A 56,073-nucleotide genomic window follows, 5' to 3' on the forward strand; every position below is an offset into this window, starting at 1 on the left:
CGGATGCTCCCGGCGAGCGCGGGATGTTCCCGGGATGGTTGCTGCTGTCGCACCGCGTCTCGAAGATCGGCTCGCGCGTCGACGGACGGGCGGAGTGGTTCGTGGGCGACTACGTCGACGAGAGAGTACGCACCGCGCCCCCGAACGCGTCCCGGTAGTCGCTGCAGATCGTACGATCGAGCCATGACGACAACATCCGACATGATCGCTCGCCAGCAGCCGCTCGCCACGGCCTTCGGCTATCGCACGACCGCCGCCGAAGTCATCGCGGGCCACGATCTGGCCGGCAAGAGGGCGATCGTGACCGGCGGATACTCCGGGCTCGGCCTCGAGACGGTGAAGGCGCTCGCTGATGCCGGCGTCGGTGTGATCGCACCGGCCCGCCGCGTCGAGGCTGCGACCACGGCGCTCGAGGGAATCGCCGGCGTGCAGGTCATGCCCCTGGATCTCGGGGACCTCGACTCCGTCGCGGCGTTCGCGGCGGGTGTGCGCGCGGCAGGGGCGCCGATCGATCTCGTCATCAATGTGGCCGGCATCATGGCGACGCCCTTCCAGCGAACACCCCAGGGTTGGGAGTCGCAGTTCGGCACGAACCACCTCGGCCACTTCGCTCTGCTCGGAGGCGTCGCCGACCTTCTGACTGAGGGAGCACGGGTCGTGTCGTACTCGTCGGTCGGTCACTACCGGTCGCCCGTGCGCTTCGACGACATCAACTTCGACGTCACCCCGTACGACCCCTGGGTGTCGTACGGGCAGGCGAAGACGGCGAACGCGCTGTTCGCCGTCGGGCTCGATGCGCGCGCTGCGGGCCGCGGCATCCATGCGTTCTCAGTTCACCCCGGGGGCATCATGACCGAACTGCAGCGCCACATGCCCCACGAAGAGCTCGTGAAGCGCAACTGGATCGACGCCGACGGCACCCCGAACCCGCTCTTCAAGACGCCCGCCCAGGGCGCCGCCACCGGGCTGTGGGCCGCCACCGCCCCCGAGCTGATCACCCGCGGCGGCACCTACGCCGAAGACTCCTCACTCAAGGGCGTCGTGCCGTCGGAGCACACCGACACCACCGGTGGCGGCGTCAAGGAGTGGGCCATCGACGTCGACGCAGCCGACCGGCTGTGGGACATCTCCGTGGCTGCAACGGGACTCGACCCGTTCGGCGGCTGAGCCGCCGGCAGGGACGGATGCCGCGGCGCGGGCTCGCTGTGCTCCCCTACCGCCCCTGTCCTAAGCTCGTCGCATGTCCGCGAAACAGGTGTGGGTGACGGCACTGCAGGGGCTCGACCGTGCGGAGATACCCGCGTACCTGAAGGAACAATCGGGTCTGCCCGGTCCGCGGGCGAACCTCACCCTCGTCGACGCCGTCGTCTCGCTCGCCGATCCGGATCTGGCTCCTCTGCTGCTCGACGATGGCGACGAGTACACGGCGATGTGCGCGGCCGCCCTGATCGGCAGGCGCGCCGATGACCCGTTCGCCGAGGAGCAGGCGCGAGGCCTGGCGGCCGATTCACGCTGGCGTGTTCGCGAGGGCGTGGCCATCGGGCTGCAGCACCTGGGCGACCGTGACGTCGCCTCGCTGATCCCAATCGCGCGCCAGTGGGCGGAGGATGCCGATCCACTCGTGCAGCGGGCGGCCGTCGCCGCGCTGTGCGAACCGCGGCTGCTGCACACAGACGCGGCGAAGGCGGCGGCGCTCGAGGTCTGCCGAATCGCGACCGAGCGCCTCGCCGCCCTACCGGACTCGCAGCGCAAGGGCGGTTCTGCCCGCACTCTGCGCCAAGCACTCGGCTATTGCTGGAGCATCGCCGTCGCGGCCAACCCCGAGCATGGCCTTCCGGCGTTCCGCGCACTCGACACTGCCCACGCGGACATCGCCTGGATCGTCGCCGAGAACCGGCGCAAGAAGCGCCTGTCGGTGCTGCTGCCCTAGCGCTGCGTCCGCGGCCATTTCGACCGAGCGCGGCTCACGCGAGGCTCGCCCGCTCGTCGGCCGACAATCGGATCCGTCCGAGCCGGATCCGCTGCCCGTCGGCGACGGTGCGGGGGATGGCAGCGACGAGCGGAGCATCCGTCGTCGGACCGACGAAGCACCCGCCGGTGTTCGGGAACCACGGCTCGGCGGGCACGGCTCGAAGCTTGCCGAGCTGCTGCCGGAGTCGACTCAGCATCTCGTCGCCGCGGCTTCGCGCGACCGTGCTCGACCGCACCGCTGCAACTGCTCCGCTGAAGGTGCCGATCGCCATGCCGGCGGGCGAGATCAGCATGACGGGGTCCCCGAACTTCCGCACGAGACTGTCGGCCGCCCCGCCGACCAGGCGGTAGTCGTAGCCCAGATAGGTCGGCCCCTCCGAGTGCACCTCGGTCAGACCGGTGTTCGCCTGCAAGGCGATCCACCCGTTCTGCCGGAACCACGCGAACTCGCGCCGCACCCGCACCGCGCTCGACACCATCGCAATGCCGACGAGCACCACGCCCAGCGCGACCCACCAGAGCCGGTGCTCGGTCAGCATGCGCTCCCAGACGGTGGACAAACCGACGGTGGGCAGCGCCTGAATCGGGTCGGCGAGCGTGAACACGAGCACCGGCACACCGAGGATCAGCCCGAGTATCGACCATTCACGGTCGGTGCGGATGCGCCGCCGGAAGCCGCGCAACGTGCTGGTCTCGCGTTCGAGATCGCGGCGAAGCGCGTCGGAGCGAGCGGCTCGTGCAGGATCGCGCCACTCCGGAGCATCCGCCCATGCCAATTCTCGACGCTCGGCGCCGTCCCCCGGTTGCATGAGCCGATCCTACGGGCGGTCGCGGTCATCGGCCGCGTGTCGACTCGGCGTCACGGCTGCGTGAGCGGTGCAAGGTCGGGATCGTCGGCGTAGACCTCCGCCGCGTTCTCGTGCGTAGCGAGCACGGGCGCCAACAGGTTCGTCGGGAAGTCGATGAACTGCTCTGTCTCGGGTCGCGAAGGCACGACCGTGACTTTCTCCCCGCCCTGCAGCTGCTCGACCATCGTGATCGCCATATCGACGAGGTCTCGCTCGTCCGTATACGTCGTCGCGTATTGCACGCCCGACACGATGGAGCTCACCGCGTCGGGAGCCGACCCCTGTCCGACGACGACGGGCACCTCGCGACCGTGGGCTGACACCGACTCGATGACGGCCTGGGCGTGGAGGTCATTCGGCACCAGCACCCCATCGAGCGAAACCGATTGGTACGGACCCTGAAGAAGCGCGTCCATACGCGTGATCGAGTTCTCCCGCCAGGATTCGGTGTCGGTTTCTTTGCGTGACACTTCACCGGAGACGACGACCAGCGTGCCGTCGTCGATCTTCGGCTGCAGGATGCTCATCGCTCCCTCGAACATCGTCGTGTCGTCGTCATCGGAGGGAACGCCCGAGAACAGTTCCACGGTGTACGTCGATTGCTCCGGGTACTTCTCCGCCAGACCCTCGAGCAGCGCCTTCGCCTGCGACTCCCCGACCTCGAAGTGGTCGACGGCGACTCCGTAATCGGCGATCGTTCCCCAGGGGTTGAGCCTTTCGTAGGCGATGATGATCACTCCGTCGTCGCGGGCATCGTTGAGCACGTCGACCGAGCGACCGATGTGCACATCTGCGATGATCAACACCTTCGCACCGCTGTCGATCATGTCTTCGATCTGCCCCCGCTCATCCGCCTTCGGACTCGGGTTCTGGAACTGCACATCCGCAGTGAACCCCGCTCCTTCGAGTGCTTCGGCGAACAGCTCACCGGTGTCGCGGGCCTGACCGATGTCGCCGTCCTCCTCCTCGGGCAGAAGAACACCGACCGTGGCATCCTCCGCGAACCCTGTCTTGTCGTCGGCGCCGTCCGCATCCCCGTCGGGCGCACACCCCGCGAGCATCAGCACTGCCATCAGGACCGCACCGGCTGAGCCGCTCTTCACCTTGCGCATGGATTCTCCTGGCGTTCTCGAGTGGGTTGTGCGGCGGCGGGTGACATCCGTGGGCCTGATTCACCCGACCGAATCACGACTTTCGTCGCGTCGCCGCCAAGATCATGAGGGCGCTCGCGGGAACGGCGAGCACGCCGATACCCGCCGTGTAGAGGGTTCGCCGGGTGTGACAGATCTCGTACTCGGGGCCGTCGGAATCGTCGGTCGATGTGACCCCGCGAGCGACCATCCTGTCTTCCGAAGACGCGCCCAGATCACGCGGCCATCCGGCGACGGCGATCGACGCGCACTCCGTGGTGTAACCCGGGTGGTCGTCGCCGTCGACCCCGAGGTGAATGCGGGACGGCAGAAAGAGCAAGACGATGATGGCGAGCACAGCGGCCACCCCGACGACGAGAAGCACTCGTCGTGAGACGTCGTGCCGTGGCAGCTCCTGCTCGGTCATCGTCTCTGCTTCTCTCTGTGAGGTCTTACGGTTCACGGATGCTGCGATACACGGGCGGGAACGCGAACACCGCCGCGAGCAGCGCCGCAACGGTGAGCACGGGAAGCGCCATTTCGATGCTCGGGGGGTTGTTCTTGCTGAGGAACATCGAAACCGTGAGCCATGCTCCGAGCGTGCCGGCGAGGAGAAGCCCGACGGCGATCGACAGCGTGATCTCCGCCGCCCTGGAGGCCGCACTCCGCAGCGTCACCGCCACCGCGATCAGGGTCGCGATGATGACGACCACGAGAACGATGAACGCGATTCCGAAGAGAACGTCGGCCTCATCGGCGTCACCGTCGTCGGTCGGGGCGAGGAGGGCGAGTGCGAGGTCGAAGAAGGTGACCGAGGTGTCCTCATCATCGACGGTGTCCCGCACGAAGGGAAGAACGAGCGAGGCGGCGAGCAGCACCTCGATGACCATGACGGGGAAGACGAGCACAGCGCGCTCCAGCTGCTTCACTCGCTCCGCGAGCAGGCGGGTGGCTACAGCTTCGGCTGCCGGTGGGCTTTGAGTCACGATATCTCCATCCTTTCGCGCAGGTGCCTCACCGTATCGGGTGCGGCTCGCCGAGGCGATGGGGAGGAGTGCCCGTCCGTGCGCGCCTCACGCCGGCACGTGCAGCGAGCGGTGGCCCCAGGCGACCACGACCAGCGTGAGCAGCGCCGCCACGAAGAGAGGCACGGCCACTCCGAAACGCAGCAGCACGGCGCCGGCGAGCGCGCCGGCGAAGATGATCGCGATCGCGGCGAAGCGGCGGTTCCACAGTCCCTTCGCCCCGCCCGAGACCAGCGACTCGCTCGCGAGAGACGTGAGGGTCGACGTCACCACCACGGTCGTGACATCGGCGACGGCGAGGCTGCGCGCGACCGCCGCCTGCACGCCCATGGCGGCCGCCGTCGCCGAGGAGGCGACGAGTTCCAATGCCGGAGATTCCGCCCACCCCGGCACCACGAATGCCAGCCCGAGCAGGCCCAGAACGGCGGCACCGCAGCCGAGCAGCATCGAGACCCCTCCGCTCCAGATCTTGCGTCGTGAGCGCAGCACCATGCCCCCGATGAAGGCCCCTGCGGTGAAGGTGCCGAGCGCGATCGCCGGACCGACGACCGGAAGGTCGTCGGCGCCCGCCACCGCCATGCCGAGGATCACGATGTTTCCCGTCATGTTGCCGACGAAGACGCGGTCGAGACCGAGGAATCCGACGGCGTCGACGACACCTGTGACGAAGGTCAGCACCATCATCATCCACAGCGTGACGGTGGGTGCTCGCTCACCGGAGCGCGGGCGGGTGATCAGCGTCATCGGCGGATCCTCTCGAGAGTGGTGCGGGATTCGGAGCCCAGCTGCAGCACGGCTTCGGCGAGGGCACGGATGCCGCGGGCGACGTCGGCACCCTCCACATGTTCGTCGGGGTGATGGCTGATGCCATGGGCGTTGCGCAGGAAGAGCATGCCGACACCGGTGATCGCCGCCATCGCCATGCCGTCGTGACCTGCCCGGCTGAAGATCACCGCGGGTTCATCGGCACCGTTCGGAAGCGTCGTCAGAATACCTTCGCGGACGACGTCCTGCAGCAGCGGGGCGCAGGTCACGGCCGCCGCTCGGTGCACCTCGCGCGCCTGCCACCGCAGCCCGCGCCGCCAGGCGATCGCTCCGAGGTCCTCGGCGATCCGGTTCCAGACCTCGTCTCGACGCTCATCGAACTCGCCGCGCAGATCGAGGCTGAACCGCACCTCGCCGGGAATGACGTTGACCGCCCCGGGGAACGCCTCGAATCGGCCGACCGTGCCGACGACATGATGCTCCGCCATGCAGATCCGCTCGACCGCGAGCGCCGCTTCGCTGGCTCCGAGAAGAGCGTCGTGCCGTGACGCGTAGGGCGTTCCGCCGGCATGGCGGGCTTCGCCCTCCATCACGAACTGGAAGCGTCGCGCGCTTGCGATCGACGAGACCACGGCGAGCGCCTCGCCTCGCTGATCGAGCTCGGGGCCCTGTTCGATGTGTGCCTCGAGGTAGCCGACCAGCTCCTCGGGGCGACGGCCCGCCTCGCCGACGCGGCCGGGGTCGAGCCCGAACTCCAGGAACGCCTGTCGCAGCGTCGTCCCTCCGGCATCCGTGAGGGTCCACCACTCGGGGTCCCAGGTGCCGGCGACGGCCGCCGAACCCAGCAGCGCCGTGCCGAACCGGGTGCCCTCCTCATCCGAGAAAGCGATGACCTCGATCGCGAAGGCGAAGGGCGAGATCCAGGAGTCGCCGGCGCGCACCCGCAGCAACCGCACCGTCTCGATGGCCATCAGCACTCCGACGATGCCGTCGTATCGTCCGGCATCCGGCACGGTGTCGAGATGGGAGCCGAGCAGCAGCGCCGGAGCATCCCGATCGACGTGCGGGTCCGCGGTGACCGAACGCGCCTCCAGCCTCCCCACCTGATTGCCCGCAGCATCCTGCCACGTCGTCATCCCCGCCTCGCGCATCCATTCGGCGACGAGGCGATTCGCGCGGGCGTGCTCCGGCGAGAGGTACACGCGTTCGATGCCGCTCTCCGCACCGCTGATGCGCGCGAGCTCCTCGCACCTCGTCATCACCCGTCGTGCAGCAGCCGTCACCCGATCGAGGCCGGCATCATCGAGGAACCGGTCGAGAAGCGCGCTCACTCGGCCCCCGCGTACGTGTCGCGGGCGGCGTCCACTCCCCCGCCCGCGGCGACGGGTGCCCCGAAACGACGCAGCACCGATTCGACCGCGGCGAGGGTGGTGAGCACCGCATCGCGTCGGGCGTTCACACCCATGGTCCCGATGCGCCACACCCTCCCGTGCAGCGGTCCGAACGAGGTGCCGATCTCGATGCCGAAATCATCGAGCAGCTCCTTGCGGGCGATGTCTCCGGGCACACCGTCGGGGATCTCGACAGCGACGACGTTGCTCATCTTGTGCGACACGTCGCCGAACACCTCGAGCCCGAGCCCGCGCACGCCGGCGAGCATCGCCTCGCCCGCGAGCCGGTGGCGTGCGATCACCGCGGCTCTCCCTTCAGCGACCAGCACCCGCGCGCACTCGCGTGCCGCGTAGAGCATCGACGTCGCCTCGGTGTGGTGGTTGAGTCGGCGCGGCCCCCAGTATTCGAGGATCATCCCGAGATCGAAGTAGTTCGACCGCACGAAATCGGTCGCGTCGGCGTCGTCGGATTCACGGATGCCCGCCTCGATCTTCTTGCGGGCCTGCACCACCTCGACGGCGCGTGGCGAGAGAGTGACCGGCGCGGATCCCGACGGGCCGCCGAGGCACTTCTGCAGTCCTGCGGTCGCGGCATCGAGTCCCCAGGCATCCGCCTCGAACTCGTTGCCGCCCAACGACGCGGTCACATCGGAGTAGAACAGCACGCCGTGCCGTGCGCAGATCTCGCCCAGCTCATCGAGGGGCTGATTCATCGTGGTCGACGTGTCGCCCTGCACGATCGCGAGCAGGGTGGGCTGCACCCGTACGATCGCCTCCTCGATCACCGACACCGGGAACACCTGCCCCCACTCGGTCTCGATCGTGTGCACCTCGGCGAGCGCACGCTCGGCGATCTCGGCGAGCAGATGGCCGAAGCGCCCGAAGATCGGCACGAGCACGCGGTCGCCCGGGCGCACGAGCGAGAGGATGGCCGCCTCGATGCCGGCGCGCGACGTGCCGTCGATCAGAAGGGTCGCCTCGTTGGCGGTTCCCCAGACGCTCCGGTAGAGCTCCTGCGTCTCGGTCATCGCCGACGTCATGAAGGGGTCGTATTGGCCGACGAGAGGCGCCGACATCGCCCGCAGCACGCTCGGGTACGCCGACGTCGGGCCCGGGCCCATCAGCAGGCGGGCGGGTGGGTCGATAGGGCCGGGGATCACGGCATCCGTCATGGTTCTTCCGTTCTGTGGGTCGTCGAGGACGCGAGCCGCCGGGCGAGTCGCACGAGCGCGATGTCGGTGCCGGGGCGAGAGAGGAGGGTCACTCCGACCGGCGCGGGTCCGAGCGCGGAGTCGACGGTGAGCAGCGGCACCGATGCGGCAGGGAGTCCGGCGACGGACGCCGGACTGGTCACACGCAGCGTGGCCTGCCGCACGAGGTCGAGTCCCTCGCCCCGGGCCGTGCGCAGAGGAGCGGGGCCCGGCACCGTCGGTGCGATGACCACCGCGTCGCGCACGAGGCGCACGAGTCGGTCGCGCGGTGCGACGAGCGCGGCCCGCGCGACCGTCTCGTCGTGGGCGGTCACCGAGGCCGCGTAGCGGAAGCGCTCGGCCACCGACGCTCCGAGAGCGGACGGATGCGCCTGCACCCACTCTCCGTGGTTCCGCCAGGCCTCCGCGGCCTGGACGGTGCGGAACGGCGTCGAGTAGTCCGCCAACGGGCCGATCGACTCGCGATGCACGTCCGGCGCGTCGTCGCTCGCAGCGAGCTCGAGCAGCATCTCCTCGAAAGCGTCGCGCGTGGCCGGGTCGCAGGCGTCGACCATCTCTTCGGCCACCACGAGGCGCCAGGGGAGATCGGCATCCGACTCCCCTTGGACGCTCTCCGTCGACTCGGATCCGCCATAGCTCAGGCACCATTCCGCCACACGCAGCAACGTCTCGCCGTCGCGGGCGAGCCACCCGACGGTGTCGAACGTCTGCGCGAGCGGGAGCAGTCCCTGCCGCGGGATCAGACCGTGTGTGGTGCGCAGCCCCCAGAGTCCCTGGTACGACGCGGGTACCCGGATCGACCCCGCAGTGTCTGTGGCGAGGGCGACATCGGCCTGCCCCGTGGCGACGGCGGATGCGGCTCCGCTCGAAGACCCTCCGGGCAGAGCGCCGGGGAGAGCACCGTTCGGAGGGGTGCCGTAGTGCGCGTTGTCTCCGGCGATCGAGTAGGCGAACTCGTCGGTGCGTGCGATACCCCGCAGCGATGCTCCGCCGCGCAGCAGGTCGGTGACAGCCGGAGCGGTGCTCGGCTCGGCGCGCGCACCGTCGAGGTAGGTCGGGTTGCCCGCCCCGATCCGGTAGCCCTTGACGGCGAAGAGGTCTTTCACCGCGACGGAGAGACCGGCGAGCGGCCCCTCCCAGGCGCCCTGCCAGAGCGGGTCGCCGACGGTGCGCCACACCGAACGGTCCAGGGCTGGCGATCGCGGGGTCACGTGCGCCGACACGATCAGCCAGCGATCGTCCTCCCGTTCCCAGATCTGGGTCTGCAACCCGGTGCCGCCGCCGGCGTAGCGGGAGACCGAGACCAGGAGCGCGATGTCAGCGCCGAGCGGACGGTATTCGATGCGCTCGATCGAACGGGTGGGAACTCCCCCACGCGTGCTGCGGAAAGCGCTGATCGCGTCGTGGCCCACCAGGAGCCCGGCATGGTCGCCGCGCATCGTGCCGGGCCGTCGGCTGAAAGACGCGTCGAGCACGTCGAGGTCGTTCGCCAGGATGGCCCGCTCGTACTCCGCGAACGCGCGCGAGAGATCGTCGGGGATGCCGTGATCGAAGGTGTCGCTCATACGATCTCCTCACTCTCGCGTGCGGCCGGGCGATCGACGCGGGCGAAGTCCGACTCGCGGATGCGTGCGTGCACGCCGCACACGATGTCGACGACCTGCGAGATGTCGAAGTCGGTCGCCGCCGACAGGTAGGCGTATGCGAGGTGCTCGTCGAGGCCCCACCGAGCCCGGATGAGCCCCAGCGCGGCGCGCACGCAGTTGCGCATCGCGACGTCGAGGTCGGGATCGAGGCCGGTGGGAACCAGATACTCCGGCGTACGGATGAGCGGTCCGAGCACCTCACCGAATTCGGAAAGGGCCTCCGCGCGCGGCACCACGTCGAAGCGCAGCGTCGCACGCAACGACGCCTCCATCGCCGTGAGCGCCACCTCGCCGTCGCCCTGCGCGAAGTGCGGGTCACCCACGTAGGCGAGCGCACCGGGCACCTGCACCGGCAGATAGAGCGTCGCCCCCTCGGTGAGCAGCTTGATGTCGATGTTGCCTCCGTGGGCACCCGGTGGCACCGAGTGCGGCCGCTCGGCATCGGCGACGGCCACGCCCATCGTGCCGAGGAACGGCTCCAGCGGGAACTCGACGAGAGCGGGGCCGCCCTCGTGCACCGGCAGAACGCCGACGAGCCCCGTCGGCCGCTGCGCCACCGCGGTGAACACGCTCACGGGTCCCGCGCTGCGGGGCAGCTCGCCGGCGAGCGCGCCCTTGCCGTGCCGGTTGGAGATCACGCCATAGGGCACGCGAGGTTCGAGGCGCAGCACCGTGATGCGGAGAAGGTCGCCGGGGCGGGCATCCGTTACCCGGATCGGCCCGGTCACAACGTGCGGTCCGTCGTGACCGGGGTCGCGGGAGAGAGCGCTGGCGATGGCGATGGCGTCGTCGAGCACCGCCTCGGCCGGTACGCCATGCGCCCCGAAGTAGGCGAGCGGATCTTTCCCCTGGTCCTCGAGGATGCCCTCGTGACTGACGGTGTCGATCGTGACGGTCTCGCCCGACAAGATCTCCAGCACTGCGTGATCGGTCGCGCACGGGAGCCTCCCCCACAGCACGTTCTGCGGCGCCGCCGATAGGTATCGTTCTCCATCGACCTCCTCCTGCCGCGGCTGCAACACCGGAAGGGAGAGGTCGAAGGCGGGCCGATCTGCAGTCATGCGCGTGCCTCCCCGGCCGAGAGAATGCGCCCCGATGCCCGTCGCCGGAACCACGGCGCCTCTCCGGCCCCGCCCTCGGTGACGTCGTAGATCGGTCGGCCGCGCAACCATGTGCGACGGATGCGCCCGGTGAGAGTGCGACCGTCGTAGGCCGTGATGGGGTTGCGGTGCAGCAGTGAAGACGCGCGGATGGGGAATCGATCCTCCGTGCCGAACACGGTGAGATCGGCGGGGGCGCCGACCTCGATGGTGCCGACACCGGTGAGGCCGGCGACCCGGGCAGGGCCCGTCGTGAAGAGCGGCAGCAGGGTTTCGAGCGGGATGCCGCGCGTGCGGGCCTCGGTCCATACCACCGACAGCCCGAGCTGCAATCCCGAGATGCCACCCCAGGCCAGACCGAAATCTCCGTCGCCGGCGCGCTTGAGCGCGATCGTGCTCGGCGAATGGTCGCTCACGATGGCATCGATCGCGCCGGAGCGGATGCCCTCCCACAGCAGGTCGCGGTTGGAGGCCTCGCGGATCGGCGGACAGCACTTGAACTCGCTCGCCCCGTCGGGGATGTCTTCGGCGATCAACGTCAGGTAGTGCGGGCAGGTCTCGACCGTCAAGGCCAGCCCTTCCGCCTTCGCGGCGATGATCACCGGAAGCGCGGTCGCGTCACTGAGGTGCAGGATGTGCGCTCGGGCACCGGTGCGCCGGGCGGTCGCGATCACGGTCTCGATCGCGGAGGCCTCGCTCGCCGGCGGGCGAGACTCGAGGAACGTGCGGTACTCGCGCCCCATCGGACCGTCGGCCTGCAGGAGCGCCGGATCCTCGGCGTGCACGATGAGACGGGACCCGAGGCGGGCCACCTCGGTCATCACCGCCTCCAACTGCACGACGTCGAGATGCGCGAACTCGTCGACGCCCGATGGCGAGAGGAAGCACTTGAAACCGAAGACGCCCGCGTCGTGCAGCGCGGCGAGATCGGCGAGGTTCTCGGGCACGGCGCCGCCCCAGAATCCGACGTCGACGAACGCCGACGGAGCGGCGGTGTCGCGCTTCCGGTCGAGTGCGGCGCGCGTGGTGGTCGGCGGCAACGAGTTCAACGGCATGTCGACGATCGTCGTGATGCCCCCGGCCGCAGCCGCGAGGGTGGCCGAACGGAACCCCTCCCAAGCGGTGCGACCGGGGTCGTTGACGTGCACGTGCGAGTCGATCAGCCCCGGAAGCAGGACCGCATCGTCACGCACGGTGACGCTGCGGCGCGGGGCACCGCGCGGAACGTCGATGCCGGTGATCATGCCGTCCTCGACGCGCACGTCTGCGGGACGGATCGTGCCGTCGATCCAGGCGCGCGTGGCCCGGATGGTGAAGCGAGTCCTGCTCATGCCCTCAGATGCTCCCGACCAGCGCGGCTCGTCGTGGAGGCGTCGCGTACTCATCACGCTTGCTCGTCCCCACACCCATCCGCACCATCCCCGCGGCGATGCCGACAGCCGCGCCGACACCGTCGACCACGGGCACACCGACGCGAACCCCGAGTGTCCGGCACAGATCGGCCATGCCCGCGCAGCCGAGCACGATCACATCCGCCTCGGCATCCACCGCGGCATGGCAGAGTTCCGCGATGCGCTCGAACGACTCCGACGACGTGTCCTCCAGATCGAGCACGGGGATGCCGGTGCCGGCCAGTGACACGCACGCCTCGCCCATGCCGTAGCGGGCGACGAGATCGCGCGCCCTGCCAAGGGTTCGCGTGAGCGTCGTGACGACACCGAACGATCGTCCCGAGATCGCGGCGACGTGCATGGCGGCCTCCGCGATTCCGACGACGGGCACGTCGACGAGCTCGCGCGCGGCATCCAATCCCGGGTCGCCGAAGCAGGCGATCACATACGCGTCGCTGCCACCGCGGCGCTGATCGTCTTCGATGAGGTCGATCACCGCGACGGCGGCGAAAGCCTCATCGACGTGACTCTCGATCGCATCGGGGCCGTCCACGGGGCAGACCGCATCGATCTCGATATCGGGTCCGGCCACCTCCCGGGCGGCGACCGCGATCTTCGCGGTCATCGCCCGGGAGGTGTTCGGGTTGATGAGCGTGATCTTCACGCACGCCCCTCCGAGATCACAGGCACCTCGGCGGAGATGGGCGACGGCTCGGACTCGGCGGTCGCCGCAGCGCCGTCGCTCGTGCCGTCGGAGATGCCATCGCTCTCGCCCTCGAAGGTCGGCACCTTCGGGTCGATCCGCTCGAGCACGGTGAAGGCGAGGAAGCCCAGCCCGCACCCGATGAACCAGGTGAAGTTGCCGATCCACGAGATGTCGAACAGTCCGAGGTCGGCGAGCATCTTGGGAAGCACGGCGATCAGGATCGTCGGAACGCCCGCCCAGGCCAGGGCCTTGAGCGCGTTCGGGTTGTAGCCCTTGCTGTACCAGTAGGCACCCTGCTCCGACATCGAGAACATCTCGTCGGTCTTGATCCGCTGACGCGCGGCGATGTAGTACCCGGCGATCAGCAGTCCGAACAGCGGGCCGATGAGCGCGGCGAGCACACCGAGCGAGTAGTGGATGGCGGTGGCGTCGGAGTACCAGTTCCACGGGAGCAGGAAGACCGAGCCGACGGCGGCGATCATGCCACCCATGCGCCACGAGATCTTCTGCGGTGCGACGTTCGAGAAGTCGAACGCGGGGGCGATGAAGTTCGCGACGATGTTGATCCCGACCGTGGCCGTGACGAACGTCAGGCCACCCAGCAGAATCGCGACGGGGGTGTCGATGCGCTCCACCGTGTGGATCGGGTCGGTGATGAGCTCGCCGAATACGGGCACGGTGGCGGATGCCGTGATGACGACCAGCAGGGAGAAGAACAGGAAGTTGACCGGGAGGCCCCAGAAGTTGCCCTTCTTGACCGCGTCGAAGCTCTTGCCGTAGCGGGCGAAGTCGCCGAAGTTGAGCATCGGACCCGAGAAGTACGACACCACGACGCCGATCGCCATGAACATCAGTCCGATCGATCCCCAGAATCCGACCGCCGGCTGGCTCGGGTCGGAGAGGTCGAAGCTGATGTTCTCCCATCCGGCCTGCGAGACCAGGTAGATGGCCAGGATGATCATGACGACGTAGACGGCAGGACCCGCCCAGTCGATGAAGCGGCGGATGACCTCCATGCCCTTCCAGAACAGGGCGACCTGCGCGACCCAGAGGATCGCATAAGAGATCCAGCCGAGTGCGGAGAGACCGAGGAAGCCCACGTCGAGAAGCGCGGCAGCCCCCGGGATGAACTTGAGGAAGATGATGTTCAGGGACTGCGCGGCGAGGAACGTCTGCACGCCGTACCAGGCGATGGCGATGACCCCGCGGATCACGGCCGGGATGTTCGCGCCCTTCACGCCGAAGATCGCGCGGTTGACGACGGGGTAGGGCACGCCCGTCTTCTGGCTCGGCTTCGCGACCAGGTTCGTGAACACCTGCACGATGACGATGCCGACGACGAGAGCCACGAGCACCTGCCAGGCGGCGATGCCGAGTGCGAAGAGCGAGCCCGCGGTGACGTACCCGCCCACGGAGTGAACGTCCGACATCCAGAACGCGAAGATGTTGTACGACGACCACTTCTGCTTGCGCAGGGGCGCGAGGTCTTCGTTGGCGAGGCGAGGGTCGTACTCGGGTTTCATGTTGCCGGAGCCGGTCGGGTGCCCGGCGGCTTCGACGATGTCCTGCGGTTTCGTCTGCGGAGACGCCGATGTGGGCGCCTGCGTGTGCGGAGGAGTCATTTCCATACCTTCCGGAGGAGGCCAGGAGGCCTGCTGTCATGAAGACGATGACCACGACGTCGGGGTCCGGATTGGTGATACTGAGAATGAAGCTATTGATTAACATCGCTGCGCGGGTTTCGCGCATGTAACGTCGTTGTGAAGTTCGGCCTTCACTCGCCCCGAGCTATCCGTAGAATCGAGACATGCCGCACGCCGACAACGCGCTCGCTCCGCTCCCCCCGGGCCTCGACGTGGGTGCGCGCCTCCGCGATCTGCGCAAGGGGCAAGGGATGTCGGCCCGATCCCTCGCACTTCGGCTGGGCATCTCGCCGAGTGCGGTGTCGCAGATTGAGCGCAGCGTTCTGCAACCGAGCGTCTCGCGGCTGATCGCCATCACCGACGCTCTCGGTGTGCCGCTGGCGGCGGTCTTCGACGCACGCATCGAGCCGGCCGCCGAGCCCGAGGCTCCTGCGGGCGGATTCACCCTGGATCGCGCAGGACACTCCTCATCGGTGACACTCGAGAGCGGCGTGCTGTTCCGTCGACTTTCACCGGGGCGCACACCGGGCGTGGACTACTTCGAGTCGACGTATCCTCCCGGCGCGAGCGCTCACGCCGAGGCCGGGCTGTTCCGCCACGACGGCTACGAGGTGGGAACGATGATCTCCGGAGAGCTGACGATCGACTTCGATGCTGAGCGTGTCATTCTTCGTGCGGGCGACGCCATCAACTACCCCTGCTCATTGCCCCACCGCATCCACAACACGGGCACGGAAGACGCCGTCGCCCGGTGGCTGATCGTTCACCCCGAGCACTGACGCAGCCCTTCGGGGTTCCTGATCAGCGGAGCATCCTGATCAGTCGGGTCGCCCGAGTGCCGACACGGTCGTCGCGAACGCCGTCGAAGCGAGCTGTGCAACCAGCGAGCTCAGGATGAGGTCTGATGCGGCCTTCGCGCCCCAGTCTCCCCGCTCGAACTTCTTGCCGCGGGTATGGATCTCGCCGGACCAGGGAATGTCCGCGTGCATGGCCGGCAGGTTGTTGCTGGCCGAGAGCAACGCGATGAGCGCGGCAGTCCGGGAGTCGGGTTCCACACCGTCGACCAGCGCCGCCCGCACCGGGGCGAGCAGACGGTCACGGGTTCCGGTGGCTCCTGCGACGAGCGCGTGCGTCGGGATGAAGCCGAGGAAGCGGCGTGCTTCCTTGTTGATGTCACCTCTCTCGATGAGGCGGTCCAGAGTGGTCTCCCGCGATCGTTTGCCGATGTCGATGACGAGCGACCTGATCCCGGTGGTCTGCTCGGGGACCCTGCTCCAGGCTCCCCGCAGCAGCGACGAGGCCGGCCCGTCGCCGACTCGTCGAGCCTTGCGCTTCGCCTGGTCGAGTTCGATGTGCCCGTGCATGGCGAGCTCGGTGATCATCGCGCCGCCCAGCGCGTACATCAGATTCAAGCCCTCGCCGGCGATGGTTCCGTTGCGCGGGTTGAACAGAAGAAGCATGAGCGCCTCGGGGAGCGTCGCTTCTCCGCTGTCGCCGGGTCCCACGGGTTCGGGAGTCTGGGATGCCTCGCTCATCGTGTCTCTCCATCGATCGAATGTCGAAACCCCGCCGGCCGCCCAGCCGCCTGAACGAGGTGGATGCGCGACAGGGCTGCGTGCTCGTTGCTCAGGACGTGAACACCACACTACGTTGCGGGTCCCGACGCGAAGCTCGACTCTGGGGTCGCGAACCAAAGTGCGCAGCGGCTAAACCGCCGCGATCACTCAGTTGAAGTCGCCGCCCGGGGCCATGTCCATGAAGCGGGAGTAGTGGCCCTGGAAGGCGAGAGGGATCGTCGCGGTCGGACCGTTACGGTGCTTGGCGACGATCAGGTCGGCCTCGCCCGGGCGCACGTCTTTGTCGTAGACCGAGTCGCGGTGCAGGAGCATGACCATGTCGGCATCCTGCTCGATCGAGCCGGACTCACGAAGGTCGCTGATCGCGGGCTTCTTGTCTTGGCGCTGCTCGGAACCACGGTTCAGCTGCGACAGCGCGATGACGGGCACGTGCAGTTCCTTGGCGAGCAGCTTGAGCGCACGCGAGAACTCCGAGACCTCTTGCTGACGCGACTCGACGCGCTTGCCCGACGTCATGAGCTGCAGGTAGTCGATGACGACCATGCGCAGGCCGGCGCGCTGCTTGAGGCGTCGGCACTTGGCGCGGATCTCGACGAGCGTCATGTTGGGGCTGTCGTCGATGTAGAGGGGGGCGTCGTTGATGCGACCGCGGGTCGCGGCGACGGTGGTCCAGTCACGCGGGTCGAGCGTTCCCTTGCGCATGCTCTGCAGCGGGATCGCACCCTCGGCGCTGAGCAGACGCATCGCGATCTCGCTCTTGCCCATTTCGAGCGAGAAGAAGATCGACGGGATGTTGTGGCCGATGGATGCCGCGCGGGCGAAGTCGAGCGCGAGCGTCGACTTACCCATGGCGGGTCGGGCCGCGACGACGATCATCTGGCCGCCGTGCAGACCGTTGGTGAGCTCATCGAGTTCTTTGAAGCCGGTCGGGATGCCGGTCATCGATCCGTCGCGACCGCTGGCGGCCTCGATCTCCTCGAGCGCCGCGTCGACCGCGATCGTCAGGGGCACGTAGTCTTCGGCGGTCTCCGAACCGGTGACCGAGTAGATCTCGGCCTGGGCGTTGTTGACGATGTCGGTCGCGTCGCCCTGGCCGTCGTAGCCGAGCTGCACGATGCGCGTGCCCGCGTCGACGAGGCGGCGCAGGATCGCCCGCTCCGAGACGATGCCGGCGTAGTAGCCGGCGTTGGCCGCGGTGGGGACGATCGAGGTGAGCGTGTGCAGGTAGTCGGCGCCGCCGGCCCGGCCGAGCTCGCCGGTCTTGATGAGCTCGTCGGTGACCGCGACGACGTCGGTGGGCTCGCCGTGCGAGTAGAGCGACAGGATCGCCTCGAAGATGAGCTCGTGCTTGGGCACGTAGAAGTCGGCGCCCTTGAGCGTCTCGATCACATCGGCGACGGCGTCTTTCGACAGCAGCATGCCGCCGAGCGCGCTCTGCTCGGCCAACAGGTCGTGCGGAGGGGTTCGCTCGGGGCGGCGCTGACCGCCGAGGCGCTCTTCTGAGATGTCCGCAATCGACACGCTGTTCCCTTCGTGCGACGTTCCCCTGGTGCTGGCAGGCCGAGAAAAGGCCCGCAACGCAGCAAAGCAGGAGCTCCCGACATTCGGTCGCTTGCCCACGCTACGAGCGACCGAATCGACCCGCAACACGGGCTGTGGATAACTCTGTGGAGAGCGGACTAACAAGTCCGGAGTGTCTGTGCAGAACGCCTGTGGATAACCCGGTGGAGTACCCCAGTTGTCAAGAATATTCTGCCGCTTGATCTGGGCTTTCTTGTTTCCCCACCCTGTGGATGAGAATGTACTTAAACTCGCCCTTGAAGGTTGCCGCGCGCAGAGTCCACATGTGTAGAACTTGGGGAAAGTCAAGCCGAAATTCTTCCGGGCGCGTCACGCCTCAGACCCGCGGAATCGTGCGCGAAACGTCATCACTTTTCGCGCAGATGGGGCTAGACAGTCCGATATACCGGGAGTACCGTGGCCGCATCGACGCAACCGCGCGTCAGAACGATCGTCTTTCGGGGAGGGAAGTCATCGTGAACACTCAAGCCACCCGGCGCGGCGTACCTGCCGTAGCTCTCTGGGGTGGTTTGGGCGCGCTCGCGTGGGCGGCTCTGACCGTCCTCACCGGAGGCGGTTCGGCCCACGCCGACGAGCAGCACGACACTCCCCTGCTCGACGGTGTGACCTCGCTCGTCAGCAACACGGTCTCCACGGTCGGCGATACCGTCACCGCGGTCACGGCCCCGCTCGCCCCGGTCGTCACCCAGGTGGTGGCTCCGGTGGTCACCCAGGTGGTGGCTCCGGTGCAGCAGGCCGCGCCCGTCGTGGTCGAGACCGTCACGTCGACCGTGGCCGAGGTTCCCGTCGTCGGCCCCGCGACCGCTCCGGTGGTCGCGGCAGTGACAGACACGGCCCAGGCGGTCGTCGAGCCGGTGACCGATCTGCTGCAGGATGCTCCGGTCTCGCAGATCGTGCAGCCGGTTCAGGATGCTGTCGCCACACTGCCGATCGTCGGATCGCTGCTGCAGGATCTCGGCGTCATCACCCTGCTCGACAACGTCGTCGGCATCGTCGACGACACCACGTCGCTCGTCGGCGGAGTCGTCGACCAGACGGTACCGCCGGTGCTCGAGGCTCTCGACCCGAGCACACCGGCCGTCACGCCGATCGACCTGGTTCCGGATGCATCGACGTCCGCCCCGCTTCTCACCGCTGATTCCGCGGTTTCCGACGTGTCCGAACCGGCGATTTCTGCGGCGACGAGCACTGCCCTGCGTGCATTCCCGCTCGCTCCGGCGACCTCTGCCCTCGACGCGTCGGCGACCAGTGCGCCCGCTTCTGAGGACCCGGCCTCGCCGTTCACCGGTCTGCCCGGGGCACCTGCGGCACCTTCTTCCTCTGCCGCTTCCGGCGGAGCATCCGCTGTTTCCCACGCTCGCCTCAGCGACGTGAACCTGACTCCGCTCCGTGCTTGGGAGCGTACCTCCGGCGCATCCGACGACGTCTTGCCGACGTCGCTGATCGCCGACACCGACGTCTCTCCTGACTGACGGGTTGTCCGGTCGTTCCTCGTGAACGACAGATGCCGTGCTGCGCGCGCACATGTTCTCGCGTGCACCCCATCTATCCAGACACCCCAGTCCAGTCAGGAGAAAGTCATCATGCGTACTTACCTCAAGCGGGCCCTGTGGGGAACGCTTCTCGCCGGCGGGATCACCCTGCTCGGCGCAACAGCCGCCAACGCGGCCGACACCTCGGGAGACGAAGGTCTGCTCTCGGGAACCCAGGCGGAGGCACCGATCTCGGTTCCCGTCACGATCGTGGACAACGCGATCTCCCTGCTCGGCGATGCCGCCGTGCAGCCCGCTCCGGCCCCTGCTCCGGCACCTGCCCCTGCACCGGCACCCGCCCCTGCTCCGGCACCTGCTCCGGCACCTGCTCCGGCCCCTGCTCCGGCGCCGGAGGCCACGACGAGCGGTGATTCCGGCGCAGCGTCCGGAACCCAGGCCGTCGTGACCGTGACCGTGCCCGTCACTGTGACGGACAACGCGGTCAGCATCCTGGGCGACTCGGCCAGCGAGCCGGCAGCTGCTCCCGAGGCTCCGGCACCGGCGGCACCGGCGCCGTCGATCACGACCAACGGCATCGACGGGCTGCTCTCGGGCACCCAGGCGCTGCTGCAGGTCGACGTCCCGATCACCGTGTCGGGCAACTCCATCGCGCTGCTCGGCGAGAGCGACGCAACGGGTCAGGATGCCGCAGCACCGGCAGCACCGACCGCTCCTGCGACCTCGACGGGTCCGACGACCGATGGCAGCGATGGCATCGGCAGTGGCACGCAGGTTCAGGCGCCGATCACCGCTCCGGTGAACGTCTCGGGCAACGCCATCTCGATCCTCGGAGAGAGCGACGCAGCAGCGGCGCCCTCTGCGTCGGCACCGACCTCGAGCTCTGCTCCCGCCACCTCGGCGGGCACCTCGGGTGATGACGCGGTCCTCGGCGGCACTCAGGCGGTCGCGCCGATCACCGCACCGGTGAACGTCACCGGCAACGCGATCTCCATCCTCGGAGAGAGCGCCGTCACCGGCGGAACCAACACCGGAACCACCGCACCCGCGACCCCCGGCACCGGCTCCACCACCACCGGAGACGACGGCATCCTCGGCGGCACCCAGGTCACGGCACCCGTGACCGCACCGATCACCGTCACCGGCAACGCCATTTCCGCCCTCGGAGAGAGCGCCGTCACCGGCGGAACCGGCACCACGCCGGGCGCACCTGCCAGCGGATCCAACACGACCTCCGGGTCGGAGTCGGTCCTCGGCGGCACGCAGATCGGTCTGCCGATCACTCTTCCGATCACCATCGGCGGCAACGCCATCGCGGTGGTCGGTGAGAGCACGGTCACCACGCCGACCGTCACCGATCCTGGCACGGACCCGGGCACTGACCCCGGGACCGACCCGGGTACTGACCCCGGCACCGACCCGGGTACTGACCCCGGCACCGACCCGGGAACCGACCCCGGCACCGACCCGGGGACGAACCCCGGCACGGTGACGAGCGCCGGTTCTGCGACGGCATCCGGAATGACGACGTCTTCGGGAGCTGCGGAGGACGCGCTGGCCAACACCGGCGGCACCCCCGCGATCGCCCTCGGGCTCGTCGCATCGCTGATGCTGCTCCTCGGAGTGGCCCTGCTGCGTCGCCGCCACACGACGGCGTAGTGCTGACGCCGGCGGTGCGGCGTCCGTGAGGGAGGAGGCGCTGCGCCACCGGTGCGCGACCGTGTCGGTCCGGTAACGACGAATCAACCCCCGGGTCCCCAGCCCGACGTCGACCGCGACGCGCGCGCAAGAAGGCGGATGCCCCACGCAACCCGAGCGTGGGGCATCCGTCGCGCCCGCGGGTTCAACCGAGCGCCGTCCCCAACTCAGGAAGACCGGTCGAGAACGGACCGACCTGGCCGAATCCGAGCGGTTGGGCGGCGATTTTCCTGAGTTAGGCCCGCCGCGGGCTGCATAACTCCTCAAAACACGGGTGAACCAGTCCTCCCCGCCTTCGAACAGGGCGAATTCGCCAGGATCTGAGGAGTTATGCACGAGCGGATGCCGTGACACCCACCCGGATACGCCGAACGCCCCCCGTCCCGAAGGACAGGGGGCGTTCGCACTTCGACGGGCTCAGCGGCCCTACGAAGACAGGATTACTTGGCTGCGACGACCTGCAGGGTGATGACTGCGGTCACGTCTTCGTGAAGACGAACCGTGGCCTCGTGGTCACCCGTTGCCTTGATCGGCGCGGTGATGTGCACCTTGCGCTTGTCGATCGTGCCGAGACCGGCAGCGGCGACAGCGTCAGCGACGTGATCGGTCTTGACCGATCCGAAGAGACGACCGGTTGCGCCGGCCTTGACCGCGAGACGCACCTTCGTGCCCTCGAGAGCGTTCTTCAGTGCGACAGCGTCGTCACGATCGTGGATCGCGCGTGCCTGACGCGCAGCCTGGATCGATGCGACCTGCTTTTCGCCACCGCGGGTCCACGCCGTAGCGAAGCCCTGGGGGATGAGGAAGTTACGGGCGTACCCGTTCTTGACCTCGACAACGTCACCGGCACTACCCAGCCCGGCGACCTCATTCGTGAGAATCAGCTTTGCCATGTCGATACCCCTTAGCGGCCAGCGCCAGCGTAGGGCAGGAGCGCCATTTCGCGTGCGTTCTTGATCGCCGTGGCGATCAGACGCTGCTCCTGCACCGAGACACCGGTGATACGACGGGCACGGATCTTGCCGCGCTCCGAAACGAACTTGCGGAGGGTGGCGACATCCTTGTAATCGATGACACCAACCCGGATCGACTTCGCGGGAGCGGTGGGCTTGCCACCCTTCCGCGGCTTGCGGCGGTCGCCGCTCGACTTTCCAGCCATGGTTTTTCCTTAATTAAGAGCGGATGCCGATCCCGGAGCCAGGCCCAGGAATCGAATCCAGAAGTTGTTTAGAACGGGGTGTCGTCGCCGAAGCTGCCCGGAGTGCTCCAGGCGTCTGCGCTGGTCGACGAGCCGGGGGTTGACCACGGCTCCTCCGACACCTGCTGCTGCGCGGGACGAGCCTGTCCTCCGCCTCCGCCGGCACCGCCGGTCGAGGCCGCACGGGTGACCTGCGCAGTCGCGTACCGCAGCGAGGGGCCGATCTCGTCGACCTCCAGCTCGATCGCGGTGCGCTGGTTGCCTTCGCGGTCCTGGTAGGAGCGCTGACGCAGACGGCCCTGCGCGATGACGCGCATGCCCTTGGTCAGCGAGCCCGCCACGTGCTCGGCGAATTCGCGCCAGACGGATGCGCGGAGGAACAGCGCATCGCCGTCCTTCCACTCATTCGCGGCACGATCGAAGTTGCGAGGCGTCGACGCGATGGTGAAGTTCGCCACCGGCAGCCCATTCTGCGTGTAGCGCAGCTCGGGGTCGGCCGTGAGGTTTCCCACCACGGTGATGACGGTTTCGCCGGCCATGAGACTTAGGCCTTCGCAGCCTTGGCGGCCTTGCGGGCTGCCTTCTCTTCGGTGCGCTTGGCCTCGGTTGCGACCATCGCCTGAGCCTCTTCCGAACGAAGGACCTTGGTGCGCATGATCTGCTCGTTCAGCTTCAGCTGACGGTCGAGCTCCTGCGTGGCCTCGCTGGTAGCGGTGAAGTTGACGACGGCGTAGATGCCTTCGTTCTTCTTCTGGATTTCGTAGGCCAGACGGCGCTTACCCCAGATGTCGACCTTGTCAATCGAGCCACCATCGTTGGTGATGACCTTCAGGAACTTGTCGAGCGTAGGTGCGACCTGGCGCTCGTCGATCTCGGGGGTCAGAATGACCATGAGTTCGTACTGGTGCGTCACTTACCCACCTCCTTCGGACTAGAACGGCTTCCGAGGATTTCTCGAAAGCAGGAGGGTGTGTGAACGTGCCCGCCAGAAGGCAGACAACCTGGACAGCTTAGCGGACTTCCGGGCGTGTTGCGAATGCGGGTGCGTCGGCACCCGCATTCGACGTCAGCCCGCGACGACCTCGGCGACCGTGCGACCGGCCAGCGCCGGAATGCCGAGTCCGGTGAGGCGGATGCTGTCGGCCTCGAGCCCCTCGGGAATCCACTCCTCGCCGAACAGCACGGCCGCCGCGGCTCCGGCCAACGCCGGAAGAGAGGCGGCGTTGCGCGGCTGCGCGAGAGCGCCGAGCAGCAGGTCGTCGGCCGAGCGGGCGGTGGCCACGTGGGCGAGCAGGAACCCGAACGTCTCGGGCCCCGCGATCGGGTAGCTGTAGACCCAGTCGCCGACCTGCGTGCTGAGCCGTCGCGCGCGGTCCATCGCGCCGTTCGCCTCGGCCGCGACGCTCAGCGACGTCTCGGCCATGCGTCGGCTCCACGTGTTCTCCGGCAGCTGCTCGACCGCGAGCCGCACGGCATCCGCCGCCGATGCCCCGTCGATCAGGGCGACGAACAACGCCGCACTCGCCCGCGCGCACCACACGCCGTCGAGCGAGTGGGTGATCGAGGCATCCGCATCTGCCGCGTCGACCGCGCCCGACGATCCGTGCACCGCGACCGCAGCGAGCGCACGCACGGTGGCTATGTCGTCGAAGTAGTGGGCGTTGTCGTGTCCGGACTGGGGCGGCTCGGCGCCGTTGCGCAGGTTCTGCAGCGCGAGCTTGGTGCCGATGCGGGCGCGCAGGCCGCTGGCGGGGTCGGCTTCGAGTTCGGCCAGTTCGCGCCACTCGGTGAGCCCGAGGTCGCGCTTCTGCTGGCGGGCCGAGAACGCGAACCACTCGATGTTCTCGCCGGCACCGGGGTGCAGGGTCTTCGGCGGGGCGGCATGCGTGAACGGGCGCGGCACCGTGGTGGTGCGGTCTTCGTCACCGAGCTTCGCGAGGATGCGCACGCGGTTGACCCGCTTGGGCGGCAGCGCGTACACGCGGAAGTCGGCGTTCATCGACGACGACGCCTCACCGGCGGTAATGCCCCGGGTGAGCAGATCGATCAGGGGGGTGGTCATGCGCGCGCCTCCTCGACGATGCGGGTCAGGGTGTCGGCGGCATCCAGCGGGTGGATGCCGGCCATCGAGCGGATGCACGAGCCCACGACCGGTCGCAGCCCCTGCACCCACTCGTCGGGCAGGTCTCCGATGCCCGAGATCGCGCCGCCGATGCAACCGGCGATCGCGGCGGTCGTGTCGGCATCGCGGCCCATGTTTACGGCGAAGAGGATGCTGTCGGCTGCGCGCCCTTCGGCGTGGAGCACCGAGGCCATGGCGAGCCCGACGGCCTCGGGCGCGAGGTCGGCCCAGAAGTAGTCGGCCACGGCGAGGCGGTCGTGCAGGGCGATCGCGAGGGCGTCGTCGTCGAGGCCGGAGTGCACGAGGTCGCGGGCGTCGCGCAGGTTGCGAGCGGTCCAACTGTCGGCCGGGATCGCAGCGAGCCCTGCCTCGTAGCAGGCGGCGGCGTCGGCGCCGGTGAGGGCGGTTGTCACGGCGACCGCGACGACCACTCCCGCCCAGATGCCCTCGGTGGTGTGGCTCACGGCACCATCGGCCTCGGTCAGGCGGCGTGCCAGGTCGACATCGCCGTCGGCGACGATGCCGAGCGGGCTGACCCGCATCGCGAGCCCGTCGCTCCAGCCGTGCATGGTGTCGCCGCTCAGCGGCGGACGGATGCCCCGGCGCAGGTTGTCGATCGCGGCCATCTCGCTGAACCCGCCCCCCTTGAAGTCGTCGGCCTGGGGCAGCACGTCTTCGATCCAGGTCTGGGCGAAGTCGTCGGCGGTCGCTCCGACCCCCACGCGCTGCACGGTCTTGGCGGTGAGCAGGGCGTACTCGGTGTCGTCGCTGCCGGCGGGCTCCGGGTCGAGATAGCCGGTCACGCGGCCGTGCGCCGCCTGGATCTCGGCGGCCGAGAAGCCTTCGACCGGACGCCCGATCGCGTCACCGATCGCGAGGCCGGCGAGCGATCCTCGCACTCGGTCCTGCAGGGTCGGGGTGGGAGAAGTCATGAACGTCCTTGTCTGGAGAAGGGGGTGGCTTGAGAGAGGGGTACCTCAGCGGGTCGGCAGCAACGCGACCGTGCGGCGGGCGAGATCGTCGATCTCGACGCCGTCGAACCCGGGCAGGCTCGTCGCGATGCGGTTCTGCAGCGGATCGATGAAATGCGCGGGGAGCCCGGCGACGCCGGCGAGGCCGCCGAGCACGGAGCCGACCGTGGCGCCGGCCGAGTCGGTGTCCCACCCGGTGATGACGGCGAGCGGCACACCGCGGGCGAAGTCGCCGCCGCTGCGCGCGAGGGCGAAGGCGATGAGCGCGGCGTTGTTGAGGGTGTGCACCCAGTGCAGGTGACCGTACGTGGCGTGCAGCTCGTCGATGGCCGCAGCGTCGTCGAGGTCGCCCCGACCCAGCTCGGCCCCGTGGGCGATGGCCTGCGCGAGCTCGCTGCCCGGGGGCACGACCGTCGCTGCGAGGTCGAGCACCTCGTCGACGGATGCCGCGACCACCGAGGCCGAGGTCAACGCCGCCGCCCACATCGCGCCCCACAGTCCGTTGCGGGTGTGGCTGAGACGGGCATCCGTCCAGGCCATACGCGCGGCCTCGGCGAGGTCGCCGGGGTTGATCCAGCCGTAGACGTCGGTGCGGATGAGCGCCCCGATCCACTCACGGAACGGGTTGCGCACGCGTGCCGCCTCGTCGGGACGGTAGCCGTCGAGCAGGTTGCGGTAGGCGATGCGCTCGGCGGTGAAGGTGCGCCCGGCGGGCAGATCGGCCAGCCACGCCTGCGCGATGTCATCGGTCGTGAAGTCACGGCCGGCCGTCTCGAGCACCCGCAGGTTCAGCAGCGGGTAGTTGAGGTCGTCGTCCTCCGGCATCCCGGCGATGTTCTCGACCAGGGAGTTGACCGACGAGCGCCGGTTCCACGGCCACCGCGCGGCGACGTCGGCCGGAAGGCCCTGCGCCGTGAAGTAGTCGGTGAGCGGCCAGCGACCGGTCGCCCGCAGGATCTCCTCGATGCCCTGCCGCGGGATCTTCTCGACGGGCTTGCCCCACAGGCATCCCGCCGATCGCCCGGCCCACGCGCCATGGGTCCGGTCGAGCACGGCGTCGTGCGCCACGGCGATCGGAGCCGGGATGCCGGGGAGCAACGCGCGCACGGCGCCCCACTCCCCCGGCTCCGACTCGGCAGCGGCGACATCGTCGATCTCGACCAGCAGCTCACGGGCGAGAGTGCGCAGCGCGTCGGGCGCAGCATCCGCCGTCGCCCCTCCGCGCACCGGATCGAGACTGCCGCCGGCGGCACTCCACCGCTCGGCGATCGCGTCGACATCTTTCCCCTCGGCCCGCGCCTGCACGAGCTCGTGCGGCACCAGGTCTTCGGGCTGTGCCCAGGTCAGGCGCATCACGCCCCCCGCAGGGCCGCGACCCGACGCACGTCGGCCTCGGCGCGGGCGACGTCTTTCTCCATGATGTCCACGGCCACGTCCGACAGCAGCGACGCGTACTCGTCGAAGTCGACGCGGCTGGCCGTGGCGATCGTGTCGAAGATGTCGGTCGGGATGACCGCTCCCCCGCCGATGCCCGCGGCGAGGCTGCCCGCCATCGATGCGATCGAGTCGGAGTCGCGACCGTAGTTCACCGCGCCCAGCACGGTCGGCAGGAAGGCGCCGTCGTGCGCGACGAGGAACCCGAAAGCCACCGGCAGCTCCTCGATCGACTTGGTGCGCGAGGGCACCCGGGCGTCCATGAGCGGCTCGCGGTACGCGTCGCCGACGGTGTCGAAGGGACGGATGGCGTCGCGCAGCGCGACCCCGATCGCCTCGTCATCGGCATCCGCCGGGAGCGCGCGCGCCGCGTCGACCACCGCGCGGATCGCCGCAGCGGTGCCGTCGTGCGCCACACGCAGCGCGGCGTCGACGACGGAATCGACGGTCGCATCGACAGCGACGGATGCCGCGACAGCCGCCGCGAACACACCAGCGGCCTCACGTCCGTAGCTCGACTGATGGGCACCGGCGACGTCGATCGCCTCGGCGTACGCCGCCTCGGGGTTGCCCGCATTGACGATGCCGACAGGTGCCATGTACATCGCGGCGCCGCAGTTCACGACGTTGCCGACGCCCGCCTCACGCGGGTCGACGTGCCCGTACTGCAGCCGCGTCACCAACCACTTCTCGGCCAGGAAGATGCGCTGCAGCAGGATCGACTCGCGCTCCAGCTCCGGGATCCAGCGAATCTCGGTCTGCAGCAGCGGCACCAGCAGCTCGGCCACCGCGAACGCGTCGATGTGGTCGCGGCGCTCGGCGTACACCCGGATGAGCGCCTGCGTCATCAGGGTGTCATCCGTGATGTGCCCGTCGCCCTTGTGGTACGGGCTGACCGGCCGAGCGGTCTTCCAGTCCAGGTGATACGGCGGCACGATGCCCGTGATGGGGCCTCCGTACCGCTCCTTGATCTTCTCCGGACTAAACCCTTCGGCCGCCCCTCCGAGGGCGTCGCCGATGGCCGACCCCGCGAGTACGGCCGCCGTGCGTTCCCGAATCCAGCTCATACCAATTCCCTACTTCCTCTGAGGTGGGGCGGATGCGAGCATCCGCCCCACCGTCGTCAACCGTTGACCTGTGCCCAGCCGTCGTCGAGCTCGGTCGCCAGACCCTTGTCGTCGATCTCGCCGCCCAGGAACTTCTGGAACGCGGGAGTCGCGACGGTGTCCTTCCAACGCACGAAGCCGTTCGCCTGCAGGAACACCGGGCCCTCGAGGCCCTCCGCCGACTTCACGATCTCGGGCCAGCCGTTCTGGTCGGCCGTCTGCTCGGCCAGCGCCTCACGCGCCGACACCGTCGTCGGGATCAGCCCGTCGGCGATGTTCATCTTCACGAGGTTGTCGGTCTGCATGAAGTAGTCGAGGAACTTGGCCGACTGCTCCTGGTAAGGCGAGTCGATGTTGATCGACAGCGTCTGCGGGTTGGCGGCCTGCACCGCACCGTCGTCACCGGCGAGCGGCGGCAGCACGATCCAGTCCATGTCGGCCGGGGCATCAGTGGCGATGTTGGCCACCTGGTACGAACCCTGCACCGTCATGGCCGCCTTGCCGGCGTAGAACGTGGCGAGCACGTCCGACCCCGACTGCGTCACACCGATCGGGTCGACCGAACCGTCTTCGATCATCGACCGCACACGGTTCGGCACCTCGAGGTCGGCATCCTTGACCTCGACCTTCATCTCGTCGCCCTTGCCCGTGAAGTACTCCGAGCCGAAGCCCATGCCCAGGCTCATGAACGCGGCCGTCGGGCTCTTCAGACCCCAGGTGATGCCGTGCACGTCGCCCGAGGTGGTCGCCTTCGCGATCTCGTCGAGCTCGTCCCACGTCATCGAGTCCCCGGTCGGGATCTCGACCCCGGCCGCTTCGAGCAGCGTCTTGTTCGCGAACACGACGTAGGTCTGCAGCTCGGTGGGAGCACCGATGATCTGATCGTCGACCGTCACCGACTCGAGCACGCCCGGATCGATGTCGTCGATCGTCTCCTTGCTGAGCAGATCGGTCAGATCGGCGACGTAGCCGTCACGGGCGAAGGGCACGATGCCCAGCACCTCGTAGTGGATGATGTCGGGGGCGACCTCGCCCGCGAACTGCGTCGTCAGCTTGTCGTCGAGGCTGTCGGTCGGGGCCTGCACGATCTCGACCTGGATGTCGGGGTTGTCCTCGTTCCAGGCATCCACGATCTCCTTCGTCGCCTGGATGGCGGCCGGCTGGTCGGAGAACGACTGGAATGTGATCGATACCGGTTCGCCGTCTCCGGTGTCTTCGGTCGTGTCGCCGCCTGATGAGCAGGACGCGAGGGTCAGCGCCGTCACCGCCGCTGCAGCGAGCGCGATGGTCGCGCGATGAAGCTTCTTCACTTCATACCTCTTTCTTTATGGTGATGGGAATTACGGGGGATCTGTGGGTCAGCCCTTGACGGCGCCCGAGAGCAGGCCGGTGGCCAGACGCTTCTGCAGCAGGGTGAAGAAGACGATGCTCGGGATGCTCGACAGCAGCGCACCGGCCGCGAGCGGTCCGACGGCGACCTTGCCCTCGCCGCCGACGAAGGTGCTCAGCGCGATCGGCAGGGTGTAGTTCTCGGGCGACTGCAGCAGCACCAGGGCGAAGAAGAACTCGTTGTACGCCGAGACGAAACTGAACATCGCGGTCGCGACGAGTCCGGGCATCAGCAGCGGAAACACGACACGTTGCAGGGTGCGGGCCTTGTTGGCCCCGTCGATCGCCGCCGCCTCTTCGATGTCGTAGGGGATCGCCGCGACGTAGCCCTGCAGCATCCACAGCGAGAACGGCAGCGTGTAGACCGAGTAGACCGCCACCAGACCCAGCAGCGAATCGACCAGGCCGACCGACCGCAGGATGAAGAACAGCGGGATGACGACCAGGATCACCGGGAAGATCTGACTCACCAGGATGTAGCCGACGCCGATGGAGCGCAGCTTTCCCTGGTATCGCGCCATGACGTACGCGCCCGGGATCGACAGCAGCGTCACGATGATCGTCGTCGCGACGGCCACGAGCAGGCTGTTGCCCGCCGCGCGCACCAGGCCCTGGCGTTCGAGCGCCACGATGAAGTTGTCGATCGTCGGCTGCAGCGGGAACAGGTTGACCGCCAGGGAGTTGATCTCGGCCGACGACTTGAACGCCGTCGAGATCAGCCACAGCAGCGGGAACCCGAGGAAGATGAGGAACCCGGCGAGCGCCACGTACTGCAAGATGCGCACGAGCGGCTTCTGGGTGCGGTGGCTCATCCGCGGGCGGTGCTTCTTCTTCGTATTCTGGGTGACCATGTTCTGTGTCACGGTGCTCTGACTCATCGCGCACTCTTTTCCGGACGGAGCTGACGCCACAGGGCGATCACCAGGATGACCACGAGGAAGATGACGATCACGTCGCCCATCGCCGCCGCACCACCGGTGTTGCGGGTCTTGAAGGCTTCGAGGTAGGTGAAGAGCATCGGCAGCATGGTGCGACCGCCGGGGCCGCCCTCGGTCATGACGTAGACGATGCCGAACGAATTGAAGTTCCAGATGAAGCTCAGGCTCGCGATCGAGAAGATCACCGGGCGCAGCGCCGGCAGCGTGACGCTGACGAACCGGCGCCAGGTGCTCGCCCCGTCTACGGCCGCGGCTTCGAGCAGTTCGCCCGGAACCTGTTGCAGTCCGGCGAGCAGCACGACGGTGTTCTGCGGCATCCCGACCCAGACGCCCACCAGGATCACGGCAGGAAGAGCCAGACCGAAGTCGCCGAGCCAGTTGATGTTCTCGGGGCCCCCGAGCGACTCGATCGCCCAGTTCAGCGGGCCGTTGGTCGGCGAGTAGATCATCTGCCACATCACCGCGACGACCACGGGCGGCATCGCCCACGGGATCAGCGCGAGCACACGGGTGATGCCGCGGAAGCGCATGTCGGTGTTGAGCAGCAGAGCGAGGCACAGTCCGCCGATCAGCTGCAGCGCGGTCACCGTGACCGCCCAGATCATGCCGATGCCGAACGACTGCCAGAACTGGGTGTCGGAGCCGAGCTTGATGAAGTTCTCGAAGCCGATGAACTGCGTCTCGTGATTGCGCGCGAGGCGCGAGTCGGTGAACGCCGTCGCCACGCCGATGAACAGCGGGATCACGCTGAGAGCGAGGATCGGGATCAGCGTGGGGATGACGAGGCCCAGCGCTTCGTTGCGGCGGGAGCGCGCGAGCCCTCCCGGCTTCGGGGTCGATCCCTTCGGCTTCATCGTCGTGGGCAACATGCTCGTGGTGCTCATGCGGTTTCTCCGATCGTCGATGCGCGCACCACGAGGGTGGCCTCCACCGTCTCGCGCCGCGTCGGACGCGACGGATCGGCGAAGCGCTCGCTGAGCATCCGTGCCGCGATACGGCCACGGCGTTCGGACTGCAGCGAGACGGAGGTGAGAGGTGGGCTGTAGAGAGCCGCGAGGTCGGTGTCGTCGATGCCGGTCACGGCGATGTCCTCGGGTACCCGCAGACCCTGGCGACGGGCGGCGTTGATCGCGCCGATCGCGATCAGGTCGTTGGCGCAGACGATCGCGTCGATCGGTTCGCCGCTCTCGCGGGTCGCCGTGAGCAGGCGCTCCGCGGCATCCACTCCTGCGCCGACCGTGAAGTCGGTCGCGGTGACCTGACGCGCATCGGTGCGGGTCAGCCCGTGGCGTTCGGCGGCGGCGGTGAATCCGGCGCGGCGCGCGGCGCCCGGGTTGGTGTTGCCGGGACCGTTGATGACGCCGATGCGCGTGCGGCCGATGTCGACCAGGTGATCGACGACCATGCCGACGGCGACGGCCGAGTCGACGAAGACGCTGTCGATGCTGAGCTCGGAGTGCAGGGTACCGATGACGACGACGGGCACGACCGTGTCGGCCAGTGCCTGCCGCAGAGCGGGCGTGACCCGCAGCGGCGAGATGATGAGGCCGTCGCCGGCGCCCATGCTGAGCATGCGCACGAGTTCGACGGTCTGGTCGGGGCGTCGGCCGGTCGCCGAGACGCTGATGCGCGTGGTCTCGCCGAGTTCCTCTTCGATCGCACGCAGCATCTGCACGTAGTTCGGGTTGCCGATGTCGTCGACCGCGAAGACCACCTGAGGATGCCCGCCCAGACGCAGTGACCGCGCCGTGGCGTCGGGCAGGTAGCCGATGCGCTTGGCGGCCACGCGCACCTTGCGCACCATCTCGGGGCTCGCCGAGCGGCCGGTGAGTGCGCGCGAGGCGGACGCCAGCGAGACGCCGGCCGCAGCCGCGACCTCGTGCAGAGTCGGCTTCGTCCCCATGGTTCTCCTCGTCGAGTGGAAACGTTTCCAGTCGTCGAATGTGGAAACGTTTCCAAATCGACGCTGGTTGGGCTCCAGGGAATCTAGGCTCCCTCCCCGGTGGGTGTCAAGACCCCGGTTCGACGAAGCGCAGAATCCGCTCGGCGCGACCGCGCATCGCCGGGTCGACCATCTCGCCCGAGGCGAGCGTCGCCACTCCCCCGGCGTGCATGGCGGCGACGACCTGCCGCGCCCAGGCCACCTCGGCGTCGGTGGGAGCGAAGACCGCCGCGATCACGGGCAGCTGCACCGGATGCACCGCCATCCGCCCGAACAGGCCGAGCTCGGCCGCGTGGCGAGTGTCGGCACGAAGCCCCTCGTCGTCGCGAATGGCCGGGAACACCGAGGCCATCGGCGCCGGCAGGCCGGCCGCCCGCGCGGCGAAGAGCATCGAGAGCCGGGCGTGATCGATCATCGGATCACCGCCCCCGACCTCGCTGCGCAGATCGCTGTCGCCGAGAGCCAGGGCGGTCACGGCCGGATGCTCGGCGATGGCGAGCGCGTTCACGACGCCGCGAGCGGTCTCGAGCAGCGCGATGAGCGGATGCCCCGGCGCGAGAGCTGCGGCGCGATCGACGTCGTCCGCCGTCTCGACCTTCGACAGGCGGATGCCGACGTCCGGGGCGAGATCGGCGAGCGCGCGCAGGTCGTCGTCGACGCCCGGGTTGACCCGCACCTGTACGGCAGCCGATCCGCGCTGATCTCCTCGCAGCCAGTCGACGACGGCGGTGCGCGCCTGATCCTTGCGATCCGGCGCGACCGAGTCCTCCAGGTCGAAGACCACCAGGTCGGCTCCGCTGTTCTCCGCCGACGCGAAGCGGTCGGCGCGGTCGCCGGGAACGTAGAGCCCGGTGCGGTAGACGTCGGTCATCACACCGCTCCCCCTTCGTGCAGCTCGGCGATCTCGGCATCCGAGAATCCCGCCTCCCGCAGCACGTCGTCGGTGTCGACGCCGTGCCGGCGGCCGGTCCAGCGGATCCCTCCCGGGGTGCGCGACAGGCGGAACAGCACATTCTGCATCGCGACGTCGCCGAGTTCGTCGTCGTCGACCCGCACGACCGTGCCGAGGGCCCGATACTGCGGGTCATCGACCACACCCCGCACGTCGTAGACCGGGGCGATGGCGGCAGACGCCGCCTCGAACGCGGCAATCACCTGATCGGCGTCGTGCACGCCGATCCACGACTGCACGGCATCGTCGAGGTCGTCGGCATGCAGCGCCCGCTCGTGCCCGGAGTGGAACCAGGGCTCGTCGATCAGTTCCGCACGACCCACGACGGTCATCACCCGCTCGGCGATCGACTGCGAACTCGTCGACACCGCCAACCACACCCCGTCGCGCGAACGGTAGACGTTGCGCGGGGCGTTGTTGACCGAGCGGTTGCCGGTGCGCGGTTGCACGATGCCGAGCTGATCCCACGCGGTGATCTGGCCGCCCAGCAGCATCAGGATCGGCTCGATGATCGCCATGTCGACCACCTGCCCCTGCCCGTCGCGCTCGGCGCTGCGCAGCGCCGCCATCACCGCGTACGAGGTGGCGAGGGCGGCGATGCCGTCGGCGAGACCGAACGGCGGCAGCGTCGGGGGCCCGTCGGGGGCTCCGGTGAGCGCGGCGAAACCGCTCATCGCCTCGGCGAGACTGCCGAAGCCGGGCCGGGCGGAGTACGGGCCGAACTGCCCGAAGGCGGTCACACGAGCCAGCACCAGCCGCGGGTTCGTCGCATGCAGGGTCTCGGGCGAGAGACCCCAGCGCTCCAGCGTTCCCGGCCGGAAGTTCTCGATCATCACGTCGGCGTCGGCGACCAGGCGCAGCAGCACCTCGGCGCCCGCAGGCGTGCTCAGGTCGATCGTCATCGTGCGCTTGTTGCGCCCGAGCGTCTTCCACCAGAGATTGACGCCGTCCTTCTGCGGCCCGTGGCCGCGCGACGCATCGGGCCGGGTCGGATGCTCGACCTTGATCACATCCGCCCCGAAGTCGCCGAGGAACGTCGCCGCCAGGGGTCCCGCGAACAGCGTCGAGACGTCGAGAACGCGCACCCCCTGCAGAGGAGGCGTTGGAACAGTTCTCAGATCTTCCTGGTCCGACACCGAGACATGATAGCCACAGCGTCGGCCGGACACGAGCGGTGTTTATCCACAGCCCACGGAGTGCGGATTAGCGACAGCCGCCATCAGTTGGCACAATGGACGCGCGCCGGTGATCCTCATCGGTGCGCGACCAAAAGGGGGGACGCATGCGCGTCAACAAATGGGGCATCGGCGTTGTACTCGCCGCTGCCGTCATGCTCACCGGCTGCGCGGCTCCGGCAGACAAGCCTGCCGACGAGAAGCCGAGCAGCAGCAGCACCGAAGAGACCACCGCACCGTCGTCCGACTGCCCCGAGCTGGCAGAAGGCGCCACGGTCGACATCGTCGCTCTCAGCACCTGCGCCACCGAGAACATGAAGGACGCGGCCGGCTACGCCGCCACGTCGAACACGCTCGGCATGGAGTCGACCGTTCGCCACAACCCGAAGACCGAAGCCACCGAGCTCATCTCGCCCATGGGCTCGATGATCGTCATCGGTGACGAGGCCTGGGTCAAGTCGACCGGCGAGTGGCAGGTCGCCGACACGGCTTCCTCCGACCCGATCATCGCCGGCCTCAGCTCCGCTGCAGAGACCGCCAACACGATGGACCCGGCCACCGCAGCCGCCGCCCTCAACGGTGAGTTCACCGTCACCGGCACCGGCGAGCGCCTCGGCAAGAAGGTCTTCATCGTCTCGGGCACCACCGAGCAGGAGGGCGTCTCGGTCGACGCCACCTTCGAGGTGACCGAGGACTACATCATCCTCGCGACCACGACGAGCGCCGAGGTCAGCGGCCAGGCGATCGAGTCGGTTCTCGAGATCACCGACTGGGACGTCGCGCAGGACATCGTCGCACCCCTGTGATCGACGACTGACGCCGGAGCATCCGCTCCCGTCGAAGGCCCGGCATCCGTTTCGGATGCCGGGCCTTTTCGCGCCCGCGGCGCGGCCGCGAAGCGCTCCCGAGATGGGGCTGATGCAGACGGATGCCGAGGCGTAGGGTCACCCCATGATCACCGATGATCCCGTCGCCACGAACCCCGATCACTACCGCACCCTGTGGGAGAACGAGCACGTCCGCGTGCTCGAATACACGGACTCTCCCGGCGACCGCACCACACCCCACGAGCATCCGAACACCGTGATGGTCACCCTGAGCGACTTCGATCGCCGACTGTCAGCGGGCGAAAGGACGTTCGACACGACCCTCTCGGCCGGGCAGGCGGTGTGGCTCTCCGCCCAACGGCACTCCGGCGAGAACACCGGCACGACGCCGACGCACACGATCCTCGTCGAGCTCAAGGGCGACGCGGCGGGCGATCCGACCGCTGCACCGTTAGGCCCTCAGCGGCCGGCCTGACGGCACGCCCACTCGCGTTGATCGTTGTGAAATGCCGGTCATGGAGCCGGATGAGCGACATTTTGCACCGCTCAACGGCCCCACAGGCACGGTCAGTTGAGGACGGGAGGGATCTCCGACCACAGTTCGCGGTCTTCGGTCGTGGGCGCCTCGGGAATGCGACCGGCACCGTCGGGTTCGGGGATCGCGGCCAGCAGCGACTGCGTGTACGGATGCTGCGGCGACGCCCACACCTGATCGGTGGGGCCCGACTCGAGCACGCGGCCCGAGAACATCACGAACGTACGGTCGGCGATGCGGCGCACCACGGCGAGGTCGTGCGAGATGAACAGCATGCCCGCGCCGGACTCGGCGACGAGGTCGCGCATAAGGCCGGCAACGCTGGTCTGCGTCGAGGCGTCGAGCGCCGAGATCGGCTCGTCGGCGACGAGCAGAGACGGGCGCGCGGCGAGCGCCCGGGCGATCGCGATGCGCTGCTTCTGGCCACCCGAGAACTGGTGCGGGAAGCGGGTCACGACGTTCGTGGGCAGCCCCACCCGTTCGAGCCACTCCTCGACGGTCGACCCCTCGGCTCCGCGGGCGCGGGCGGTGGCGATGCCGTCGGCGATCTGGTCGCCGACGCGACGGCGCGGGTTGAGCGACGTCGACGGATCCTGGAAGACCATCTGGATGCCGGTGAGGGCGATGGAGCGGCGACGGATGCCGAGCGGCGAGACCGGGGCATCCTGGAACAGCACCCTGCCGCCCGCGGTCTTCTCGATGCCGACGACGGCGCGCGCGAAGCTCGACTTACCGCTGCCGGACTCGCCGACGAGGGCGACGGTCTCGCCGGCGGCGACGCGCATCGACACCCCGTTCACGGCGATCACGGGCGGGCTGCCGGGGTAGCGCACCACGATGTCCTGTGCGTCGAGGACTGAGATGTCACTCATCGTCGGCCTCCTCGATCCGCGAGCCGGGCAATGCGGCGAGCAGCGTGCGCGTGTATTCGTGCTGCGGGTCGCTGAACAGCGTGGCGCGATCGGCGCGTTCGACGATCACACCGTCTTTCATCACGGCCACCTCGTCGGCGATCGCGCTCATGACACCGAGGTCGTGGGTGACGAGCAGCACGGCGAGATCGCGGTCGGTGGCGAGATCGCGCAGCAGGCGCAGGATGCCCGCCTGCACGGTCACATCGAGGGCGGTGGTCGGCTCGTCGGCCAGCAGCACCTCGGGGTCGCAGGCCAGGGCGCAGGCGATCGCGATGCGCTGACGCTGCCCGCCCGAGAACTGGTGCGGGTAGCGCTTGAGCGCTTCGGCCGGGTTCGGCACCTGCACGGTCTGGAGCAGTTCGACGGCCCGGGCCCGCGCAGCAGCACCCTTGAGTCCGAGGTGCACGCGCATGTGGTCGGTGAGCTGGCGGCCGATGGGCAGCTGGGGGTGCAGTGACGCCGACGGGTCCTGGAAGATCATCGCGATGCGCTTGCCACGGATGCGGTTGAGCCCCCGGCGCTTGAGGCCGATGAGCTCTTCACCCGCGAGGGTGATCGATCCGCCGGTCTTCGCCTGCCGCGGGAGGAGTCCCAGAACGGCGAGCGAGGTGAGGGTCTTGCCCGAGCCGGATTCGCCGGCGAGGCCGTGGATGCGACCGGGTTCGAGGTCGATCGAGACGCCCTTCACGAGCGGGCGTCCGATGTCGATCGTCAGGTCGCGGATGCGGAGAACGGTCATGCGGCCACCCCCGTCGCCGATGCCTTGTGCTCGGCCTGCTTCTCGTGGGTGACCTCGGCCGTGGGGTCGAGGATGTCGCGCATCGCGTCACCGAGGAAGTTGAACGCGAGCACCACGGTCAGGATCGCGAGACCCGGGAAGACTCCGAGCCACCAGGCGTCGAAGTTCTGCATCGCCGCCGAGATCATCGATCCCCATTCCGCGGTCGGCGGCTGGGCGCCGAGTCCGAGGAACGAGAGGCCGGAGAGCAGCAGGATGGCCGCGCCGATGTCGAGGGTGGCGAGCACCAGCACGGGACCGGCGATGTTCGGGAGGATGTCGACGAACAGCGTGCGCGCCGGCGAGTGGCCGAGCAGACGACCGGCGATGACGTAGTTCTGGCCGCGCAGCCCGAGCACGATGCTGCGGGTGACACGGGAGTACTGCGGCCACGAGACGACGATCGCCGCGATCACCGCGTTGAAGAGCGAGGGGCCGAGCGAGGCGGCGACCACCATCGCGAGGATCACGGTCGGGAACGCCATGAACAGGTCGGTGATGCGCATGAGCGTCTCGTCGAGCCATCCGCCGAAGTATCCGGCGAGCGCACCGATCAGGGTGCCGATCACCATCGCGGCGATCACGAGCATGAGCGCCAGCGGCAGGCTGACCGTCGCACCGGTCATGAGGCGCGAGAAGATGTCGCGGCCGTTGCCGTCGGTGCCGAGGAGGGTGTCGACCCCCGGCTCCTGCAGACGCGGGAAGATCTGGGCGTTCGGGCCGTAGGGCACCCACCACTGCGCGGTGAACGCGATGATCACCCAGGCGCCGGCGATGACCGTGCCGATGATGCCGAGGGGCGTGCGCCAGGCGCGCGGCCAACGGAACCGGAACCGCCAGGGCCCGGATGCTGCGTCGATGCGGCTCATGCGATCCTCACTCTCGGGTCGAGGACGCCGTAGAGCATGTCGACGACGAAGTTGATGAGGAGATAGATGAAGCCGACCACCAGGCCGACGCCCATGATGCCGGGGAGGTCGAGGTTCGCCGCCGAGTTGTAGGCGTAGGTTCCCAGGCCCGGCCACGCGAACACCGATTCGACGAGCACGGTGCCCGACAGCAGGGTGCCGAAGGCGACACCGACGACGGTGAGGATGGGGAGGGATGCTCCGCGCAGCACGTAGTCGAGGATGACGCGCATCGCCGGGAGGCCCTTGGCCCGGGCGGCGCGCACGTAGTCGCTGCCGAGCACTTCGAGCACCGAGGTGCGGATGAAGCGGGTCAGCAGACCGATCGTCACGAGCGAGAGCACCATGACTGGCAGGGCGAGGTGGGCGAGCGCATCGAAGAATCCGACCGCGTCGCCGTTGAGCAGGTAGTCGACCGTGTAGAGGCCCGTCACGCGCGGGGGCGGCATGATCGACGGCGAGATGCGACCCGACCCGGGGGCGATGCGCAGCTCGAGGAAGAAGACGTAGAAGCTCACCAGGGCGAGCCAGAAGGTCGGAACGCTCAGACCCACCAGCGTCACCACGCGGATGACCTGGTCGGTCACGAGACCGCGACGGTAGGCGGCGAGCGTGCCCAGCACCACGCTGACGGCGAGACTCACGATGATCGCGCTGATCGCGATCTCGATCGTCGCCGGCACCGCGGTCGAGAGGTCGCTGGTGACCGCACGACCGGTCACCAGCGACGTCCCGAGGTCCCCGCGCAGCAGGTTCCCCATGTAGATGAAGTACTGCACGATCAACGGCTGATCGAGTCCGTGCTCCCGGATGAACGCCTCACGCGTCGCCGGGTTCTGCGATGCACCCTCACCGAGTGCCGCCGAGACGGGGTCTCCGGGCACCAGGTTGGTGAGCAGGAACGTGACGATCGTCACGCCCACCAATAGGAGCACCGAAGTACCGAACCGCCGCAGCAGGTATCCGATCAGGGGAGACCTGCGCCGTCGCGCCTGTCTCTGCATCGCCACCGTCGTCATGCGTTATCCGTTCAGCCGGCCGGGGCGATCTCGGCGATGTCCATCTCCCACACCGAGTTGTACACGGCGCCGGTGACGTCACCCGCCGAGGCGATGTTGCGACCCGGGACGATGAGCGGCACGAACGGACCCTCGGCCTGCATGGCCTCGGCGAACTCCGTGAAGAGCGCGGTGCGCTCGTCGGCATCCGTCGCACTGGCGGCGTTCGCAGCGATCTCCGCGATCTCGGGGTTGGCCTCGGCGGCCCAGCCGGAGCGGAGACCGACCTTGAGTCCCGGACCGAAGGGGAGGAAGTTCGCCGAGTCGGCGTAGTCCGGACCCCAGAACCACAGGCCGAAGCCCTCGGTGCCGTTGACGTATGCGTCGAGTTCAGTGGCGAACGGTGCGGGAGCGAGCTCCACGGCGATGCCGGCATCTTCGAGCTGCGCCTGCACGCGCTCGGCGAGCGGGGTGAACTCCACGCCGCCGACCGGGTAGTCGTTCGGAAACTGCAGCTTCAGGGTCTGACCCGTGTAGCCGGCCTCGGCGAGTGCGGCCTTGGCCTTGTCGAGGTCCTGCGTGACGCCGGTGTCGAGCGAGCCCTCGAATCCGGGAGGGATGACGCCCGTCGCCTGAACCGCGCCGGCGCCGGCCAGCTCGAGCAGTGCGTCGTAGTCGAGTGCGTAGCGGATCGCTTCGGCGATCTTGACGTTCGCCAGCTCACCGCCGGCTTCGCCCTGGTTGAGCAGCAGGAAGATCGTCTGGCCCGAGGGGACGGAGTCGACCGAGAGGTCGTCGCCGAGACCGGCGACCTGGTCGCCGTTCAGGTCCATCGCGACCATCGAGTCGCCACCCTTGAGGTTGGCGAGCTGCGTGGCGCTCTCCGAGACGTTGCGCACGACGACGCGGCTGTAGGCCGATTCCTCATCGCCGTTGTACTCGTCGTTCTTGGTGAGCACGACCTGCGACGAGAGGTCGAGGGTGTCGAGCACGAACGGGCCGGAACCGGCCGACTCGCCGTCGAGGAACTTCTGCGCGCTGTCGGAACCGTCGGTCGAGCCGCCGTTCTCGATCACGACGTCGGAGTTGACGATGCCGAGTGCGGGGTTCGCGAGGATCGCGGGCAGCTGCAGCAGCGGGGTCTCGGACGTGAACGTGATCGTCTTGTCGTCGACCTCGGTGATGGTCAGGCCGCCGAGGAGGAAGTTGGGCTTGGCGTCTTCCATGCCCTGGATGCGCTGCAGCGAGAAGACGACGTCCTTCGCTTCGATCGGCGAACCGTCGGAGAAGACGCGGTCACCCTCGAGCGTGAAGGTGAACTCGGTCGCGGTGTCGTTCTGCTCCCACGAGGCGAGGCCGGGGACCGGCGTCGAGACGTCGGATCCCTCGAAGTCGACGAGGGTCTCGTAGAGCGCCTTCGCGATCATGTTGCCGGTCGGGTCGTACGTGTGACCGGGGTCGGTCGTCTCGATCGAGAATGCGGTGTCGATGACCAGCGAGTCGGAACCCGAGGACTGGTCGCCGTTATTGGCGGAGTTGCCTCCCGAGCAACCTGCGAGCGCGAGGAGCGCGATGGCTCCGAACGCGATGACCGACGTATTGCGGCGTGACGACATGAGGGCCTCCAAGGGCGAGGAGTACATCCGGGTAGATCGCCACCAATGTGGACGACCGGTGATCAGATTCGCATCATATGCGACGATGTGTCCAGCGAGTGCGCGTCACCCCGACACGCTCTGTCCAGAACCTCAGCCGTCAGGAGCAATATGTCCAGCAAGGATGCGGAACCTTCGAAGCATTCTGGACGAAGTGCCGCCCCGGTGGATGAGATCGGATACAGAATCCTCGAAGTCCTCCGTGATAACGGTCGCATCTCGATCGCCGCTCTCGCCGACAAGGTCGGAATCTCCCGAGCCAGTGCCTACGCGCGGGTTGAGGCGCTCGTCAGCGACGGCGTCATCACCGGATTCAGCGCCCGCGTCGATCAGGCCAAGGCGGGTCTGTCGATCGGCGCCCTCGTGTTCGTCACGGTGCTGCCCCAGGCCTGGGCATCGTTCCGCGAGCGCGTGCTCGAGATGCCCGACGTCGAATGGTGTGCCATCACCACCGGCGAGCACGACGCGATGCTGCTCATCCGAGCCGTCGACGTGAGCGGCGTGCACGAGTTCTCGACCGGGGTCATCGCGCAGCTGCCCGAGGTGCGCACCGTGGTCAGTGTCGTCGTGCTCGACGAGGTGATCCGCCGGTCGTACCTGCTGCCGTCGGATCTTCCCGAACGCGAGACCGAGATCCCGCTCGGCATGACCCGGTGGACGCCGGCGTCGCCGGGGCGCGACGTGCTCCCCCCGCGCTGACCTCCCGAACGACGTCAGGCCGCGGGGATCTCTTCGCAGATGCTGAGCTGCGGCAGACCGTGCATCTCGTAGTGCTCGATGAGGCGGATCCGGCCGTCTTCGGTGACCTCGAGCTGGCTCTCGCCGTCGCCGGTCACGACCGAGCCGTCTTTCACGAGAACGTGCACGAACGACACCCAGATCGTGTCGCCGGTGCGGGTGCCCACGAACTTGCCGAAGGTCACGGTGTCGCCGACGTACCCGCCCCAGATCGCGCCATCCGCTTCGAAATACTCGAAGATGCTGGGCGATTCGGGGTCGACCGCCGAGGTCGTGGACGAGATCATCCGGAAGCGGCGGCCATCGAGCGAGGGGAGGGTTGCAGTCGCAGTCACCTCTCGATTATGGATGCTGCGGCACAGTGCTCGCTCACCCGTGGACATCGCGGCGGCAGGGCGGTACGGTTCCACGAACTCGTGCGCCGGGTAGCGTGGGCGCATGGAGTGGATCGCGAACCCGACCGTCGGCGACTGGCTGCGTGAGCGGATCGACCCCGAATTCGGGACGATGCACGGCGTGGTTCCGCGGGGGTTCGAGGCGTACGCGCGGGTGTTCCACCCCGGCTTCGTGCGGTCTGCGCCCGAGGGCGCGGATGCCGAGCAGACCGACGTCTCCATCACCTGGGCGGATACCGCCGCCGCGTTCGGAACCACGATGCATCCGCTCGCGCAGTGGCAGCGGATCGTGAGGACACCGATCGACGGCGACTGGCGCGAACGTACCGCGCCCGACGGCCGCGAGTTCTCTGCACCGACCGAAGGTGAGCTCGATCCCGACCTGTTCCCGGCGCTCGCGCGGGTGCTCGCCGACCACACGTCGACCCCGGATGCCGGATACGCGGGCCTCTGGGACGGATGGGGTGCGCTCGTCGGGCATCTCGGACAGGCGCCGTCGCAGGTCTCGCTCACCTTCGACTCCGACCCGAACCACCAGGCGATGCTGCAGCGCAGCATCCGCGATCCGTTCAACAACGTCTTCCGCAAGCCCACCTGGCAGGAGGGCATCCTGTCGCGCGAGATCTCCGAGGGTCCGCGCCTCGAACTGCCGAGCCGCTCGTACGTGCTCTTCTCGGCGGCACCGCGCGGCTTCGCCGACCCGGAGTGGATCCTCGACGCCCCGTGGCGCGATCGCCCGGCCGAGGAGCACGGGTTCCCGCCATCGGCGCAGAGTCCCGGCATCCTGTGGCCCGAGGATCGGGCGTGGGTCGTGGTGAGCGAGATCGACGACGACTCGACGATCGTCGGAGGCTCGGCGGCCCTCGTCGCGGCGATCTGCGCCGACCCGATCCTCGAAGCGCACCCGATTCCTGAGGATTCTTACCTGACCTGGGATTCCGACGAGGTGAATCGATGAGCGCTCCGCAGCAACCGGCATCCTCCTTCGACGCGCGGCCGCTCAGCGGACCCGTGGACCCGCGCGCCGTCAGCGCATTCGCCACCGAGCTCAAGTCCCGCCGCACCGGCGGATCGTCAGTGGGCACGATCATCGCTGTCGTGATCTTCGCGATCGTCCTGGCGATGATGGGCGGAGTCTTCGTGTCGCTCTTCAGCGACATCTCGCGCCGAGGCGGGGCATCCGCTCTGCCTGTCGTCTTCTCGCTGATCGCGATCGCCGTCGTCGCCGGCGGAGTCTTCGGATTCTTCGCGTGGCGGGCGGCGCGCATCCGTCGCTATCGCCTCGGCATGTTCGCGCAGGCGAACGGTATGACGTACACCGATCGGGTCGCCGCTCCCGGCCTTCCGGGCATGATCTTCAGCCTCGGATCCGGCCGCCAATCGACCGACGTCGTGCGGGGCACGCGTCCGCGTTTCGTGGAGTTCGGCAACTACCAGTACACGGTTCGCCACGGCAAGAGCTCGACGACGTACCGATGGGGCTATGTGGCCGTGAAGCTCGACGTGCCGCTGCCCAACATCGTGCTCGATGCGCTCGGCAACAACGGGTTCGGGTCGAACCTGCCCACGTCGTTCCAGCGGGAGCAGCGGCTCTCGCTCGAAGGCGACTTCAACGATCACTTCACGCTCTACTGCCCCGAGGGGTATGAGCAGGATGCCCTCTACCTCTTCACACCCGACATCATGGCGCGCTTCATCGATCACGCCGCAGAGCTCGATGTCGAGATCGTCGACGACTGGATGTTCCTCTACACCAAGCGTCAGATCTCGACGCTCGACCCGGCGACCTGGGCGTGGCTGTTCGGTGTCGTGGGCGCGCTCATCACGAAGTTCGATCAGTGGGCGCGCTGGCGCGACGACCGCCTGCGCCTCGCGGGTCAGCCGACGCAGGATGCTCCGGCTCCGGGCCAGTTGCCGTTTGCGGCGCCCGCCGGACGCATCACTCCCCCGCCGGGTGTCGCTCCGCAGGGCCGACGGCTCAAGCGTCGGGTGACCTGGCTGCCGTTCGTCGCGTTCGCGATCATCGGCGTGTTCTGGTTCTGGTCGCGCTTCAACTGAGCAGCAGGAACCGCAGCGGTCGAGGGGTTCGTGGGGGTGGGTGCGGTTCTGGGGACCGTCTACCCACCCCATCCCCCCTCGGGATCAGAAGAAGATCTGACTCTCCCTCCGCAGACGGCAGTGCCGTCGTGCCGGCGTCAGCTGGGGACTGACAGTTATCGGCACCTGGTGGCAGAATATCGGCCGCAACGTTGCAGGAAGTTGCGGCGATTCGGCTGTTGTCGCCCGTCTTTTCGCGCTCGGCGGGCTCCAGATTTCGCATTTCGAAGGAGATCTGCGTTCGGGAGGATGTTTTGTGAGAAATCGGCCCTCCGCACTGTCGATCTCCTCCTGAATGAGGCACGGTGGCCCCGGCCCTGGCGGAGCGTCACTGCGGAGGAGATCGGCATTCGGGAGGATGCCCTCGCAGATTCTGACCTCCCGAGTGCAGATCTCCTCCCGAATGAGGCCGGGCGACTGCGCACGCCGCTGGGTCCCTGAGTTCGTCGAAGGGCCCGGCGGAGTTAGTCTGTGCGGGATGCCTGATTCATACGTGCCTCCCGTCGCTCCCCGCGCGGTCGGACTCGCACGGATCGTCGTCGGCGTCGCCGTGATCGCGGTGCTGATCTACACGTACGTCATCGGGCTGCCCGCGGGGCGCGTGAATCTCTTCGACTACTTCGGGTACTTCACGAACCTCACCAGCCTGCTGATGAGCGCGCTGCTGGTCACCGCGGGCGCGTTGACTCTGCGCAGGCGTGCAGCCCCCGCATCGCTCGCCCTGCTCCGCGGAATCGGTACGACCTGCATGCTGCTCGTGGCCGTGATCTACAACGTGGTCGTGCCGGGCACGGGCTCGGCTCCTGTGTGGGTGAGCATCCTCCTGCACGTCGTGTTCCCCCTGATCGTGGCCCTCGACTGGGCACTCGTCGACGACCGCGAGCCGCTGCCGTGGCGTCGCCTCTGGACGGTCGTGGTCTACCCGCTCGTGTGGATCGCCGTCGTGCTCGTCAGGGGCGCGACCGATGGGTGGGTGCCCTACGGATTCCTGCTGCCCGCGCGCGGAGTCCCTGCACTGCTGGCGACCGTAGCCGGGCTTCTCGTGGCGCTGCTCGCTTTCGGGTCGCTGGTGTGGGTGGCCAGTCGACTGCGGTTCAGCGAGCGCCGAGCGTAGGCCTTCACTTCCGGAGGAGATCGGCGTTCGGGAGGACGATCTCGCGGATTCTCTCCTCCCGAGTGCCGATCTCCTCCCGAGTGACGCTCCGCGACTCGGCGCGCAGAGGAGTCACGCCAGCCCGAAGTACTCCAGCTCCGCCTCGTTGAGCATCCGCGACCGGATCAGGAACCGCATCCCCGTCGGCCCCTCGACCGAGAACCCGGCCCCGCGCCCCGGCACGACGTCGACGGTCAGGTGCGTGTACTTCCAGTACTCGAACTGCGACTCCGACATGAACATCTCGACCGGAGCATCCAGTCCCACGTCGAGGTTTCCGAGCAACACGTCGCCGGGACCGGTCATGAACATGCCGACGGGGAAGCACATGGGTGCCGATCCGTCGCAGCATCCGCCCGACTGATGGAACATCAGGGGTCCGTGCTGCTCGGTGAGGTCGCGCACGAGGGATGCCGCGGCATCCGTCACGGCCACCCGCTGATAGGTGCCGATGCTGACCATGTGAATCCTTCCGCGAGACGGGGCGATGGTTCCGGGCGGACGCCGCGCAGCGCCCGCCCGGGAAGGATGCTGCTCAGAAGAAGCCCATCGGGCCTTCCGCGTACGACACGAGCAGGTTCTTGGTCTGCTGGTAGTGGTCGAGCATCATCTTGTGGTTCTCGCGGCCGACGCCCGACTGCTTGTACCCGCCGAACGCGGCGTGCGCCGGGTACTGGTGGTACGTGTTCGTCCACACGCGCCCCGCCTCGATCGCCCGTCCCGCGCGATAGGCAGTGTCACCGCTGCGGCTCCAGACGCCCGCGCCCAGACCGTAGAGGGTGTCGTTGGCGATCGAGATCGCGTCGTCGAAGTCGTCGAACGAGGTGACCGACAGCACGGGTCCGAAGATCTCCTCTTGGAAGATTCGCATGTCGTTGGTGCCCTCGAACACGGTCGGCTCGACGTAGAAGCCTTCGCTCAGGTCGCCACCGAGATCGACCCGGTCGCCGCCGACGAGCAGACGCGCGCCGCCCTGCTTGCCGATGTCGATGTAGCTGAGGATCTTCTCGAGCTGGTCGTTGGATGCCTGGGCGCCGATCATCGTCGCGGGATCGAGCGGGTTGCCCTGCACGACCTTCTTGACCCTCTCGAGTCCGTCGGCGAGGAAGCCGTCGTAGATCGACCGCTGGATGAGCGCCCGCGACGGGCAGGTGCAGACCTCGCCCTGGTTGAGCGCGAACATCGTGAAGCCTTCGAGCGCCTTGTCGTAGAAGGGATCGGCGGTCGAACGCGCGACGTCTTCGAAGAACACGTTCGGGCTCTTGCCTCCGAGTTCGAGCGTCACCGGGATGAGGTTCTGCGAGGCGTACTGCATGATCAGGCGGCCGGTCGTGGTCTCGCCCGTGAACGCGACCTTGCGGATGCGCTTGTGCTGCGCGAGCGGGGCACCCGCCTCGATGCCGAAGCCGTTGACGATGTTCACGACGCCGGCCGGCAGCAGGTCGCCGATGATCTCGAAGAGGAACAGGAGGGACGCCGGGGTCTGCTCCGCCGGCTTGATGACGACGCAGTTGCCCGCGGCGAGCGCGGGTGCGAGCTTCCATACCGCCATGAGGATGGGGAAGTTCCAGGGGATGATCTGCCCGACCACACCGAGCGGCTCGTGGAAGTGGTACGCGACGGTGTTCTCGTCGAGCTGGCTGATGCCGCCCTCCTGCGCCCGCAGCACCCCCGCGAAGTAGCGGAAGTGGTCGACCGCGAGAGGGATGTCGGCGGCGAGCGTCTCGCGCACCGGCTTGCCGTTCTCCCAGGTCTCAGCGACCGCGATGCGCTCGAGGTTCTGCTCGATGCGGTCGGCGATCTTGTTGAGGATCACCGACCGTTCGGCCGGGCTCGTCTTCCCCCACCCGGCGAACGCCTTCCAGGCGACGTCGACGGCACGGTCGATGTCTTCGCTGGTGCCACGGGCGACCTCGGTGAATGGCTTGCCGTTGACGGGGCTCACGTTCTCGAAGTACTGGCCTTTGGCGGGTTCGACGAACTCGCCGCCGATGTAGTGGCCGTAGCGGGGGCGGTAGTCGGCCAGGGATCCCGGCTGACCCGGCGCGGCGTAGGCAGTGGACACGTCTTCTTCGACGATGGTCATCGTGACTCCTCGGGCTGGGCCGCGCCTCGGTGCGCGGCTGTCTTCCCGACGTTAGGTCGCCCGACGTTGCACCCCGATGCGCAACGTTGCGAGGGGTTGCGGGGTCGGTGGGCTTCAGCCCGACTCGGCGCGCTCGATGCGCGACACCAGACTGGCGCGCTTCGGCGAGCGCGCGGGCAGCATCTCGAGTGCGAGGCGCAGCACCGCGGCGTCTCCCTGCCCCTCCGGGATGTCGGCGTACGCGAGCAGCACGTCGAGGCTGGCCTCCGACAGCATCGCCTCGCGCAACGCCGCCCGCAGCGTGTCACGGAACTCCTCGACACCCGGCGACATCGACTCGGGAAGCACAGGCCCGCGGTAGGCGGTGAGCGCCACCCGGTGGGCACCGCGGTCGAGCAGCGACATCACGTCATGCGCGTCGGTCTCGAGCGGCATCGGCAGGCGGTACGGGCGGGACTCGGGCACCAGTTCGGGCATCCGCAGTTCGAGCACCTTGCGCAGTCGCACCATCTCGGGGCGCAGGGTGTCGGGCGAGACATCGGGGCCGTAGACGAGCTCGCACAGGCGCTCGGCCGAGAGCCCCTGGCGGTGCACGGCGAGCATGAGCAGGATCGCCGCGTGTCGGGCGCTGAGCTCGATCACCGCTTCCTCATGATCGGATGCCGACACCAGGCGTGCCCTGTCGCGGCCGAGTACGTGCAGCGTGGCGCGCGTCGACGCCCGCGTCTTCGAGGCGATATGCACGCGCGGTGGCGAATCGTGCCGGGCCCGGAGACGCGTGATCAGCAGTTCCGACTCGACCGCGCGCGCCGTCGCGTCGACGAGCATCCGCGCCTGCGGCGTCACCACCTCGGGCCCGCCGGTGATGTCGATCACACCCAGCACCTGCTGGGTCTCGGGGTCGCGCACGGGAGCGGCGGTGCACGACCAGGGGTGCACGAGACGGTTGTAATGCTCGGCGCCGCGGATCTGCACGGATTGGCCGAGGGCGAGCGCGGTTCCCGGGGCGGTCGTGCCCACGGCATCCTCCGCCCAGTTTGCGCCGGCCACGAAACCCATGTCATCGGTGAGCGTCTGCAGTTGCCGGTCGCCCTCGATCCACAGCAAGCGGCCGGCCTGATCGCCGATCGCGATGAGAACGCCGGTGTCTTCCGAGGTGCCGGGCAGCAACAGCCCACGGATGGTGTCCATCACCGCAGCGAGCGGGTGGGTGAGCCGATACGCCTCGAGCGCCTCGCGCCCCAGATCGACCTCGGGAGGCGTCTCGGGTCCGACCCGTCCACGCCACGATCGCTCCCACGATGCCCGCACCAACGGCCTGACCTGCTGCAGCCGCCGATCGTCGAGGTTGCCGGCGAGCATCTCTTCGTGCGCACGCTCGATGATCAGACGGGAGGCCTCGGGCAAGGCGTCTCGCGACACGTGCCACTGCACAGACACAGGGACTCCGTTCCTCGGGGGTGGAGCGTGGTCTCAGTGTACGAGCCGCGGTCTTCCGAGGGAACCCTCGTTCATATTGTCTTTACCCGCGCGACAAACCTGTCGTAAGACGGCGAAGTTCCGTTCGGAACGAGTCCCAGCTCACGTACCTTTGCGGCGATCGCGGGCGAGTCCGATTCGGCGTACTGGTGCTGCGGCTTCGACCCTCGAGTGTTGCGCTGCAGTTCCCTCTTGGGCGCGTTGATGTACTCGACGTTCTGTGGGTGACGAGGGATCAAGCCGCGCCAAGCTTGCTTGAGTGCCTCCACTGCGTCCGGGAAGAGAAACCACCAAGATTCCATCATCACCACAGGAACCACCGGCATGCCGTTCAGGTTCTTGGCGATGCCCGCGAAGTCTCGTTCGATCTGAGCCTCGCATGCTGGCCCGTGGTCCATGCCGTCAGCGTCCTGATGAATGAGAACGGCCCGAACCACCGCGCCAGCAGCTTCAGATGCGCGGACCACGGCTCGAACTCTGCCAGCCCAGTCGGCCCGCGCAGGTGCACCAGCGCCGCGTGTGAGAGAGACGGGGTCTCTCATGACCCTGATCGTAACTCCCGCGCTCAACCCCGGATGGTGATACTCAACTAACTCCTTAATTGCTTTGGAATCGTTGGTGTTCTCGCCAAAGACGAGAATCTCCGCGCGCCCGGTCCTGGTTCTCAATTCGGCACGCCTCCGAGGCTGCCCGAGAACCAAAGCTCTCCGGGAAGATATCCAGACTCTTCTACCGCAGCGGCGATCTCGCTAGAGCTCCGCGAGGGAATGATCGATTCTCCTGTTACGGAATCACGGTCGCAAATGACGATCTCATCCGGTTGAAGTCGATTCACCAGCGTGGGCGAATGCGATGCGACGAGCAGTTGGGTTCGCTTACTCGCCTCGCGCATCCGCCCGACCAAGACATCGAGCGCATACGGGTGAAGCCCGTGATCAACTTCCTCGATCACCGTCAGGGCAGGTGGGTTGGGCTCATGCAAGGCGGTGAGCAGTGCAAGCAACCGCACCGTTCCGAACGATGCATCGGCGAGATCAATCGGACGGCTGAGACCTGCCTCGACGAGCGACACCACCACTGTTTCTGCACTACCGCCGCCCTGCCTGAAGTCGATCGCTTCGAGGCCGGGGAGGCAATCCCGCAAGTCTCGCGTCAACGCCTGGAGAGCGTCAGGATCCACTCGACTAAGTTCGTAGAGCGCTGCCGAAAGGTTCGAGGCTGAATCGTCGATCGAGCCCCGTTGAAGGCGAGAGGGCATTCTGGCCTCCCCTACTGCCGGGTCAAGGTACCGAATATCGGTGAGGAAGTCGAGAAAGTCTCTAGGTCCTCTACCTACTTCATCGTCATTAAGCTGGGCAAACGTACCGAGCATCGTCGTTGTAGACGATGCGAGTCGTCGAGTCTGAGCAGATTCGCCGGACCCCGCGGCCGCGATTCGCGCCACCGCGGTCTCGTTGGCAGACAAGGTGAGGCGGCGGCCCTGCCCCGCCATACGCTTATAGGTGAACTCCTCGCGACGCGTAACCTCGCCCTTGGAAGTTCCCAAAGACAGTTCGTATTTATCGGGAGCACCCGCAGATGAGTGACTTGTGACGTTGCCGTGCAACGTCAGGGAGACCCTTCCAGGTCGGCCATCTTGGCGCTTGATTCGTTCGAATCCACCCCTGGTGCGTAACGCATCCTCGATGCCGAAGCGCGCGGCATCTCGGACGAAGCGCAGTACAGAGAGGAGATTCGTCTTCCCCGAACCGTTCGGCCCAACGAGAACCGTGAACGATCCCAACTCGACGTCAACCTGCTCCAACGACTTGTAGTTGCGCGCCTCAATCCGAGTGATCTGGGAAACCATGCGGCTCACACTACCGGCCACCGCGGACAATGTCGGTGATAGTGGGGCTCAACGAGCCAGACGAGCTCAGCTGCGCGCGGCCCACCATTCGCGCAGGCGCTGCTCGGCGACGTCGGGGCCGAGCACACCCTCATCGAGACGCAGATCGAGCAGGAACTTGTACGCCTCGCCGACCTCACGACCGGGGCGGATGCCGAGCACCTCCTGGATGCGATTGCCGTCGAGCTCGGGGCGCATCGCGTCGAGCTGCTCCTGCTCGCGCAGCGCCTCGATGCGCGACTCGATGTCGTCGTACGCGTTCGCCAGCATCGACGCCTTGCGCTTGTTGCGCGTGGTCACGTCGGCGCGGGTGAGGATGTGCAGGCGCTCCAACAGGTCACCCGCATCGCGCACGTAACGCCGCACCGCAGCATCCGTCCACGCACCCTCGGCGTAGCCGAAGAACCGCAGGTGCAGTTCGATGAGCGTGGCGACGGCGTCGGTCGTCGCGCTGTCGAAGCGCAACGACTGCAGGCGCTTGCGGGCCATGCGCGAACCGACGATGTCGTGGTGGTGGAAGGTGACCACTCCCCCGTCTTCGAGCTTGCGGGTGCGCGGCTTGCCGATGTCGTGCAGCAGCGCCGCGATGCGCAGGGCCACGTCGGGCGCGGCATCCGGGTTGCGCGAGTGCTCGAGCGCGATGGCCTGACTCAGCACCGTGAGCGAGTGCTCGTAGACGTCTTTGTGGTGGTGGTGCTCGTCGACCTCGAGGCGCATGGCGCTGACCTCGGGCAGGAACTCGTCGATGAGACCCGTGTCGACCAGGGCGCGGATGCCCCGCACCGGGTCATCGGTCTGCATGAGGCGCACGAGTTCGGACTGGATGCGTTCGGGGCTGACGATCCGCAGGGTCTCGCGCAGCTGCTCGATCGCATCGAACGTCGAATCCTCGATGCGGAATCCGAGCTGCGCACTGAAACGGGCCGCCCGCAGCATGCGCAGGGGGTCGTCGCCGAATGAGACGCCGGGATCGGCGGGAGTGCGCAGGATGCCCGAAACCAGGTCTTCGACGCCCCCGGTCGGGTCGATGAGCTTCACCGAGGGCACGAGCAGCGCCATCGAGTTGACGGTGAAGTCGCGGCGCACGAGGTCGCCGTCGATGGTGTCGCCGAACTCGACGGTGGGCTTGCGCGTGAGTCCGTCGTAGCTGTCGGCGCGGTAGGTCGTGATCTCGACCTGCTCGCCCTGCACGCGGGCACCGATCGTGCCGAACGCGCGGCCGATGTCCCACTGGGCGGTCGAGACGGGAGTCACGATGCGCAGGATGTCGTCGGGCCGCGCGTTCGTGGTGAAGTCGAGGTCGTGCGTGGCGCGCCCGAGGAGGGCGTCGCGCACGGGACCGCCGACCACGGCGAGATCGAACCCGGCATCGGCGAACGCCGTGGCGAGGGTGCGGACGACCGGATTCTCGGCGAGCGCGCCGAGACGGGCGAGGCCTTCGGCCATGTTGAGCATGGGTTCCAGCGTAGTCGGGCGGTCTGCGGATGCTCCGGCGACGGCATCCGTTCTGGCCCGACCGGCGTGTCGGATGCGATCTCCGGCGCTGTACCGCAGAGTCGGGACGTGATCGTGCCTCAGCGTCTTGCCACCGGTGTTCTTCTCCTCGTCGTGGCGCTCGGGGTGAGCGGGTGCGCGTCGCCCACCCCGCAGCCGACCGAGACCTCACGGGGCAGTGAAGCGGCCGTCAAGAGCGGTGACATGGAACTGCGCACCGATCTCGAGCCCATCGCGAAGCGCTACCCGCAGCTCAGCACGGTCGAGTCGATCGAGTGGATGGGCGGCACGACCGGTGAGACCGACCTCGGGCCCTCGACGTACTGGATCGATGTCGTCGCCGTGCTGCCCGCGGATGAGTTCGACGCCCTGCTCGCATCGACCGACGTCGAGACGATCGACGCACCCCCGCTCGTCGACGGGATGTCTGAGAAGGTGCCCGCCGGTCCATTCGTCGGCAGTGACGAGCTCGACGCGCAGTTCTCCGCCGGCGGCTACACCGCCACCGTCGCCCTCGACCCGCAGACCCGCACGGTGGTGCTCAGCGGGCTCTTCGAGTGAAGGTCGCGCATCCGTACACAGGGATGACGGAGCTTTGACCGCAAGGATGCGCACATGACGGCATTCGATGTCACCGACGTCTTGAGGCGCCTCGTCGAGGACGATGTGATCTCTCTTCACGCTCTGAGCGCGCTCACGAGGATGCGCGAGGATGCGCTGAGTTCCCTCCTCGAAACGCCCAATGGCGCTGCAGCATCGCGTTCGAGCAGGGCTCAGCCGCTGTCCTCCGATGAGGTCGGCCGCATCTCCCTGCTCACCGCGCAGTTGACCGAGGGCCTGCGGGTCGACGATGACGACCGGCTTCGAGCGATGTTCGACGTGCTCACCGAACAGCTCGGCCTCACCCATGCGAACATCGCCGCCCTGACGCGCACAGACGTGCACGACCTGGAGCGGTTCCGTGCGACCCCGGCGACGGTACCGCCGCAGACGAAGTACGAACTGGCCAGCCGGGTGTCGTACCTGGTCCATGCCGCGGCCCAGGCTCGCGGTGACTGACTAGAACAGCGGGTTGTCGCCTCGCGCCTGGGCGATCGCCTGCGTGCGCGCCTGCATGAGACGCATCAGCAGCATGCTCATCAGGAAACCTCCGATGACGGCGACGGCCACGAGAACCCAGACGCCGATGTCGGGGTCGATGACCTCGACACCGAAGATCAGCACGGCCAGCAGGAGCAGGATCGGCCCTTCGATCAGCGCGAAGCGGATGAACAGCTTCGTCTGCCGCGTGTTGAAGTCGGCGACGACGGCTCGCACGCGCGCATCGATCGAGGAGTCTCCGGCGTAGGTCATGCCTCCACGCTAGCGATGCGGCCCCCGATCGCCCAGCCCTCTCGACGTTCACCTCCCGGTCTCCTCGATGTCAGCACCCGGCCATCCGACTTCGATGGGCTGAGGGAGCCGTGCGGCTCAGACACGGCATCCCCCATTTGAAGGACAGACATGACCTCCCCCACCCCTGCGGTGTGGCGGCGTCGCGGACTGACGTCCGTCGCGCTGCTCGCCGTGCTCGGCGGCGCCGTCGTCGCCCCCGCGGCGCTCGCTGCACCCGACCCCGAAGTTCCCACGGGTTCGCTGATCACCGGTGACACCACCTGGCGTTACCTCGACGACGGTTCCGACCCGTCTCCCGCCCCCGCGGCCCTGCGCGCGTGGACGCTGCCCGAGTACGACGACTCCACCTGGAAGTCGGCCCCCGGATCCTTCGGCGCGAAGAACGGCAAGCTGAACCCCGTCGGCCCCGTCACCCCGAAGACGCTCCTGAACCACTACATCGACGGCACGAAGGCGCCGGCGGTTCCCACCTACTTCTTCCGCACGACGTTCGAACTGGGCGAGGGCGTCGCCGAGCAGGTCGCCGCGCTCAAGAGCACCATCAGCTACGACGACGCGATCATCGTGTGGGTCAACGGCGAAGAGGTCGCGCGCTACGCCGACGGCCGCATCACCGACACCACGAACCTCGAATACGCGGGCGACGGCAACAGCGACCCGATGACGAGCACGTTCAGCGCCGAGGGCGAGCTTCTGCACGACGGCACGAACGACATCGCCGTCGCGCTCTTCCAGGACCGTGACACCAGCTCCGACATCTACTTCGACATGTCGTCGCTGACGCTGGTCGAGGCATCCGAGCCGGGTGCACCGATCGTCGCTCCCCCGACGCGCGTGATCCTCACCCCCACCGAGCAGCCCACGAACTCGCAGGCGTTCTCGTGGCTCGCCGGTGACGCCTCGCACACGGTCGGCCAGGTCGAGATCGCCCCGTCTGCCGGTGGAGATGTGCGCACGGTGGATGCCTATGACGCGGGTGTCGTGAACGGCAACCCGAACAAGCACTTCTCGGCCACGGTCACCGGGCTCGAGCCCGCCACCGCCTACCGCTACCGCGTCGGTCTGCCGGGCAGCTGGAGCGACTGGTACGAGTTCCGCACCGCCGACCCGAAGGCCACCGACTTCCAGTTCATCTACTACGGCGACGCGCAGATCGGACTCGACACCACCTGGCCGAGCGTCGTCAAGCAGGCCGAGGCCAACGCCCCGCGCTCGATCGGTTCGGTGCACGCCGGTGACCTGATCAACACGTCGAGCAACGAGAACGAGTGGCTCAACTGGTTCAAGGGCATGGAGGATTCGGCCGTGCGCACCAACGTGATGGCCGCCCCCGGCAACCACGAGTACTCGGGCGACAAGCTGCTCACCGCCTGGAAGGCCGCATTCGAGTACCCGCACAACAACCCCTCGACCAGCACGATCGGCGACCTCGCCGAGCTGGCGAAGGGCGACTCGCAGGTCGCACAGCAGTACCGCGCGTTCTTCGACCACTGGAGCTCGTTCGCCGCCGAAACGGCGTACTACACCGACTACCAGGGTGTGCGGTTCATCACCCTGAACGCGACGCGCGACACCACCTTCCTCACCCCGGCCGGCCTTCCGTCGTGCACGGGTGCGGAGTGCCCGTCGAACCAGATCGACGTGCTCTGGACCCGGTTCCAGGGCGCCTGGCTCGACCTGCTGCTGCAGAACAGCCCGTCGAAGTGGAACGTCGTCACCTTCCACCAGCCGGTGTTCTCGGCATCCGAAGGCCGTAACGAACCGGTGCTGCGCGCCGAGTGGCTGCCGGTCTTCCAGCGCAACGACATCGACCTGGTGCTCATGGGCCACGACCACACGTACGCGCGTGGATTCGTGAACACCGACGCCACCGAGACCCCCGGTATGACGACGGGTCCGGTCTACGTCGTGTCGAACTCGGGTGCGAAGCACTACGACCTCGAGACGCCCGAGAAGAACGTCTGGACCAACAACGGCGCCACCCAGGTGCTGCGCGGCCAGGGCGTCACGACCTACCAGGTCATCGACGTCTCGAAGAACCAGCTCGTCTACAAGTCGTACCTGGCCGAGAAGCAGCCGAACGCCACCACCGACCTCCCCGTCGGGGCGGTCTACGACGAGTTCACGGTGACGAAGTCGGATGCCGGTGAGAAGTACGTCACCGAGGTCGGCGTCACTCCCCCGGTGATCGAAGAGCCTGCGACTCCCGAGGTCGAGCTGGGCGCGGCATCCGTCGTCGCCGGCGGAAAGGTGACGATCTCGGGTACCGGATTCGAAGCGGATGCTGCGCTGCGCTTCGAGCTGCGTTCCGACCCCGTCGACCTGGGCACGGC

56 protein-coding genes (2 of these 56 cut by a window edge) are annotated in these 56,073 nt (G+C 68.0%); 15 read left to right on the top strand and 41 right to left on the bottom strand.

Annotated features, from left to right (window positions below):
- The 3 genes from ACIOSY_RS01620 to ACIOSY_RS01630 all read left to right on the top strand — a co-directional run.
- A protein-coding gene (locus tag ACIOSY_RS01620) for a hypothetical protein (protein WP_400847966.1) crosses the window boundary here: on the top strand, positions 1-158 show its final stretch. The gene continues 820 nt to the left of window position 1, outside the view; 158 of the gene's 978 nt are visible here — the last part of the coding sequence; its start codon lies off the left edge, out of view; it ends in the stop codon at positions 156-158.
- 25 nt (positions 159-183) lie between these two features.
- The gene (locus ACIOSY_RS01625) at positions 184-1,167 is read left to right on the top strand and encodes an oxidoreductase (RefSeq protein ID WP_400847969.1); all 984 of its coding nucleotides are present in this window, start codon (positions 184-186) and stop codon (positions 1,165-1,167) included.
- Between the two features lie 73 nt (positions 1,168-1,240).
- Complete coding sequence (locus ACIOSY_RS01630) at positions 1,241-1,930, top strand: HEAT repeat domain-containing protein (protein WP_400847972.1); 690 nt, start codon at positions 1,241-1,243, stop codon at positions 1,928-1,930.
- A gap of 34 nt (positions 1,931-1,964) precedes the next feature.
- On the opposite strand, the gene ACIOSY_RS01635 is transcribed toward ACIOSY_RS01630, so the two are convergent.
- From ACIOSY_RS01635 to ACIOSY_RS01690, 12 genes are all read right to left on the bottom strand, one after another.
- Entirely contained in the window at positions 1,965-2,780 is an 816-nt protein-coding gene (locus ACIOSY_RS01635) for a hypothetical protein (protein WP_400847975.1), read from the bottom strand.
- 50 nt (positions 2,781-2,830) lie between these two features.
- Positions 2,831-3,931 carry a substrate-binding domain-containing protein gene (locus tag ACIOSY_RS01640; RefSeq protein WP_400847978.1) on the bottom strand — a complete coding sequence of 367 codons (1,101 nt, stop codon included), beginning with the start codon at positions 3,929-3,931 and terminating at the stop codon, positions 2,831-2,833.
- 73 nt (positions 3,932-4,004) lie between these two features.
- Positions 4,005-4,376 (bottom strand): hypothetical protein, encoded by a 372-nt coding sequence (locus ACIOSY_RS01645; protein ID WP_400847981.1) that lies wholly within the window; start codon positions 4,374-4,376, stop codon positions 4,005-4,007.
- Between the two features lie 25 nt (positions 4,377-4,401).
- Positions 4,402-4,935, bottom strand: coding sequence for a hypothetical protein (locus ACIOSY_RS01650; RefSeq protein ID WP_400847984.1), 534 nt, complete (start codon positions 4,933-4,935; stop codon positions 4,402-4,404).
- Between the two features lie 87 nt (positions 4,936-5,022).
- Complete coding sequence (locus ACIOSY_RS01655) at positions 5,023-5,718, bottom strand: YoaK family protein (protein ID WP_400847987.1); 696 nt, start codon at positions 5,716-5,718, stop codon at positions 5,023-5,025.
- Complete coding sequence (locus ACIOSY_RS01660) at positions 5,715-7,070, bottom strand: allantoate amidohydrolase (RefSeq protein ID WP_400847990.1); 1,356 nt, start codon at positions 7,068-7,070, stop codon at positions 5,715-5,717. The genes ACIOSY_RS01655 and ACIOSY_RS01660 overlap by 4 nt, the downstream gene beginning before the upstream one ends.
- Entirely contained in the window at positions 7,067-8,302 is a 1,236-nt protein-coding gene (locus ACIOSY_RS01665; protein ID WP_400847993.1) for a pyridoxal-phosphate-dependent aminotransferase family protein, read from the bottom strand. The genes ACIOSY_RS01660 and ACIOSY_RS01665 overlap by 4 nt, the downstream gene beginning before the upstream one ends.
- Positions 8,299-9,906, bottom strand: coding sequence for an AtzH-like domain-containing protein (locus ACIOSY_RS01670; protein ID WP_400847996.1), 1,608 nt, complete (start codon positions 9,904-9,906; stop codon positions 8,299-8,301). The genes ACIOSY_RS01665 and ACIOSY_RS01670 overlap by 4 nt, the downstream gene beginning before the upstream one ends.
- Positions 9,903-11,048 carry an acetamidase/formamidase family protein gene (locus tag ACIOSY_RS01675; protein WP_400847999.1) on the bottom strand — a complete coding sequence of 382 codons (1,146 nt, stop codon included), beginning with the start codon at positions 11,046-11,048 and terminating at the stop codon, positions 9,903-9,905. Before ACIOSY_RS01675 ends, ACIOSY_RS01670 begins: the two co-directional genes overlap by 4 nt.
- Entirely contained in the window at positions 11,045-12,418 is a 1,374-nt protein-coding gene (gene allB / locus ACIOSY_RS01680) for an allantoinase AllB (RefSeq protein ID WP_400848002.1), read from the bottom strand. The genes ACIOSY_RS01675 and allB overlap by 4 nt, the downstream gene beginning before the upstream one ends.
- A gap of 4 nt (positions 12,419-12,422) precedes the next feature.
- On the bottom strand, positions 12,423-13,142 hold the full coding sequence (locus ACIOSY_RS01685) for an aspartate/glutamate racemase family protein (protein WP_400848005.1): 720 nt from the start codon (positions 13,140-13,142) through the stop codon (positions 12,423-12,425).
- On the bottom strand, positions 13,139-14,806 hold the full coding sequence (locus tag ACIOSY_RS01690) for an NCS1 family nucleobase:cation symporter-1 (protein WP_400848008.1): 1,668 nt from the start codon (positions 14,804-14,806) through the stop codon (positions 13,139-13,141). The genes ACIOSY_RS01685 and ACIOSY_RS01690 overlap by 4 nt, the downstream gene beginning before the upstream one ends.
- 185 nt (positions 14,807-14,991) lie before the next feature.
- On the opposite strand from ACIOSY_RS01690, the gene ACIOSY_RS01695 reads away from it, so the two are divergent.
- A complete protein-coding gene (locus ACIOSY_RS01695) occupies positions 14,992-15,606 on the top strand; it encodes a helix-turn-helix domain-containing protein (protein WP_400848011.1) in 615 nt (204 codons plus the stop codon).
- Positions 15,607-15,645: 39 nt separating this feature from the next.
- Here the strand turns inward: ACIOSY_RS01695 and ACIOSY_RS01700 are convergent, their stop codons facing one another.
- Both ACIOSY_RS01700 and dnaB read right to left on the bottom strand, forming a co-directional pair.
- Positions 15,646-16,362, bottom strand: a complete 717-nt coding sequence (locus ACIOSY_RS01700; RefSeq protein ID WP_400848014.1) for a GPP34 family phosphoprotein — start codon at positions 16,360-16,362, stop codon at positions 15,646-15,648.
- A gap of 189 nt (positions 16,363-16,551) precedes the next feature.
- Positions 16,552-17,925, bottom strand: coding sequence for a replicative DNA helicase (gene dnaB / locus ACIOSY_RS01705; protein ID WP_400848017.1), 1,374 nt, complete (start codon positions 17,923-17,925; stop codon positions 16,552-16,554).
- Positions 17,926-18,440: 515 nt separating this feature from the next.
- Here dnaB and ACIOSY_RS01710 point away from each other — a divergent pair.
- Both ACIOSY_RS01710 and ACIOSY_RS01715 read left to right on the top strand, forming a co-directional pair.
- Positions 18,441-19,457: a hypothetical protein gene (locus ACIOSY_RS01710; RefSeq protein WP_400848020.1), complete on the top strand. Its 1,017-nt coding sequence runs from the start codon at positions 18,441-18,443 to the stop codon at positions 19,455-19,457.
- Positions 19,458-19,568: 111 nt separating this feature from the next.
- On the top strand, positions 19,569-21,134 hold the full coding sequence (locus ACIOSY_RS01715) for a chaplin family protein (protein ID WP_400848023.1): 1,566 nt from the start codon (positions 19,569-19,571) through the stop codon (positions 21,132-21,134).
- A 479-nt stretch (positions 21,135-21,613) separates the two neighbouring features.
- Here the strand turns inward: ACIOSY_RS01715 and rplI are convergent, their stop codons facing one another.
- The 14 genes from rplI to ACIOSY_RS01785 all read right to left on the bottom strand — a co-directional run bounded on the left by rplI (position 21,614) and on the right by ACIOSY_RS01785 (position 34,310).
- A complete protein-coding gene (gene rplI / locus ACIOSY_RS01720; RefSeq protein WP_400848026.1) occupies positions 21,614-22,066 on the bottom strand; it encodes a 50S ribosomal protein L9 in 453 nt (150 codons plus the stop codon).
- A gap of 11 nt (positions 22,067-22,077) precedes the next feature.
- Positions 22,078-22,332, bottom strand: coding sequence for a 30S ribosomal protein S18 (gene rpsR, locus ACIOSY_RS01725; RefSeq protein ID WP_017829850.1), 255 nt, complete (start codon positions 22,330-22,332; stop codon positions 22,078-22,080).
- Between the two features lie 68 nt (positions 22,333-22,400).
- The gene (locus tag ACIOSY_RS01730; RefSeq protein ID WP_400848029.1) at positions 22,401-22,910 is read right to left on the bottom strand and encodes a single-stranded DNA-binding protein; all 510 of its coding nucleotides are present in this window, start codon (positions 22,908-22,910) and stop codon (positions 22,401-22,403) included.
- A gap of 5 nt (positions 22,911-22,915) precedes the next feature.
- A complete protein-coding gene (gene rpsF, locus ACIOSY_RS01735; protein ID WP_045253958.1) occupies positions 22,916-23,284 on the bottom strand; it encodes a 30S ribosomal protein S6 in 369 nt (122 codons plus the stop codon).
- Positions 23,285-23,437: 153 nt separating this feature from the next.
- Positions 23,438-24,433, bottom strand: coding sequence for an ADP-ribosylglycohydrolase family protein (locus ACIOSY_RS01740; protein WP_400848033.1), 996 nt, complete (start codon positions 24,431-24,433; stop codon positions 23,438-23,440).
- Positions 24,430-25,425: an ADP-ribosylglycohydrolase family protein gene (locus ACIOSY_RS01745; RefSeq protein WP_400848037.1), complete on the bottom strand. Its 996-nt coding sequence runs from the start codon at positions 25,423-25,425 to the stop codon at positions 24,430-24,432. Before ACIOSY_RS01745 ends, ACIOSY_RS01740 begins: the two co-directional genes overlap by 4 nt.
- Positions 25,426-25,470: 45 nt before the next feature.
- Positions 25,471-26,817 (bottom strand): ADP-ribosylglycohydrolase family protein, encoded by a 1,347-nt coding sequence (locus ACIOSY_RS01750; protein WP_400848040.1) that lies wholly within the window; start codon positions 26,815-26,817, stop codon positions 25,471-25,473.
- Positions 26,817-27,965: an ADP-ribosylglycohydrolase family protein gene (locus ACIOSY_RS01755; RefSeq protein WP_400848043.1), complete on the bottom strand. Its 1,149-nt coding sequence runs from the start codon at positions 27,963-27,965 to the stop codon at positions 26,817-26,819. The genes ACIOSY_RS01750 and ACIOSY_RS01755 overlap by 1 nt, the downstream gene beginning before the upstream one ends.
- Before the next feature lie 56 nt (positions 27,966-28,021).
- Positions 28,022-29,314 (bottom strand): ABC transporter substrate-binding protein, encoded by a 1,293-nt coding sequence (locus ACIOSY_RS01760; protein WP_400848046.1) that lies wholly within the window; start codon positions 29,312-29,314, stop codon positions 28,022-28,024.
- 48 nt (positions 29,315-29,362) lie between these two features.
- Positions 29,363-30,271: a carbohydrate ABC transporter permease gene (locus ACIOSY_RS01765; protein WP_400848049.1), complete on the bottom strand. Its 909-nt coding sequence runs from the start codon at positions 30,269-30,271 to the stop codon at positions 29,363-29,365.
- A complete protein-coding gene (locus tag ACIOSY_RS01770; RefSeq protein ID WP_400848052.1) occupies positions 30,268-31,215 on the bottom strand; it encodes a carbohydrate ABC transporter permease in 948 nt (315 codons plus the stop codon). The genes ACIOSY_RS01765 and ACIOSY_RS01770 overlap by 4 nt, the downstream gene beginning before the upstream one ends.
- Positions 31,212-32,234, bottom strand: a complete 1,023-nt coding sequence (locus tag ACIOSY_RS01775; protein ID WP_400848055.1) for a LacI family DNA-binding transcriptional regulator — start codon at positions 32,232-32,234, stop codon at positions 31,212-31,214. Before ACIOSY_RS01775 ends, ACIOSY_RS01770 begins: the two co-directional genes overlap by 4 nt.
- 106 nt (positions 32,235-32,340) lie before the next feature.
- Complete coding sequence (locus ACIOSY_RS01780; RefSeq protein ID WP_400848058.1) at positions 32,341-33,144, bottom strand: HpcH/HpaI aldolase/citrate lyase family protein; 804 nt, start codon at positions 33,142-33,144, stop codon at positions 32,341-32,343.
- Positions 33,144-34,310: a CaiB/BaiF CoA transferase family protein gene (locus ACIOSY_RS01785; RefSeq protein ID WP_400848061.1), complete on the bottom strand. Its 1,167-nt coding sequence runs from the start codon at positions 34,308-34,310 to the stop codon at positions 33,144-33,146. Before ACIOSY_RS01785 ends, ACIOSY_RS01780 begins: the two co-directional genes overlap by 1 nt.
- Before the next feature lie 197 nt (positions 34,311-34,507).
- Between ACIOSY_RS01785 and ACIOSY_RS01790 the strand changes: the two genes are divergently transcribed.
- Positions 34,508-35,206 (top strand): hypothetical protein, encoded by a 699-nt coding sequence (locus tag ACIOSY_RS01790; protein WP_400848064.1) that lies wholly within the window; start codon positions 34,508-34,510, stop codon positions 35,204-35,206.
- A 145-nt stretch (positions 35,207-35,351) separates the two neighbouring features.
- Positions 35,352-35,702 carry a cytoplasmic protein gene (locus ACIOSY_RS01795; protein WP_400848067.1) on the top strand — a complete coding sequence of 117 codons (351 nt, stop codon included), beginning with the start codon at positions 35,352-35,354 and terminating at the stop codon, positions 35,700-35,702.
- A 92-nt stretch (positions 35,703-35,794) separates the two neighbouring features.
- Here the strand turns inward: ACIOSY_RS01795 and ACIOSY_RS01800 are convergent, their stop codons facing one another.
- From ACIOSY_RS01800 to ACIOSY_RS01820, 5 genes are read right to left on the bottom strand one after another with little or no spacing between them, the layout of a single operon-like run.
- Entirely contained in the window at positions 35,795-36,634 is an 840-nt protein-coding gene (locus ACIOSY_RS01800; protein ID WP_400848070.1) for an ABC transporter ATP-binding protein, read from the bottom strand.
- Positions 36,627-37,415, bottom strand: a complete 789-nt coding sequence (locus ACIOSY_RS01805; RefSeq protein ID WP_400848073.1) for an ABC transporter ATP-binding protein — start codon at positions 37,413-37,415, stop codon at positions 36,627-36,629. Before ACIOSY_RS01805 ends, ACIOSY_RS01800 begins: the two co-directional genes overlap by 8 nt.
- The gene (locus tag ACIOSY_RS01810; protein WP_400848076.1) at positions 37,412-38,323 is read right to left on the bottom strand and encodes an ABC transporter permease; all 912 of its coding nucleotides are present in this window, start codon (positions 38,321-38,323) and stop codon (positions 37,412-37,414) included. Before ACIOSY_RS01810 ends, ACIOSY_RS01805 begins: the two co-directional genes overlap by 4 nt.
- Positions 38,320-39,381: an ABC transporter permease gene (locus ACIOSY_RS01815; protein WP_400848079.1), complete on the bottom strand. Its 1,062-nt coding sequence runs from the start codon at positions 39,379-39,381 to the stop codon at positions 38,320-38,322. The genes ACIOSY_RS01810 and ACIOSY_RS01815 overlap by 4 nt, the downstream gene beginning before the upstream one ends.
- Before the next feature lie 11 nt (positions 39,382-39,392).
- Positions 39,393-40,976 carry an ABC transporter substrate-binding protein gene (locus tag ACIOSY_RS01820; protein ID WP_400848082.1) on the bottom strand — a complete coding sequence of 528 codons (1,584 nt, stop codon included), beginning with the start codon at positions 40,974-40,976 and terminating at the stop codon, positions 39,393-39,395.
- Between the two features lie 204 nt (positions 40,977-41,180).
- Between ACIOSY_RS01820 and ACIOSY_RS01825 the strand changes: the two genes are divergently transcribed.
- The gene (locus tag ACIOSY_RS01825) at positions 41,181-41,714 is read left to right on the top strand and encodes an Lrp/AsnC family transcriptional regulator (RefSeq protein ID WP_400848085.1); all 534 of its coding nucleotides are present in this window, start codon (positions 41,181-41,183) and stop codon (positions 41,712-41,714) included.
- Positions 41,715-41,728: 14 nt separating this feature from the next.
- Here ACIOSY_RS01825 and ACIOSY_RS01830 read toward each other — a convergent pair whose 3' ends face one another.
- The gene (locus ACIOSY_RS01830; RefSeq protein ID WP_400848088.1) at positions 41,729-42,088 is read right to left on the bottom strand and encodes a hypothetical protein; all 360 of its coding nucleotides are present in this window, start codon (positions 42,086-42,088) and stop codon (positions 41,729-41,731) included.
- A 103-nt stretch (positions 42,089-42,191) separates the two neighbouring features.
- Between ACIOSY_RS01830 and ACIOSY_RS01835 the strand changes: the two genes are divergently transcribed.
- The 3 genes from ACIOSY_RS01835 (at position 42,192) to ACIOSY_RS01845 (ending at position 45,359) form a co-directional block, all read left to right on the top strand.
- A complete protein-coding gene (locus ACIOSY_RS01835; protein WP_400848091.1) occupies positions 42,192-43,106 on the top strand; it encodes a hypothetical protein in 915 nt (304 codons plus the stop codon).
- On the top strand, positions 43,103-44,206 hold the full coding sequence (locus ACIOSY_RS01840; RefSeq protein ID WP_400848094.1) for a hypothetical protein: 1,104 nt from the start codon (positions 43,103-43,105) through the stop codon (positions 44,204-44,206). Before ACIOSY_RS01835 ends, ACIOSY_RS01840 begins: the two co-directional genes overlap by 4 nt.
- Before the next feature lie 517 nt (positions 44,207-44,723).
- Entirely contained in the window at positions 44,724-45,359 is a 636-nt protein-coding gene (locus ACIOSY_RS01845; protein ID WP_400848097.1) for a Pr6Pr family membrane protein, read from the top strand.
- A gap of 111 nt (positions 45,360-45,470) precedes the next feature.
- Here ACIOSY_RS01845 and ACIOSY_RS01850 read toward each other — a convergent pair whose 3' ends face one another.
- The 6 genes from ACIOSY_RS01850 to ACIOSY_RS01875 form a co-directional block, all read right to left on the bottom strand.
- Positions 45,471-45,860: a DUF779 domain-containing protein gene (locus ACIOSY_RS01850; protein WP_400848100.1), complete on the bottom strand. Its 390-nt coding sequence runs from the start codon at positions 45,858-45,860 to the stop codon at positions 45,471-45,473.
- A 73-nt stretch (positions 45,861-45,933) separates the two neighbouring features.
- Entirely contained in the window at positions 45,934-47,484 is a 1,551-nt protein-coding gene (locus tag ACIOSY_RS01855; RefSeq protein WP_400848103.1) for an aldehyde dehydrogenase family protein, read from the bottom strand.
- A 114-nt stretch (positions 47,485-47,598) separates the two neighbouring features.
- A complete protein-coding gene (locus tag ACIOSY_RS01860; RefSeq protein ID WP_400848107.1) occupies positions 47,599-48,924 on the bottom strand; it encodes a GAF domain-containing protein in 1,326 nt (441 codons plus the stop codon).
- Between the two features lie 71 nt (positions 48,925-48,995).
- Positions 48,996-49,430, bottom strand: coding sequence for a hypothetical protein (locus ACIOSY_RS01865; RefSeq protein ID WP_400848111.1), 435 nt, complete (start codon positions 49,428-49,430; stop codon positions 48,996-48,998).
- Between the two features lie 197 nt (positions 49,431-49,627).
- Complete coding sequence (locus tag ACIOSY_RS01870; RefSeq protein WP_400848114.1) at positions 49,628-50,812, bottom strand: AAA family ATPase; 1,185 nt, start codon at positions 50,810-50,812, stop codon at positions 49,628-49,630.
- Between the two features lie 66 nt (positions 50,813-50,878).
- Complete coding sequence (locus ACIOSY_RS01875; protein ID WP_400848117.1) at positions 50,879-52,306, bottom strand: CCA tRNA nucleotidyltransferase; 1,428 nt, start codon at positions 52,304-52,306, stop codon at positions 50,879-50,881.
- A gap of 108 nt (positions 52,307-52,414) precedes the next feature.
- Between ACIOSY_RS01875 and ACIOSY_RS01880 the strand changes: the two genes are divergently transcribed.
- The gene (locus tag ACIOSY_RS01880; RefSeq protein WP_400848120.1) at positions 52,415-52,906 is read left to right on the top strand and encodes a hypothetical protein; all 492 of its coding nucleotides are present in this window, start codon (positions 52,415-52,417) and stop codon (positions 52,904-52,906) included.
- Positions 52,907-52,960: 54 nt separating this feature from the next.
- Positions 52,961-53,404, top strand: a complete 444-nt coding sequence (locus ACIOSY_RS01885; protein WP_400848123.1) for an HTH domain-containing protein — start codon at positions 52,961-52,963, stop codon at positions 53,402-53,404.
- Here the strand turns inward: ACIOSY_RS01885 and ACIOSY_RS01890 are convergent, their stop codons facing one another.
- Positions 53,405-53,698, bottom strand: coding sequence for a hypothetical protein (locus tag ACIOSY_RS01890; RefSeq protein ID WP_400848126.1), 294 nt, complete (start codon positions 53,696-53,698; stop codon positions 53,405-53,407). It lies immediately after the preceding gene.
- Between the two features lie 150 nt (positions 53,699-53,848).
- On the opposite strand from ACIOSY_RS01890, the gene ACIOSY_RS01895 reads away from it, so the two are divergent.
- On the top strand, positions 53,849-56,073 hold the 5' portion of the coding sequence (locus ACIOSY_RS01895; RefSeq protein WP_400848129.1) for a fibronectin type III domain-containing protein. 328 nt of this gene lie beyond the right edge of the window; only the first 2,225 of its 2,553 coding nucleotides appear in the window; its start codon is at positions 53,849-53,851; its stop codon lies beyond the right edge, outside the window.

Origin of the sequence: Microbacterium sp. NPDC087665 (assembly GCF_044743285.1) — a bacterium.
GTDB lineage: Bacteria > Actinomycetota > Actinomycetes > Actinomycetales > Microbacteriaceae > Microbacterium.

What these genes read in the sequence shown, in the direction of transcription:
- ACIOSY_RS01630 (WP_400847972.1), top strand. Translation starts at nt 1,241, where the DNA reads ATGTCCGCGAAACAGGTGTGGGTGACGGCACTGCAGGGGCTCGACCGT.
- ACIOSY_RS01700 (WP_400848014.1), bottom strand. Translation starts at nt 16,362, where the DNA reads ATGAGCGAGGCATCCCAGACTCCCGAACCCGTGGGACCCGGCGACAGC.
- ACIOSY_RS01850 (WP_400848100.1), bottom strand. Translation starts at nt 45,860, where the DNA reads ATGGTCAGCATCGGCACCTATCAGCGGGTGGCCGTGACGGATGCCGCG.
- ACIOSY_RS01665 (WP_400847993.1), bottom strand. Translation starts at nt 8,302, where the DNA reads ATGACGGATGCCGTGATCCCCGGCCCTATCGACCCACCCGCCCGCCTG.
- ACIOSY_RS01670 (WP_400847996.1), bottom strand. Translation starts at nt 9,906, where the DNA reads ATGAGCGACACCTTCGATCACGGCATCCCCGACGATCTCTCGCGCGCG.
- ACIOSY_RS01690 (WP_400848008.1), bottom strand. Translation starts at nt 14,806, where the DNA reads ATGACTCCTCCGCACACGCAGGCGCCCACATCGGCGTCTCCGCAGACG.
- ACIOSY_RS01765 (WP_400848049.1), bottom strand. Translation starts at nt 30,271, where the DNA reads ATGAGTCAGAGCACCGTGACACAGAACATGGTCACCCAGAATACGAAG.
- ACIOSY_RS01855 (WP_400848103.1), bottom strand. Translation starts at nt 47,484, where the DNA reads ATGACCATCGTCGAAGAAGACGTGTCCACTGCCTACGCCGCGCCGGGT.
- ACIOSY_RS01750 (WP_400848040.1), bottom strand. Translation starts at nt 26,817, where the DNA reads ATGCGCCTGACCTGGGCACAGCCCGAAGACCTGGTGCCGCACGAGCTC.
- ACIOSY_RS01770 (WP_400848052.1), bottom strand. Translation starts at nt 31,215, where the DNA reads ATGAGCACCACGAGCATGTTGCCCACGACGATGAAGCCGAAGGGATCG.
- rplI (WP_400848026.1), bottom strand. Translation starts at nt 22,066, where the DNA reads ATGGCAAAGCTGATTCTCACGAATGAGGTCGCCGGGCTGGGTAGTGCC.
- ACIOSY_RS01870 (WP_400848114.1), bottom strand. Translation starts at nt 50,812, where the DNA reads ATGGTTTCCCAGATCACTCGGATTGAGGCGCGCAACTACAAGTCGTTG.
- ACIOSY_RS01845 (WP_400848097.1), top strand. Translation starts at nt 44,724, where the DNA reads ATGCCTGATTCATACGTGCCTCCCGTCGCTCCCCGCGCGGTCGGACTC.
- ACIOSY_RS01805 (WP_400848073.1), bottom strand. Translation starts at nt 37,415, where the DNA reads ATGACCGTTCTCCGCATCCGCGACCTGACGATCGACATCGGACGCCCG.
- ACIOSY_RS01655 (WP_400847987.1), bottom strand. Translation starts at nt 5,718, where the DNA reads ATGACGCTGATCACCCGCCCGCGCTCCGGTGAGCGAGCACCCACCGTC.
- ACIOSY_RS01715 (WP_400848023.1), top strand. Translation starts at nt 19,569, where the DNA reads ATGCGTACTTACCTCAAGCGGGCCCTGTGGGGAACGCTTCTCGCCGGC.
- ACIOSY_RS01775 (WP_400848055.1), bottom strand. Translation starts at nt 32,234, where the DNA reads ATGGGGACGAAGCCGACTCTGCACGAGGTCGCGGCTGCGGCCGGCGTC.
- ACIOSY_RS01885 (WP_400848123.1), top strand. Translation starts at nt 52,961, where the DNA reads ATGACGGCATTCGATGTCACCGACGTCTTGAGGCGCCTCGTCGAGGAC.
- allB (WP_400848002.1), bottom strand. Translation starts at nt 12,418, where the DNA reads ATGAGCAGGACTCGCTTCACCATCCGGGCCACGCGCGCCTGGATCGAC.
- ACIOSY_RS01675 (WP_400847999.1), bottom strand. Translation starts at nt 11,048, where the DNA reads ATGACTGCAGATCGGCCCGCCTTCGACCTCTCCCTTCCGGTGTTGCAG.
- ACIOSY_RS01835 (WP_400848091.1), top strand. Translation starts at nt 42,192, where the DNA reads ATGGAGTGGATCGCGAACCCGACCGTCGGCGACTGGCTGCGTGAGCGG.
- rpsR (WP_017829850.1), bottom strand. Translation starts at nt 22,332, where the DNA reads ATGGCTGGAAAGTCGAGCGGCGACCGCCGCAAGCCGCGGAAGGGTGGC.
- ACIOSY_RS01740 (WP_400848033.1), bottom strand. Translation starts at nt 24,433, where the DNA reads ATGACCACCCCCCTGATCGATCTGCTCACCCGGGGCATTACCGCCGGT.
- ACIOSY_RS01640 (WP_400847978.1), bottom strand. Translation starts at nt 3,931, where the DNA reads ATGCGCAAGGTGAAGAGCGGCTCAGCCGGTGCGGTCCTGATGGCAGTG.
- ACIOSY_RS01780 (WP_400848058.1), bottom strand. Translation starts at nt 33,144, where the DNA reads ATGACCGACGTCTACCGCACCGGGCTCTACGTTCCCGGCGACCGCGCC.
- ACIOSY_RS01695 (WP_400848011.1), top strand. Translation starts at nt 14,992, where the DNA reads ATGCCGCACGCCGACAACGCGCTCGCTCCGCTCCCCCCGGGCCTCGAC.
- ACIOSY_RS01820 (WP_400848082.1), bottom strand. Translation starts at nt 40,976, where the DNA reads ATGTCGTCACGCCGCAATACGTCGGTCATCGCGTTCGGAGCCATCGCG.
- ACIOSY_RS01875 (WP_400848117.1), bottom strand. Translation starts at nt 52,306, where the DNA reads ATGCTCAACATGGCCGAAGGCCTCGCCCGTCTCGGCGCGCTCGCCGAG.
- ACIOSY_RS01795 (WP_400848067.1), top strand. Translation starts at nt 35,352, where the DNA reads ATGATCACCGATGATCCCGTCGCCACGAACCCCGATCACTACCGCACC.
- ACIOSY_RS01645 (WP_400847981.1), bottom strand. Translation starts at nt 4,376, where the DNA reads ATGACCGAGCAGGAGCTGCCACGGCACGACGTCTCACGACGAGTGCTT.
- ACIOSY_RS01890 (WP_400848126.1), bottom strand. Translation starts at nt 53,698, where the DNA reads ATGACCTACGCCGGAGACTCCTCGATCGATGCGCGCGTGCGAGCCGTC.
- ACIOSY_RS01790 (WP_400848064.1), top strand. Translation starts at nt 34,508, where the DNA reads ATGCGCGTCAACAAATGGGGCATCGGCGTTGTACTCGCCGCTGCCGTC.
- ACIOSY_RS01810 (WP_400848076.1), bottom strand. Translation starts at nt 38,323, where the DNA reads ATGAGCCGCATCGACGCAGCATCCGGGCCCTGGCGGTTCCGGTTCCGT.
- ACIOSY_RS01755 (WP_400848043.1), bottom strand. Translation starts at nt 27,965, where the DNA reads ATGAGCTGGATTCGGGAACGCACGGCGGCCGTACTCGCGGGGTCGGCC.
- ACIOSY_RS01840 (WP_400848094.1), top strand. Translation starts at nt 43,103, where the DNA reads ATGAGCGCTCCGCAGCAACCGGCATCCTCCTTCGACGCGCGGCCGCTC.
- ACIOSY_RS01625 (WP_400847969.1), top strand. Translation starts at nt 184, where the DNA reads ATGACGACAACATCCGACATGATCGCTCGCCAGCAGCCGCTCGCCACG.
- ACIOSY_RS01635 (WP_400847975.1), bottom strand. Translation starts at nt 2,780, where the DNA reads ATGCAACCGGGGGACGGCGCCGAGCGTCGAGAATTGGCATGGGCGGAT.
- ACIOSY_RS01730 (WP_400848029.1), bottom strand. Translation starts at nt 22,910, where the DNA reads ATGGCCGGCGAAACCGTCATCACCGTGGTGGGAAACCTCACGGCCGAC.
- ACIOSY_RS01800 (WP_400848070.1), bottom strand. Translation starts at nt 36,634, where the DNA reads ATGAGTGACATCTCAGTCCTCGACGCACAGGACATCGTGGTGCGCTAC.
- ACIOSY_RS01815 (WP_400848079.1), bottom strand. Translation starts at nt 39,381, where the DNA reads ATGACGACGGTGGCGATGCAGAGACAGGCGCGACGGCGCAGGTCTCCC.
- ACIOSY_RS01745 (WP_400848037.1), bottom strand. Translation starts at nt 25,425, where the DNA reads ATGACTTCTCCCACCCCGACCCTGCAGGACCGAGTGCGAGGATCGCTC.